Below are 45,289 nucleotides of genomic sequence, written 5' to 3'. Positions count from 1 at the left end.
TGGGGGCGCAGGGGGCGAAGCCCCCGCACCACCGCGCGGAGCGCGGTGCCGGGCCCCGGGGCGCAGCCCCGGAAGAAACGGTGAAAGGGCGGGGCTGGGGCACAACCAACCAACCCACCCACGGAGGCACCCATGCCAACAGAGTTCGACTACGACGTCATCGTCGTGGGCTCAGGCTTCGGCGGCGCCGTAACCGCCCTCCGCCTCACCGAAAAGGGCTACCGCGTCGGCATCCTCGAAGCCGGCCGCCGCTTCACCCGCGACACCCTCCCCAAGAACTCCTGGGACCTGCGCAACTACCTCTGGGCCCCGGCCCTCGGCCTCTACGGGATCCAGCGCGTCCACCTGCTCGGCCATGTGATGGTCCTGGCCGGGGCGGGAGTCGGCGGCGGCTCGCTCAACTACGCCAACACCCTCTACGTCCCCCCGCGTTCGTTCTTCGAGGACCCGCAGTGGGCGGACATCACCGACTGGCACGAGGAGCTGAAGCCGTACTACGCGCAAGCCGAACGCATGCTCGGCGTGCGCCTCAACCCCACGACGACCCCCGCCGACGTCCACCTCAAGGCCGCCGCCGACCGCATGGGCTTCGGCCACACCTACCACCCGGCCCCCGTGGGCGTCTTCTTCGGCGACGGACGCGACGCCGGTGCGGGGAACGACGGGCCGTGCGCCGCCCCCGGCACCGAGGTGCCCGACCCGTACTTCGGCGGCGCCGGCCCCTCCCGCACCGCCTGCACCGAGTGCGGCGAGTGCATGACCGGCTGCCGGCACGGCGCCAAGAACACCCTCAACGAGAACTACCTGTACCTCGCCGAACAGGCCGGGGCCGTCGTCCACCCGCTCACCAAGGTCGTCGCCGTCGCCGAACTCCCCGGCGGGGGCTGCCGCGTGGCCACCGTCCCCACCGACCGGCACCGGGCCCGCCCCCGGACGCTGCGCGCGCGGCACGTCGTCCTCGCCGCCGGCACGTACGGCACCCAGACGCTGCTGCACACCATGAAGGACCGCGGCCTGCTGCCCCGGATCTCCGGCCGCCTCGGCCACCTGACCCGGACCAACTCCGAGGCCCTCGTCGGCGCCCAGACCACCGACCGCCGCTACCGCAGGGCGCACGGCACGGCGGCGGACTTCACCCGGGGCGTGGCGATCACCTCCTCCGTACACCCCAACCCCAACACCCACATCGAGCCCGTCCGTTATGGAAAGGGCTCCAACGCGATGGGCCTGCTGACCATCACGCAGGTACCCGTGGCCACCTGGCGCGTACCGGCGTTCGTGGCGTCCTGCGCGCGCCACCCGGTGCTGCTGATGCGCTCCCTCTCCAAGCGCCGCTGGTCCGAGCGGACCATCATCGGCCTGGTGATGCAGTCCGTGGACAACTCCCTGACCACGTACCGCCGGAGGAGGGGCCCGGGGAAGGGCCTGCTGACCGCGCGGCAGGGGCACGGCGCGCCCAACCCCGTGCAGCTCCCCGAGGCGTCCGAGGCCGCGGCCAGGATCGCCGAGGAGATCAACGGCTTTCCGGGCAGCAACGTGGGCGAGTTGGCGGGCACCCCGCTCACCGCTCACTTCCTCGGCGGATGTCCCATCGGCTCCGATCCGGAGCGCGGGGTCGTCGATCCGTACCACCGGCTCTACGGCCATCCGTCGATCTCCGTCGTGGACGGCTCCTCGGTCAGTGCGAACCTGGGCGTCAATCCCTCCCTGACGATCACGGCCCAGGCGGAGCGCGCCATGTCCTTCTGGCCCAACAAGGGCGAGCCGGACCCGCGGCCGGCGCAGGGGGGCGCGTACGTACGGGTGGCGGCGGTCGAGCCGCGCGAACCGGCCGTGCCCAAGGGCGCGTTCGGGGCGCTGCGGCTGCCGTTCCTGCCGGTCCCTCCCGTGCCGCCGGCCGGTCGATAGGGGAACGGCGAAGGGCCCCGGACCGTCAACGCGGGGGCGTGCGGACGGCCGCGGGGCCCTTGATTGCCGGCACCGGGATCAGGGCGGTTCGGTGCCGCGGAGCGGCGCCGGGGGGAGCGCCGCGGGTCTGGGTGGTCCGACCAATGGCGGTAAGGGGCAAGGGGTTTGCCGGGGACTCGGTGTCCTCTTCGCATCGTGGGGCATGACCCCGGTCGGGCGCAACCGCCCGCCGCGGATGCGGCCGGTCCCGGGCGTCCCCGGAACCGGCCGACCGGGTTGGCGGCCGGACTGCTGTCCCCTGCCGACCGGCCGCCGTACCACCGGAGTGAGGTCCCACGACGCGCGTCTTCGGCGTCTCACACTCCGGTGGATCCGCCCTGTCGTTGCCGGGCGCCCAGATGAACAGGGGCGGAGACCACGCGTGGATTTCTGGTGGGCCGCTCCTGGCTGGCGCGGACACCGGTTCCAACGAAGCCGGTCGTGAGGCGGTCACGCGCCGTACGGGTGACGGGACGGGCGCGGGGTTTCCGGCGCGATACGCGGGAACGGGCGCGTCAGACGCGGCCCCGGCACAGGTCCAGCAGGGTCATCGCCAGGACGGTGCCGTTCTTGCCGAGCCGGTCGCTGTAGTGCGTGAGGATCTCCATCTCGCGGGAGAGGTTGACCCGGCGGCCGCCGGAGGCGATGCGCGCGCGCTGGATCTCCTCCGAGACGGCCATCCGTTCCTGGACGAGGCCGATGATCCGGCCGTCGAGGTCGTCGATGCGCTCGCGGGCGCCGGTGATCAGGTGGACGGCCTCGTCGGTGCGGGCGCCGGTGTTGTCGGTGGCGGTGTCGCCGGTGGTGGTGGTCATGGCGGGGGTTCTCCTCGGGGTCCGGTGCCCGGTGCCGCCGCGGCCCGGAGGAGGAAACGCACGAGCGCCCCGGGCCTTGGCCGGCCCGGGGCGCTCGTGGAAGTCGCTGTTCTATCGCTGAGCAGCACGACCATGGCAGCCGGACGGGCCGGTGCCATAGGTAAAGACGAAGGTCGAGTGCTCGCGCATGGCGGACAGTATGGCCCCGGGACGGCCCCGGAGCCAACCGGATGACCACTGGACGGCCACTGGATGACCGGCGGATGCCCACCGGATTCGGATGGTGAGACAAAAGCGGCCACCCCCGTCCCGGTAGAATCGACAAATAGAGACCCCCACCCTCGATTCGCCGGAAGGGCCGCTCCCGTGTCAGCAGCACCTCCTCCCGCCGCCCACGACCACACCGCGGAACCGGTGCTCGTTGTCGACTTCGGCGCCCAGTACGCCCAGCTCATCGCCCGTCGCGTGCGCGAGGCGCGGGTCTACAGCGAGATCGTTCCCAGCACGATGCCCGTCGCCGAGATGCTCGCCAAGCAGCCGAAGGCGATCATCCTGTCCGGCGGCCCCTCGTCCGTCTACGAGGAGGGCGCGCCCCGCCTCGACGACGCCCCCGCGCTCTTCGGCGCCGGCGTCCCCGTCTTCGGCATGTGCTACGGCTTCCAGCTGATGGCCACCACGCTCGGGGGCACGGTCGACAACACCGGCGCCCGCGAGTACGGCCGTACCGCGATGTACGTCAGCCGGACGTCCTCGACGCTCTTCGAGGGCACCCCCGCCGAGCAGCCGGTGTGGATGTCGCACGGCGACGCCTGCTCGGCCGCGCCCGAGGGCTTCACCGTCACCGCCTCCACCGACCTGGTGCCGGTCGCCGCCTTCGAGAACGACGAGCAGCGGCTCTACGGCGTGCAGTACCACCCCGAGGTGATGCACTCCACGCACGGCCAGCAGGTCCTGGAGCACTTCCTCTACCGCGGCGCGGGCATCGAGCCCACCTGGACCACGGGCAACGTGATCGAGGAGCAGGTCGCGGCCATCCGCGAGCAGGTCGGCACCCGGCGCGCCATCTGCGGCCTGTCCGGCGGCGTGGACTCCGCGGTCGCCGCGGCGCTCGTCCAGAAGGCCATCGGCTCCCAGCTGACCTGCGTCTACGTGGACCACGGCCTGATGCGCAAGGGCGAGACCGAGCAGGTCGAGAAGGACTTCGTCGCCGCGACGGGCGTCCAGCTGAAGGTCGTCGACGCGCAGGAGCGCTTCCTGTCCGCGCTGGCCGGGGTCTCCGACCCCGAGGAGAAGCGGAAGATCATCGGCCGGGAGTTTATCCGGGTCTTCGAGCAGGCGCAGGCCGAGATCGTGGCCGAGGCGCCCGGCGACCAGCCGGTCGAGTTCCTCGTCCAGGGCACCCTGTACCCGGACGTCGTCGAGTCCGGCGGCGGCACCGGCACCGCCAACATCAAGTCCCACCACAACGTGGGCGGCCTCCCCGAGGACCTCGAGTTCAAGCTCGTCGAGCCGCTGCGGCAGCTCTTCAAGGACGAGGTCCGCATGGTCGGCCAGGAGCTCGGCCTGCCCGAGGAGATCGTCCAGCGCCAGCCCTTCCCGGGCCCGGGCCTGGGCATCCGCATCGTCGGCGAGGTCACGCGCGAGCGCCTCGACCTGCTGCGCGAGGCCGATGCCATCGCCCGCGAGGAGCTCACCGCCGCCGGTCTCGACCGCGAGATCTGGCAGTGCCCGGTGGTCCTGCTGGCCGACGTCCGCTCGGTCGGCGTCCAGGGCGACGGCCGCACCTACGGCCACCCGATCGTGCTGCGCCCGGTCTCGTCCGAGGACGCGATGACGGCCGACTGGACGCGCATGCCGTACGAGGTACTGGCGCGGATCTCCACCCGGATCACCAACGAGGTCCGGGACGTCAACCGGGTCGTGCTCGACGTGACGAGCAAGCCCCCGGGGACGATCGAGTGGGAGTAGTCGCTCCCTGAAGGTGCCCGGGCCGTGCCCCTCGTCCACAGCTGTGGACGAGGGGCACGGCCGTTCCATGGGTGTTCCTGACCCCCGCCCGTCGGCGGGGGTCCGCTCGTCCTTGCGAGCCCCATAGCAGTGCATTTGTGCGAATTAGGATGGTCCGACGCCGAGGCGCAGCCGCCTCGGCTTCGTCACGCCCGGAACAGTCGTCACGCCCGGAACACCGGACCCGCAAGGAGCACGATGCGCCGCCTCGCCCGCCCCCTCGGAGTGCCCGCCGCCCTGGCCCTGGCCGGCCTGGCCGCCGCCGGCTGCGGCGGAGCCGCCGACGCCGAGGAGAAGCCGGCCCGCTCGGTCTCCCCGTCCGCGTCCGCGCCCGCGAAGCCCGCTCCCGTCACGGAGAAGCCCGCGCCCCCGGCCGCCCTGCTGCCGGGCGCCGCCCGGATCGTCCGGCCCGAAATAGCCCCCGCCAACGGGGAGAAGGTCGGCGTCGGCCAGCCCATCGCCGTCGTCTTCAAGCAGCAGAAGGTGGCCAAGGAACTGCGGGCCGGGATCGAGGGGCGGCTGAAGGTCTCCACGTCCCCGAAGGTGCCCGGCGCCTGGTACTGGGACGAGACCAAGGGCGACACCCGGGTCCACTTCCGCCCCGAGAAGTTCTGGCCCGCCGGGACGAAGGTGACGCTGGACGCCCGGCTCGCCGGCGTGAAGCTCGGCACGGGCACCGCGGCCGACCGCGACCGCACCGTCACCTTCACCATCGGCGACTCCATGGTCAACACCGTGGACCTCAAGGCCCACACGCTCACCGTGGTCCGCAACGGCAGGACGCTGCGCACGATTCCGATCAGCGGCGGCGACGAGTCGAAGGGCTTCGGCACCCGGCAGGGCATCAAGACCATCCTCGCCAAGGAGGGCCGGGTCATCATGGACTCGCGCTCCATCGGCATCCCGCGCAACCACCCCGACGGCTTCTACGGCTCGTACGACTACAGCATGCGCGAGACGATCAGCGGCGAGTTCGTGCACGCCGCCCCCGACAACGCCGAGTCGTTCGGCAAGGAGAACGTCAGCCACGGCTGCATCGGCATGTCCACCGAGAACGCCAAGTGGCTCTACGGCCTGAGCCGCAAGGGCGACGTCGTCGAGGTCAAGGGCGGCGTGAAGCCCAAGCCCATGGACCGCTTCGGCAACGGCTACGGCGACTGGAACATCGACTGGCAGGAGTGGCTCAAGGGGAGCGCGCTGGGCCTGCGCACCGGCTGATCCCGGGGCGGAGGGGCAGGGTCCCCGCAGGCGTTCCGGCGTGTCCCGGCCGGAACGCCACCCCTTCTTCCCCGTGCCTCAGCGCTCGACGCCGCGCCCGCCGCGGCGGCGGCGGACGAGGTACCCGATGGAGGGGACGGCCCCGCCCAGGCACAGGCCGCCCACCAGGGCCGGCAGCAGCGCGTACGCGGGGAAGTGCCACCGGCCCGCCGCCTCCAGCAGGTAGGCCAGGCCGCCGCCCAGCAGCACCAGGCCCACGACCAGCCTGCCGGGCTCGAAGTCATGCCGCCGCACGGGTCACCTCCACCTCTCCGATTCCGGTCTTGAGCCGCAGTTCCAGCGTTGCGCGCGACGGCTGCCCGGGGGCCGGGCGCAGGGTCGCGCGCCGGGTCTGACGGGGTTTCACGTCCACGTCCCGGGGGTTCCCGTCGGGCAGCCGGACGGCGCCGACGCCGACCTCGGCGGTGACCTCCGCCGTGACGTCCGGGGGGAGGACGACCTCCAGCCGTCCCGCCCCGACCTCCACGGACGTGGTGAGCCGGCCGGAGCCGGAGCGGGGCAGGCCGGTGAGGTCCAGCGTGCCCGTGCCGCTGCCCACCCGGTACTGCGGCCGCAGCCCGTCCGTGGCGGCCGGGCGCCAGGTGACCGACCGCCAGTCGGCGGTGACCGACTCGGGCAGGGCGGCGGCGCCCGCCAGCAGCAGGCCCGTCAGCACCGCCATGGTGACCGTGCCGCCGCCGGTGCGTCCGTACCGGGAGCTGAGCGCGATGCCCGCGCCGAAGACGGCGAGCGCGCACCCCAGGCCGATCTGCAGCGAGGTGCCCAGTGGGCGGCCGTGCCACGACAGGGCGATGCCCAGCGCGCAGGCCGCGGCGGCCAGCAGGAACGTCCAGCCGCCGAGCTGCCGGCCGTCGCGCACCCGGCGCCTCCGCTCCTTCGCCACCACCCCGGCGTCGTGCGGGCCGTCGTCCGGGCCCCACAGATAGCCCGGGTCACGGCGGCCGGCGGCGACGGGGTCGCGCCACCAGGACGGGGCGCCCGGCGGCGGTGGTGCCCGGGTCTCGGGCGGGGCGTCCATGGCCTTCTGCGGCTTCTGCGCCTTCTGCGCGGCCGGGGGTTCGGCCGCCGTCTCGGGCGTCCCGCGCCGCAGCCGCGACCAGTGGGCCGTGCCGATCAGGGCCAGCGTGAGCATCAGCGAGAACGCCATCGCCCCGCTGTTGTTGAGCATCGACAGGAAGAGCCCCGAGCCCACCAGCGCGCACAGCACAGCCGTCAGCGCCGGGCCCTCCACCCGGCCCGAGAGCATCCGGCGGCCCTCGTTCTCCTCCTCGCCCTCCAGCGGGATCAGCAGCCACGCGAAGCCGTAGACGATCAGGCCCAGTCCGCCGCTGACCGCCAGCACCCCCAGGACCACCCGGAAGATCACCGGGTCCAGGTCGAAGAACCGGCCCAGCCCCCCGCACACGCCGGAGATCATCTTGTGGTCGCGGCTGCGCCGCAGCGGCGCTCCGGGGCCGGGGGAGGGGGGTGCGTCGGTCATGGGCCCATCGTGTCAACCGGCGCGGGCGGGCGGCATCCGTGGTGACCCTGGCCCTTCCCTGAGATCGTCCCCGAGGCGGCTCCGGTTAGGGTGACGCATCGAACATCTGGCGGGAAACGGGCGGAGAGGCGGAGGTGCGCACGGTGTCCGACGCGTCCCCCGGGCATCTGCTCGCCGGCCGCTACCGGCTGCTCGAACACATCGGCCGCGGCGGCATGGGCACCGTCTGGCGCGCCGAGGACGAACTGCTGGGCCGGCACGTGGCGGTCAAGCGGCTGCGCGTGCCGCACGGGATGGACGAGGAGGAGCTCGCCACCCTCTGCGAGCGGACCCGCCGCGAGGCCCGCAGCGCGGCCCGGATCAGCCATCCCAACGTGGTCGTCGTCCACGACGTCGTCGAGGACGACGGGATGCCCTGCATCGTCATGGAGCACGTGCCCTCCCGGACCCTCGGCGAGGTCCTGGCCGATGGCACGCTCGCCCCCGGCGAGGCCGCCCGCGTCGGCCGCGGCATGATCGCCGCCCTGCGCGCCGCCCACGCGGCCGGGGTGCTGCACCGCGACGTCAAGCCCGGCAACGTGCTGCTGGGCCACGACGGGCGGGTCGTCCTCACCGACTTCGGCATCGCGCGCCTCGCCGGCAACTCCACGCTCACCAAGACCGGCGAGATGGTCGGCTCCGTCGACTACATCGCCCCCGAACGCGTCCGGGGCGCCGGCCCCGGCCCGGCCGCCGACCTGTGGGCGCTGGGCGCGACCCTCTACGAGGCGGTCGAGGGCCGCCCGCCCTTCCGCCGCGACACCGCCGTCGAGACGGCGTACGCGATAGCGGTGGACCCCCTGGACCCCCCGCGCCACGCGGGCCCCCTGACCCGCCTGATCGAAACCCTCCTGACCCGCGACCCGGCCCTGCGCCCGCCGGCGGAGCTGGTGGAGCAGATCCTGGAGGACGCGGGGGCCGCGGGGGCCGCCGGCGCGGCGGCCCCGGGGCCGGCTGCCGGGGCGGGCGCGACCGGCCCGGCTGCCGGTGTCGCCGTTCCCCCGGTACCGGCCTCCGGGGTGTTCCCGGCGCCCGACCGGGCGGGTGCGCCCGGGAGAGCCGCCTCTGCGGGGCGCGCCGCGACCGGGTCCGCCGGCTGCCCCGGGGCGCTCCCGGCGCCCGGACCGGACGCACCTGTCGGCGCCTTGGAAGCCATGCGCGCGCCCGCCTCGTCCTGGACCCCCGCCGAGGCGGGGGAGAGCCCGGCGGCTGGGGCTGCTTCCCCTTCCGCTCCCGTTTCCGGTACGGCCCCGGCAGCCGTGCGGCCGGACCCGCAGGCGTGGCCCGGTCCGGCCGGGGCGACCACCCGCGTCGCCGACGCGCCGGGCCTCGCGTGCAGTGCCGCTCCCGGGCCGGGCCCGGAAACAACTCCCGGCTCCGCCGGAGCGACCACCCGCGTCGACGGGGTACCGGACGCTGCACGCGGCGCCGCGCCCGAGGCGGGCCCGGAAGCGGCCCCCGGCTCCGCCGAGGCGACCACGCGTGCCGCCCGGGCGCCGGGCGCCGTGAGCGGAACTGGCCCTGGAGCGGCCCCGGAAGCGTCTTCCGGCTCCGCCGGAGCGGCCGTCCACCCGCCCGGGGCGCCGGGTGCCGCGCGCGGCGCCGTCCCCGGGCCGGGCGCGGCGACGGCCTGGGCTTCGGCCCCGGGGGCGGTCCCGGAGGCGGTCCCCGGCTCCACGGGGACGGCCACTCGTGCTGCCGGGACGCCGGACGTCGCGCGCGGCTCCGCCCCCGGGCCGGGCCCCGGCACGGATCGGGCCTCAGCCCTCGGGACGGGCCCGGATGTGGTCTCCGGCCCCGGCGGCGCGACCGCAACCGGTTCGGAGGCACCGACCGCCGCCGTCCCCGCGGGCGGCCGTCGCGGCCGCGCCCGCAGGTGGGCCGTGGCCGGTGGCACCCTCGGCGTCCTGCTGGCGGCCGTCGTCGCGTACCTCCTCGTCCCGGGCGGGGACGCGGACGACGACGCCGCGCCGGCTCCGCGCCGGACCCCCGGCTCCGCCGGGCCGCCGCAGCCCGTCGTGCCGCGCGGCCACCACTGGGTCGAGGAGAAGCGGCTCGGCGTCGCGCTGCCCGTCCCGGACGGCTGGCGCCGGCAGGAGAAGTCCGCGGTCGAGGTGGACTACATCGACCCGACCGGCCGCGTCGACCTCAAGATCAACGTGCTCGACCTGGCGGGCCCGGACCCCCTGCGGCACTGGGAGGACGTGGAGCGGGAGGTCAGGAGGAAGCTCACCGGCTACCGGCGGCTGCGGATGCAGGAGACCTCCTACCGAGGCGGCCCGGCCGCCGTCTGGGAGTTCTCCTTCACGGGCCGGGCGCGCCAGTACCGCGCCATCGACCTGGGCTTCGGCAGAGCAGGCGGCGACGAGTACGCCGTCTACCTGTCGGCCCCCGCCGAGCAGTGGGACCGCCACCGGCCGGTCTTCGACGCCGTGCGCGACGGCCTGCGCGTCACCGGAAGGGGCCGCGGCTAGGGGTTCGGTCAGGGACGACCCCGATGCCCCGGGCGCCCGGCCCGTGTGACGATCGGGGCATGACCGGCGCACCGACGACGCAACCACGGCCCGGCAGCGGCGCCTACGCGCCGGCCGCCCCCGAACCCGCCCCCCTGCGCAAGCTCTACCGCAGCGCCGAGGGCCGGATGCTCGGCGGTGTCGCCCGTGGCCTCGCGGGCCACCTGGGCGTCCCGGTGGCCTGGGTGCGGCTGGTCTTCCTGGCGCTGCTGATGGCACAGGGCATGGGGGCGCTGCTGTACGCGGTCTTCTGGTTCGTCGTGCCGCTCGGCGTCGGCGGCGTGCAGGCCCCCCGCCCGGCGGCGGACGACGGCGTAGCGGCGGACGGCCGCCGGCACCTGTTCTCCCGCAAGCCCGACCGCGGCCAGATCCTCGCGCTGATCGCGCTGGTCGTGGGCGCCGCGATCCTCCTCGACCGGCTCCACCTCGGCCGGGCCAACGTCTACGTCTGGCCGCTCGTGCTGATCGGCGCCGGTGTCGCCCTCGTCTGGCGGCAGGCGGACAACGCCCGCCGCGCCCACTGGATGGAGGTCGCCGGCAGCAAGCGCGTCCTGCCGTTCGCCCGCGCCGCGGCCGGCGTGCTGCTGGTCGTCGTCGGCGTCACCGGCATCGTCGTCCTGCAGAGCTCGGCGGAGCACCTGGGCACCGTGCTCCAGGCGTCGCTGGCCGTCCTGGTCGGCATCGCCCTGCTGGCGGGCCCGTCGGTCGTGCGGATGACGCAGGACCTGTCGGCCGAACGCACCATGCGCATCCGCGCCCAGGAACGGGCCGAGGTCGCCGCCCACGTCCACGACTCCGTCCTGCACACCCTGACCCTGATCCAGCGCAACGCCGAGGACCCCCGGGAGGTCGCCCGCCTGGCCCGGGCGCAGGAGCGGGAGCTGCGCGCCTGGCTCTACGACCCGGAGGGCCACGGCAAGGACGAGGCCGAGGAGCCGGAGACCCTGGCCGAGGCGGTGCGGGCGGCGGCCGCGGGCGTCGAGGACCACCACGGCGTCCCCATCGAGGTCGTCGTGGTCGGCGACTGCCCGCTGGACGACAGGCTGCGCGCGCAGATGCAGGCCGCGCGCGAGGCCATGGTCAACGCCGCGAAGTACGGTGGCGAGGGCGGCGCCGTCCAGGTGTACGCCGAGGTCGAGGGGCGTACGGTCTTCGTCTCGGTGCGCGACCGGGGCCCGGGCTTCGACCTGGACGCGGTCCCGGAGGACCGGATGGGAGTCCGGGAATCGATCATCGGCAGAATGCAGCGCAACGGCGGCACGGCCCGCCTGCGGTCCGTGCCCGGCGGGGGGACGGAAGTGGAGCTGGAGATGGAGAGGGCGGAGAACCAGTGATGACGACCGACGGGACGACGGAACAGCCGGCGGAGCGCCGGGTGCGGGTGGTGCTGGTGGACGACCACCGGATGTTCCGCACCGGGGTCCAAGCCGAGATCGGCGCCACGGACCGGACCGGCGTCGAGGTGGTCGGGGAGGCGGCGGACGTCGACCAGGCGGTCACCGTGATCACCGCGACCCGCCCCGAGGTCGTCCTGCTGGACGTCCACCTCCCCGGCGGCGGCGGGGTCGAGGTGCTGCGCCGCTGCGCGGGGCTGATGACCGCGGCCGAGGCGCCCGTCCGCTTCCTGGCGCTGTCGGTGTCCGACGCGGCGGAGGACGTCATCGGCGTCATCCGGGGCGGCGCCCGCGGCTACGTCACCAAGACGATCACCGGCGCGGACCTGATCGACGCGGTCTTCCGCGTCCGGGACGGCGACGCCGTCTTCTCCCCGCGGCTGGCCGGCTTCGTCCTCGACGCCTTCGCCTCCACGGACGCCCCGCCGGTCGACGAGGACCTGGACCGCCTCACCCAGCGTGAGCGCGAGGTGCTCCGGCTGATCGCCCGCGGCTACGCCTACAAGGAGATCGCCAAGCAGCTGTTCATCTCCGTGAAGACGGTGGAATCCCACGTTTCCGCGGTGCTGCGCAAGCTCCAGCTCTCCAACCGGCACGAGCTGACCCGCTGGGCGACGGCCCGTCGCCTGGTGTGACGGATGGTGTGGACGGTGTGAGAGACGGCACGTTCCGTCACAAACGGGAACCCTGACCCGGGCCCGGACATCTAACCGTGGCGGAAGGCTCTCCAGAGTAGGGCCGGGGCCGAGAGGCCCGCAGATCCGAAACGAGAGCCGACTCGATGAGCTTGATGGGGACGCCCTTCTTCGTGACCACGATCGTCCTGGTCGTGGTCGCCCTTGCGCTGCCTCTGTTCCTGTGGAGCAGGATCCGGGGCCCCCGGATCGTCCGGTACGTCGCGCGGCTGTTCATGCTGCTCTTCGCCCAGGCCACGGCGATCACGATGGTCTTCGTCGTCGTGAACAACGCCAACGGGCTGTACGACAACTGGGACGACCTGCTCGGCACCGGCGACCACGTCGCTTCCGCCGCGAACCTCGGCAAGGACGGCACCGGCGGCAAGCAGATGAAGGACCTGCCCCGGGTGATCCAGAAGTTCAAGCCCGTCACCGACGAGCGCATGGGCGAGGGCGTCCGCAAGACCCAGCTCAAGGGCCGCGTCTCCGGCGTCAACGGCGAGGTCTACGTCTGGACCCCGCCGCAGTACGACGACCCCAAGTTCAAGAAGAAGAAGTTCCCCGTCGTCGAGGTGCTCCCCGGCTTCCCGGGCTCCGCGAAGGCCTGGTTCGGCACGCTCAAGGTCAACGAGCAGCTCAAGCCCATGATGGAGAAGGGCGAGATCCAGCCCTTCATCATCGTCGCGCCGCGCACCACCCTCCTCGGCGGCAAGGTCGACACCGGCTGCGCCAACACCCCCGGCACGATCAACGCCGACACCTGGCTCAGCTTCGACGTCCGCAAGATGGTCGTGGACAACTTCCGGGTCAGCGAGAAGCCCGAGGCGTGGGGCGTCGCCGGCTACTCGGCGGGCGCGCACTGCGCCGCCAAGCTGGCCATCGCCCACCCCGACCGGTTCCGCGCCGGCGTGAGCCTGTCCGGCTACAACGACCCCATCGGCGTGCGCGCCTCGCTCACCGCCAAGACCCCGGCGCTGCGCAACGAGAACAACCCGCTGAAGATGCTCAAGCGGGCCAAGACCCCGCCGCCGGTGGCCCTGTTCCTCTCGGGCAGCGAGCGCGACGGCTACCGCGCCGGCCTGGACATCAAGAAGGCGGCCAAGCTGCCCACCACGGTGGAGGTCAAGGAACTCCCGGCGGACGCCGGCGGCCACAACACGGCCGTGTGGAAGGAACAGGTCCCCGAGATCTTCCAGTGGCTCACCAGGCAGCTGACGGCATAGCCGCTCTCAGGCGGGCCTGACCGCCCCGGCGAAGGGCATCGTGTCGATGCCCGAGACGCTCACCGGCGCCCCGGGGTGCGGGGCGTGGATCATCTTCCCGTCGCCGACGTAGAGGCCGACGTGGCTGACGCCGGAGTAGAAGAAGACCAGGTCGCCCGGGGCCAGCCGGTCCCGGGCGACGCGGTGTCCGGAGTTGATCTGGGTGTAGGTGGTGCGCGGCAGGGAGACGCCGGCCGACCGCCAGGCCGCCTGCGTCAGCCCCGAACAGTCGTAGCCGGACGGGCCGGTGGCGCCCCACACATACGGCTTGCCGAGCGCCCGGTAGGCGAAGGCCACGGCCTGCCCGGCGCGGCCGCTCACGGGCAGGTGCTCCGGCACGGCGTGTTCCCCGGCTTTGTGCAGGGTCTCCCGCGCGGCGGCGGGCAGCGAGTGGAGCAGCTTCCGGGCCGCCGTCAGCTTCGCCTCCACCGTGCGTTTGTGCCGGGCGAGCGCCCGCTGCTCCCGTTCGAGCTCGTCCAGCTTCGCCTCGGCGGTGGTCCGCACCTGACGGACCTCCTGGATCTCCCGCCGCACACGGGCCACTTCGGACGCCTGCCGGGCGCCGCTGCGCTCGGTCAGCGAGGCCCGGTCGAGGAAGCGCCGCGGCGAGGAGGAGAGCAGCAGCCGCACGGAGGAGGGCACGCCGCCCGTGCGGTACTGGGCGGCGGCGTAGGAGCCCAGGGCGTTCCGGGCGTCGTTGAGGCGCTCGGCCCTGCGGGCCGCCTCGTCCTGGAGGCGGTCGAGCGCGGCGCGGGCCCGGTCGGTGCGCTCCTTGGCGCCGTTGTACTGCTCGGTCGCCGTCTCGGCCTGCCGGTAGTAGCGGGAGACCTGTGCCTTCACCTCGTCCGGGGTGCTCTGCGGGGCGGCGTGGCCGGTGCCGTCGAGCACGGTGGCGGTGGCCGCCCCTGCCAGGGCGAGCCCGGCCGCGGTCCGGGCGGTGCCGCCGACGAGCGGATGCTGCTTGGGCTTGCGGTGCGACGCCACGGTGGCCGTCACTTCCTTCCGGTCCGGAGGGAGGCGGTAGCAGTGCGGCGGTGGCCCGTACGAGGGGGGAGAGAGGGCGGGCCACCGCCGTCTGGGGACAGGACGCTAAACCGCGGGGTGCCGCGGTAACGCGCATGACTGGTACTGGACGGAAAATGGCCGCAATCTGCGGTGAATCGACCGCGGGTGGCCGGAAGTCTCCCGGCGGCTCGGAGTGATACGGCCCACATATGACCGAAACGGTGATCTTCCCCCGGTATCAGGTGAGTTGGTGGTACAGCCCCAATTTCGGTGCGAACCGGTCATCCGGCTAGGGTCGGTCCTCATGGACGCACTGATTCACGCCATGGTCGGCCTGCACATCGTCGGCATCGCCTGCCTGCTCGGAGGCTTTCTGACCCAGATGAAGGCCATCGGCCGCGGGCAGGCCCGGATGACCCCCGCGATGCTGCACGGCGCGCTCGCGATGCTGGTCACGGGCGTCGCGCTGGTCGGCCTGAACCAGTCCCAGGGCCACCCGGTCAACACCGTGAAGATCGGCCTGAAACTTGCGCTCCTGGTGGTCGTCCTGGGTCTGGTGTACGTCAAGCGGGACGAGGAGCGCGTCGAGGCCGCCGCGTTCGGCACGGTCGGCGCCCTGACCACCGCCAACGTATTCGTCGCCGTCCTGTGGGTCTGACCCGCACCCTCGCGGACCGCCTCCGGAAGCCGGGACCGGCTGTCGGCGGGGCCGCCTAGACTCGGACAACGATGAGCAGCCTCTTTGACGACAGCTTCCTGGCGAACCTCGTCCCCTCCGACGAGGAGCCCCCGCCGCCCCCGGAGGACGACGCGGCCCCCGAGCCCCTGCCGGACGACCTCTTCGGCGGCAGGTTCGACGCACCCGCCCCGCGGGACGCGTACTACCGCGACGGCGCCCCGCGCCCCGTCATCGACCCCGCGGCCCTGCTGGACGGGATGAACGACCAGCAGCGCCTGGCCGTGCTGCACTCCGGCTCCCCGCTGCTCATCGTCGCGGGCGCCGGATCCGGCAAGACCCGCGTCCTGACCCACCGCATCGCCCACCTGCTGGGCGCCCGCGGCGTCCACCCCGGCCAGATCCTCGCGATCACCTTCACCAACAAGGCCGCGGGCGAGATGAAGGAGCGCGTCGAGCAGCTCGTCGGCCCCCGGGGCAACGCGATGTGGGTGCTCACCTTCCACAGCGCCTGCATCCGCATCCTGCGCCGCGAGAGCAAGAAGCTCGGCTTCACCTCGTCCTTCTCGATCTACGACGCCGCCGACTCCAAGCGCCTGATGGCACTGGTCTGCCGGGACCTCGACCTCGACCCGAAGAAGTTCCCGCCGAAGTCCTTCAGCGCCAAGATCTCCAACCTCAAGAACGAGCTCATCGACGAGGAGGCGTTCGCGGCCAAGGCGGCGGACGGCTTCGAGAAGACGCTCGCCGAGGCGTACACGATGTACCAGTCGAGGCTCCGCGAGGCCAACGCCCTCGACTTCGACGACATCATCATGACCACGGTCCACCTGCTCCAGGCGTTCCCGGACGTCGCGGAGCACTACCGGCGCCGCTTCCGCCACGTCCTCGTCGACGAGTACCAGGACACCAACCACGCCCAGTACACCCTGGTGCGCGAGCTGGTCGGCACCGGCGACGAGACGGCCGAGCTGTGCGTCGTCGGTGACGCCGACCAGTCCATCTACGCCTTCCGCGGCGCCACCATCCGCAACATCCTCCAGTTCGAGGAGGACTACCCGGACGCCACCACGATCCTGCTGGAGCAGAACTACCGCTCCACGCAGACCATCCTCAACGCCGCCAACGCCGTCATCGAGCGCAACCAGAACCGCCGCGCGAAGAACCTGTGGACCGAGGCCGGCGCCGGCGCCGCCATCACCGGCTACGTCGCCGACACCGAGCACGACGAGGCCCAGTTCGTCGCCGACGAGATCGACCGGCTCACCGACGCCGGCGACGCCAAGGCCGGCGACGTCGCCGTCTTCTACCGCACCAACGCCCAGTCCCGAGTCTTCGAAGAGATCTTCATCCGGGTCGGGCTGCCCTACAAGGTCGTCGGCGGCGTGCGCTTCTACGAGCGCAAGGAGGTCCGCGACGTCCTCGCCTACCTGCGCGTCCTCGCCAACCCCGAGGACACCGTGCCGCTGCGCCGCATCCTCAACGTGCCCAAGCGCGGCATCGGCGAGCGCGCCGAGGCCATGATCGACGCGCTGGCGCTCCGGGAGAAGATCGGCTTCGCCCAGGCGCTGCGCCGCGTGGACGACGCGTACGGCATGGCCGCCCGCTCCGCCAACGCCGTCAAGCGCTTCAACGTCCTGCTGGAGGAGCTGCGCACGGTCGTCGAGTCCGGCGCCGGCCCGGCCACCGTCCTGGAGGCCGTCCTGGAGCGCACCGGCTACCTCGCCGAGCTCCAGGCGTCCACCGACCCGCAGGACGAGACCCGCATCGAGAACCTCCAGGAACTCGCGGCCGTGGCCCTGGAGTTCGAGCAGGAGCGTGGCGAGGAGGAGGGCGCCGGCACCCTCGCGGACTTCCTGGAGAAGGTCGCCCTCGTCGCCGACTCCGACCAGATCCCGGACGAGGACGAGGAGGGCGCCGGCGTCATCACGCTGATGACGCTGCACACGGCCAAGGGCCTGGAGTTCCCCGTCGTCTTCCTCACCGGCATGGAGGACGGCGTCTTCCCGCACCAGCGCGCCCTCGGCCAGGCCAAGGAGCTGGAGGAGGAGCGACGGCTCGCCTACGTCGGCATCACCCGCGCCCGCGAGCGGCTCTACCTGACCCGGTCGGGCATGCGCAGCGCCTGGGGCCAGCCTTCGTACAACCCGCCGTCGCGCTTCCTGGAGGAGATCCCCGAGAAGTACGTCGAGTGGCGGCGCACCGGCCCGGCGACGCCGTCGGCGTCGGTGTCGGGCATGGCCTCCGGCGTCTCCTCCTCGCGCAAGAGCGGTCCGAGCGGCTTCGCCACCCGGCGCGCCAAGGACCGGCAGGTCGTCTCCCTGGCCGTCGGCGACCGCGTCACCCACGACTCGTTCGGGCTCGGCACGGTCGTCTCGGTCAAGGGCATGGGCGACAACGCCGAGGCCACGGTCGACTTCGGGCAGGAAAAGCCGAAGCGCCTGCTGCTGCGGTACGCGCCGGTCGAGAAGCTGTAGGCCGCCTACGTCGGGTCGAGGTCGTGGCCGCGCAGCCACGGCAGCGGGTCGACCGCCGATCCGCCGGGCCGTACCTCGAAGTGCAGGTGCGGTCCGGTGGAGTTGCCCGAGCTGCCGGAGTAGGCGATCACGTCGCCGGCCTTGACCTGCCCGGAGCGCACCCGGGTGCTGCTGAGGTGGCAGTACCAGGTCTCGGTGCCGTCCGGTGAGGTCACTATGGCCATGTTGCCGTAGGCGACGTTGTACTGGGTGCGCACGGTGCCGTCGGTGGCCGCCATGACGGGAGTGCCGTAACCGACGGGGAAGTCGATGCCGGTGTGCACCGACATCCAATTGACGCCCGCCTGCCCGTAGTACGCGCTGAGTCCGTGCTGGTTGACCGGGAGCGCGAACTTGGGCCGCTCGGCCTCCTTGCGGGCGGCCTCCTCGGCCTTCCGCCGGCGCTCCTCCTCCTGGCGCAGGCGCAGGTCGATGCGCTCCTGGGTGCGGTTGGCGCGGGTGGCGAAGTCGTCGGCGCCCCGGCTGAGCCCCGCGAGCTGGCTGTCCAGCGCGTTGTTGGCGGCGTTGGCGGTGGAGATCTTGCCGGCGGCCGAGGCGTCCTGGGTGTCCGGGGCCGAGGCGGCCCGGGCCTGCCGGTCGCCCTCCTGGCCGCTGTTGGTGGCGACGGTCGCGGCGGCCACACCGGCCACGCCCATCACGGCGACGGACGGCACCGCCACGGTGAGCAGGGCCTTGCGGCGCGGACGGTAACCGGACCGGGGCGCGCCGCCCTTGCGGCGGTTGGGCACGCGCGCGGCGGACGCCTTCCGGCCGTGGGCCTTCCCGCCCTGTGCTTCCGCCCCTTCGGCCCCTTCCGTCCCGGACGGGGGGGCGAGGACGGCGTGCATGGTGCGGGTGGCGTCGTCCTGGACGGGGGCGGACGGCTCCGCGGCGTCCATGACGGCGTCCACCGCGGCGCCCAGGGGGACGGCCAGCAGCGTCGGGTCGTGCGCGGGAGCGGGCTCCTCGGCGGCGGTGTAGGGGGAGGTGTCCCAGGACTGGGTGGGCGCGGCGTGGTGGGCGTCCCAGGACGAGGCGTCGGGGACGGGGGCCTCGTGGGCGTGGGCCGCTTCGGGGGTGTGGGTCCAGGACGAGGTGTCCCAGGTCTGGGTCATCGCGGCGGCCTGGTGGCCGCTGGTGTCCCACTGCCCGCTGGTGTCCCATTGGCTGTTGGTGGCCCATTGTCCGGAGACGTCGGCGTGCTCCCAGCCGGTGGAGACGGACCCGGTGGCGACCGAGCCGGTGGAGCCCGTGGTGTCCCACTGCCACTGCCCGGCCGGGCCGGTACCGCCCCAGGACGGGTCCTGCGCGTGACCCCAGCCGGTCTGGTGCTGACCGGTCTGGTGCTGACCGGTGTCGAGCCGACCGGTGTCGAGGGCGCTGAAGTCCCAGACCTGGGTGTGTCCGGTGGCGGCGCCCCACTGGCCGGTGGTGTCCCAGGTGCCGGAGTCGTACGTGCCGGAGTCGTACGTGCCGGAGTCGTACGTGCCGGAGGCGTACGTGCCGGAGGCGTACCCCGAGGGGGCGTAAGGGGAATGCTGCTGCTCGTAGGACGGGTGGTGTCCGTATGAGGCATCGGGAGCGGGAACCGACGGGTCCGGTGCCGCCGAGGGGTGACGGTCGTTCACCACCACTTCCATTTCGCCTTGGGAGCAGGAGAAGTAGCGGCGACTGTACCCGGCGGTATGCGACGGCCACAATCTTCCTCACGTTTATGGGGCCTGGAGCCTGGGGAATTGGCCGCCTTTCGGTGGACGGGACGCCGTCGAGTCGCTTCGGCGTTCGAAAATCGTTCGACATTTATCGGGCAAGTGGGGTCCGATCGGAGGTTGGCCTCCATTGGCGGGATCACACGAAAGAGCCTGATTCCTCTCGGCCGCTCCCGCTGCCCCTCACTGCCCCTCATGCCACCGAGGCGGTGCCGTGGGCGTCGTCCGCCCCGCCCCTCGAAAGCAGGGCCTGCCGGACGCCGGCCGCCACCGCGCCGTGCACCGGCAGGGCCAGGTGCCCCACGCCGGTGACGCGGATGTTGCGCACCACCAGGTCGGGGTGGTCGATGCGGGCCGTCTCGACGGGGGTCATGATCTGGTCGAGGTCGCTCCAGAAGCTCACGAAGCGCGTCCGGCAGCCCGGCGCGGGGCGGGCCAGTTCCGCTATGACGTCGGAGTCCGGGCGCATCTGACGCACCACCGGGTGGACCGACGCGAGCGGCGCCACCCGCGTGCCGGAGTGCGGTGTGCCGAGAGTGACCAGGGTGCGGACGCGGGCGTCCCCGCCCTGCCGCTGGACGTGGTAGCGGGCCATCAGCCCGCCCAGGCTGTGGCCCACCACGTCGACGCGCGGGGCGCCCGTGCGGGCGCAGAGCTCCTCCACGTGCCGCCCGAGCGCGGTGGCCGCGGCGCGGAGGTCGCGGGTGAAGGGCGAGTAGTTGAGGGACGTCACCTGGCCCCAGCCGTGCCGGCGCAGCGAGTGGCGCAGCAGCACGAAGACCGAGCGGTTGTCGAGGAAGCCGTGCAGGAGGAGGACGGGCGGGCGCTCCTCCGGGGGGTCCGGGGGGCCGGGCGGATCCGGCGGTTCGGGTGGGACCGGCAGGACGGCGACGGGCGCGGCCCGCCGCTCCTGGACCACGCCCGTGGGATAGAGCAGGACGTGACAGGTGAGGATCGCCAGCTCCAGCGCCGAGGACCGCAGCAGGGCGGTCGACGGGCGCGTGGCACCGGAGAACGCGGACAATACGGGCAAGGCCCCCATGGCCGACCTCCTGGAACGGCACACAGCCGAAGCCCGGTCCCCCGTGTGCCCTCTCGGCCGGGGAGCCGTGTGCCGTCTGCCGCACCGCTGTGCCGTGCGGCTGCCGGCGCGGCGGTGCGGCGGACTCGTTCGCGGCTCCCCTCGCGAACCGGCCCGCGCCTTCCGGAAGCGGGAGGCGGGAGCGGTGCGCGGCGAACGTGGTGTCCCCCGTGTGATTTCCCCCTCGCTCAGCACCGCGAAACGACGGCTTGCGCGATGCTGGGGAACTGAAGATAACGTTCGTTCACGTCCCGGCCGGCTGACGGCAGTCGTACATGGAGGCAGTGATGGGAGTGACCGGTCCGATCCGCGTGGTGGTGGCCAAGCCGGGGCTCGACGGACACGATCGCGGGGCCAAGGTCATCGCGCGTGCGCTGCGCGACGCGGGCATGGAGGTCATCTACACCGGTCTGCACCAGACGCCCGAGCAGATCGTCGACACCGCGATCCAGGAGGACGCCGACGCGATCGGCCTGTCCATCCTCTCCGGTGCGCACAACACGCTCTTCGCGAAGGTGATCGAGCTGTTGCGGGAGCGCGACGCGGAGGACATCAAGGTCTTCGGCGGCGGGATCATTCCCGAGGAGGACATCCCGCCGCTGCGGGAGCTCGGCGTGGCCGCGATCTTCACGCCCGGGGCGACGACGACGTCGATCGTGGAGTGGGTCCGCGCGAACATCCGCGGGGCGGACGCGGAGGCGTGACCTTGCGGGGGGGGTGTGTGACCCTGCGGGGCTGCTCCCCGCCCCGCCCCCAGAGGGGGCACCCCCAGTCCTCAAACGCCGGACGGGCTGGATTTCGCGCCCGGCGCTGGACATTCAGTGCGGGCGCGCACAATCAGCCCGTCCGGCGTTTGAGGACGAACGCGGCGCAGCCGCGTTGCCCCCGCGCGGAGCGCGCGAGAAACGGTGAAAGTGGGGGTGCCCCCTCTGAGGGAGGGTCGGGGAGAAACTCACCCACCCAACTCCTCTCGCATCGCGGCCCGCAACCGCAACGTCCCCTCCAGCCTCCCGAACGCCTCCGCCCAGTGATCCGCGCCCCCTGCACGCCCGGCGCGCAGCCGCCCCGCTTCCGCAGGATCGACGCACCGCTCCGCCAGCCCCATCACCCCACTGAAGCTCCACGGGTAGCCACCCGCCTCCCGGGCCGCCCCGAGTGCGTCGACGACCGCCCGCCCCAGCGGCCGCGCCCACGGCGCCTCGCACACCGCGAGGAGCCGGAACGCGTCCGACAGCCCGTGCGCCGCCACGAACCGCCCCGCCCACGCCGCCCGTTCGGGCTCCGGGAGCACGGACAGCAGCCGCGCCGGATCCCGCCCCGGTGAACCGTCCGGCGCCGGCGGCGCCGTGGCCGGCCCGAGCAGGGCCCGCGCCCACTCCGCGTCGCGCGAGCGGATCGCGGCCCGGCACCACGCCGCGTGGAGGTCGGCCCGCCGGCCGTCGGCGACGGGCAGGGCCACCGCCTCGGCCGCCCCGGCCACGCCGAGCCGGACGGGCCAGAACGCCAGGGGCGTGGCCTCCACGATCCGGCCCAGCCACCACGAGCGCCGGCCGCGGCCCGACGGCGGGGCGGCGGATATCCCGTCGCGCCGCATGGCGGCGTCGCACTCGTGCGGGGCCTCGACGGTGATCAGCCGGCCCTCCGGGGCGACGCAACCGCGGGCCCGTTCGGTCATCCTGGCCGCCAGCGCCGAACCGGGCAGGCGGGCGAGGAGCTCGGCGGCCAGGGCCCGTACGTCGCGGGCGCGGTCGTCCAGGGCCCGTTCCAGGAACGGCTCGTCGGCGGGCGAGAGCCCCTCCCGGAGGGCCCCGAGGAACGCCGCCCGGTCCTCGGCCCGCTCCTTCGCCCAGGTGCCGGCCAGCAACTCCCGGGCCGCCCCCGGGTCGTACCCGCGCATCGCCGCCAGCACGGCCGACCGCTCGGCGAACAGGCCCTCCCGCCACACCCGCCCCTCGTCCCCGGGCGCCGGACCGCCCGCCGAGGGTGCGCGGAGCGCGTACGCCCACTGCGGGTTGAGCCGGGCCAGCCACAGCCCGCGGGGCCCGGCGAGGGCCAGCGCCCCCGGCCGCAGGCCGGTCCGGGCGCGGGCCGCGTCGAGCAGGCCGGGGAGCAACTCGTCCGGCGCGCGGTACCCGTGGCCGTTGGCGGCCGCCAGCCACTGCGGGAGCAGCTCGACGAGGTCCGGCCCGGCGGCCCGCCGCCCGCCGGCGGAACCGGACCGGTCGTCGAGCATCCCGGCCAGCCGCCGCCGCGCGGCGGCCGGGAGCGGCGGCCGGGGATCGGCCGGGGCGGGACCGGGCCGGGCCCGCGCCCCTACGGGCAGGGCGGCGGCCCGCCGCCGCACGGTGTGCACGGCCGCGGCGTCCAGCAGCGCCAGCGCGGGGTCCTGCCCGGGACGGCAGCGCACCGGCGCGGCGCGCCGTCCCGTCCCGAGCAGGGCGGTGGTGACGAGATCGTCCCAGGGGATCTCCGCGTTCACGAGGGTGACCTTTCCGGTGGGGGAGGAGGCACGGCCGTCACACCTGCAGCGGCACCAACTCCTCGCCCCAGACGGCCAGGGGCAGGAACCCCCGGTGGCCGCATTCGCCGAACACCGTCACCGGCTCGCCCCCGGACACCGCCGCGAGCTGCCACAGCCCCCTGCGGTCGTCGCACCGGGCGTCCACCGATATCGCCGAATCGCCCCGCGCGTCGGCCAGTTGCCAGCCGAGCCGCGGGTCCGGGACCGGGATCACGTCCCGCAGCACCACGGGCCAGGACTCCAGCCACGGATCGTCCCGCAGTGCCTCGCCGTAGGCGCGGAGGGCGGCGGCCGTGTCGCCGCCCGGCGGGGGAGCGGCCCGGGGCGCGGGCGGGGCGTGGCGGTCGGCGAGCACGGCGCGCAACGGGCGGGCCGCCGGATGGAAGAGGAGCTCCGCCTCCAGCTCCAGGCCGGTGGTGAGGGAGAGCTCGGGCGCCCGGCCGCCCGCGCCGTACGACAGCAGCAGGGCCGCGCGGCCGGTCTCCCGGCCGTGGAGCCAGATCCGGCGCGTGACCAGCCTTCCGTCGCCGCCGTCCCGTTGGGACAGGACGAGCCAGTGGTCGCGGACCGGTGGGGCCGAGGACGCCAGTGCGGCCGTGTCCACGGTGATGCCCACCCGGCCGCGCACGGTCGCGGCCAGCCCCTCCGGCAGCCGGTCGACCCGCAGATACGCCCGGTTGAGCGTGTGCAGCAGCGCGCATCGCTCCAGCAGCCGGGCCGCCCAGTCCGCACCGGCCCCCGTCGTCGCCCCCAACTCCCGTGCCTGTGCCGCCAGTCCCGGCGCCTGGGCGTCGATCATGCGGGCGGCGGTCTCCTCCCATGGCCCCCGCCCGGCCTGCGCGGAGGAGGCGAAGCCGCCGTGCAGCAGATCGGCGAGGCGCTGCTCCAGCTCCGAGGCGCCCGCCGCGACGCGCCCCGCCCGCGCCGCCGCCCTGCGGCGCGCCGCGTCCGTGTCGCGCGGTACGAATTCGGCGTCCATGACCCTCCGTTCGGGACTCCTCTGCGGATTCATGTCCCCGAAGGTAGAGCCACCCACTGACAATCGACCTGACCTGCGGGTTCGTTGGCGCCAAGCGTGCGCCGAGGGGCGTTGTCAGTGGTGTGGTGCAGGGTGGTGGCACATCCCGGAACGCACGACGGGAACGCACGACGAGAACGCACGACGAGGGGGACTTGTGACCGTGCCCGGACTCCACACGGACCAGAGCCGAGACGTCATCAGGCCGCACGCGGAGGACGCCTTCGCCGGCGAGCTCGCGGCCCTCGCCGCCGCCGACGACCGCCCCAGACCGGAGCGGTGGAAACTCTCGCCGTGGGCCGTCGCCACCTATCTGCTCGGTGGCGTGCTGCCCGACGGCGCCGTCATCACCCCGAAGTACATCGGCCCGCGCCGCGTCGTCGAGGTCGCCGTCAGCACGCTCGCGACCGACCGGGCGCTGCTGCTGCTCGGCGTGCCCGGCACGGCCAAGACCTGGCTGTCCGAGCACCTGGCCGCCGCCGTCAGCGGCGACTCCACGCTCCTCGTCCAGGGCACGGCCGGCACCACCGAGGACGCCGTCCGCTACGGCTGGGACTACGCCCGTCTCCTGGCCCACGGCCCCAGCCGCGAGGCGCTCGTGCCCGGCCCCGTCATGCGGGCCATGGCCCGCGGCGCGACCGCCCGCGTCGAGGAGCTCACCCGCATCCCCGCCGACGTGCAGGACACCCTCATCACCGCCCTGTCCGAGAAGACCCTGCCCGTCCCCGAGCTCGGCGAGGAGGTCCAGGCCGTGCGCGGCTTCAACCTCATCGCCACGGCCAACGACCGCGACCGCGGCGTCAACGAGCTCTCCAGCGCCCTGCGCCGCCGCTTCAACACCGTCGTCCTCCCGCTCCCCGCCACCCACGCGGACGAGGTGGACATCGTCGTCCGGCGCGTCGACCAGCTCGGCCGCTCGCTCGACCTGCCCGCCGCCGGGGACGGCACGGACGAGATCCGCCGCGTCGTCACGGTCTTCCGCGAGCTGCGCGAGGGGATCACCGCCGACGGCCGCACACGGATCAAGTCGCCCTCCGGAACGCTCTCCACGGCCGAGGCGATCTCCGTCGTCACCGGCGGGCTGGCCCTGTCCGCCCATTTCGGCGACGGCGTGCTGCGCGCCGGCGACGTCGCGTCCGGCATCCTCGGTGCGGTCGTCCGCGACCCGGTGGCCGACCGCGCGGTCTGGCACGAGTACCTGGAGACGATCGTCCGCGAGCGGGACGGCTGGCAGGACCTCTACCGCGCCTGCCACGAGGTGTCGGCATGAACGCCCGGACGGGCATGGGCACTTCGGGCCCGGCCCTGCTCGGCGTGCGCCACCACGGGCCGGGCTCCGCCCGGGCCGTGCGGGCCGCCCTCGACCGGCGGCGGCCGCGCGCCGTCCTCGTCGAGGGCCCGCCCGAGGGGGACGCGATCGTCCACCTCGCCGCCGATCCCGGCATGCGGCCTCCCGTCGCCCTGCTCGCCCATGCCGCGGACGACGCGGGCCGGGCCGCGTTCTGGCCGCTGGCCGACTTCTCCCCGGAATGGGTCGCCATCCGCTGGGCGTTGACCCATGGAGCGGCGGTCCGGTTCATCGACCTGCCCGCCGCGCACACCCTCGCGCCGCACTCACGGCGGGACGGGCCCCCGCCCCCCGACCCGGTCGAGGCGCTGGCGGCGGCCGCCGGTCATCACGACCCCGAGCGGTGGTGGGAGGACGCCGTCGAGCACCGCAAGCCGAACGGCGACCCCCTCGCGCCCTTCCGGGCCATCGCCGAAGCCATGGCCGAGCTCCGCCCGGACCCGGCCGACGGCCCCGCCGACGGCGCGGGCCCGGACGGGGGCGGGACGGCGGCCGGTCACGACGCCGTCCGGGAGGCCCACATGCGGCTGCGCCTGCGCGAGGCCCGCCGCGAGTTCGGCGACGACGTCGCCGTCGTCTGCGGCGCCTGGCACGTCCCCGCCCTGACCGCGCGGCGGACCGTCGCCGCCGACCGCGCGACGCTGCGCGGGCTGCCCAAAGTCCGCACGGAGATCGCCTGGGTGCCCTGGACCCACCGCCGGCTGGCCCGCCGCAGCGGGTACGGGGCCGGCGTCGCCTCGCCCGGCTGGTACGGCCACCTCTTCCGCGCCCCCGACCGGCCCGTCGAGCGCTGGATGACCACCGTCGCCCGGCTGTTGCGCGCCGAGGGGCACCCCGTCTCCTCCGCCCACGTCATCGAGGCCGTCCGGCTCGCGGAGACCCTCGCCGCCGTCCGCGGGCGTCCCCTGCCCGGGCTCACGGAGACCGTCGACGCGGTCCGGGCCGTGATGTGCGACGGCTCGTCCGTCCCGCTCGCCCTCGTGCAGGACCGGCTCGTCGTCGGCGACGCCCTCGGCGCGGTTCCCGACGCCGCCCCCGCCGCGCCCTTGCGGCGCGACCTCACCCGCCTCCAGCGGGCGCTGCGCCTGCCCGCCGAAGCGGGGCCCCGCGAGCGGGAGTTCGACCTGCGCAAGGACGCCGGCGCCGCGCGCAGCCGGCTGCTCCACCGGCTCCGGATCCTCGGCGTCGACTGGGGCGAACCGCTGCCCGTCCGCGGCGGTTCGGGCACCTTCAAGGAGATCTGGCGGCTGAACTGGGAGCCCGAACTGGACGTCCGCCTCGCGGAGGCGGGCGTGTGGGGCACCACCGTCGAGGCCGCGGCCGCCGCGCGCGCCGAGGCGGCGGCCCGCGCGGCCGGGTCCCTGGCCGAGGCCACCGGGCTGGCCGAGCGGTGCCTGCTCGCCGGACTGCCGGACGCCCTGCCCGCCGTCCTGCGCGCCCTCGCCGACCGCGCCGCCCTCGACGCGGACGTGGGCCACCTGGCCCGGGCCCTGCCCGCCCTCGTCCGGGCCCTGCGCTACGGGGACGTCCGCCGCACGGACACCGGCGCCCTCGCCGAGGTGGCGGCCGGGCTCGCCGAGCGGATCTTCGCCGGCCTGCCCGACGCCTGTTCCGGCCTCGGCCGGGAAGCGGCCCGGGAGGCGAGGGACGACGTGGACGCCGTCCACCGGGCGGTCGCCCTGCTGGAGCGGCCCGGGGCACGGGATCGCTGGGCGGCCGTGCTCGCAGAGCTCACCGGCCGGGAGCGGATCCCGGGGGAGGTCCGCGGCCGGGCCGCCCGGCTCCTGCTCGACGGGGGCCGGCTGTCCGGCGAGCGGGCCGCCCGCCTCATGGGGCTCGCCCTGTCGCCCGCCGGGGAGCCCGCCGAGGCGGCGGCCTGGATCGAGGGGTTCACGGCCGGCGACGGCGCGGGCGGCCTGCTCCTCGTCCACGACGCACGCCTCCTCGCCCTGGTCGACACCTGGCTCACCGGTGTCCCGGCCCCGTCCTTCCCCGGCGTCCTGCCGCTGCTCCGCCGCACGTTCTCCGCGTTCGACCCCGCGGTCCGCCGGGCCATCGGCGAACGCGTCCGCACCGGCGCGGCCCCCGGGCACTCCGCCGAGCACCGGCCCCCGGCCCTCGACCCCGAGCGAGCGGCAGCCGTCCTCCCCACGCTCCGCCTGCTGCTGGACCTGGACGCGGACGATGCCGACCCCACCGGGACGGCCGCCGCACAGGCCGATCGCGCGCCGAGCCCCCCGCCCAAGGCGTTCCCGCTCCTCCCGACTGGCCTTGGGGCGGGGCCGGTTCCCGGGCATGCCGATGTGCAGGCCGGCAGCGCCGAGCGCGACGACCGGGGATCGGCCCTCCTGCCCAAGGCGTTCCCATTTCCCCCAACCCGTCGTGAAGCGGGGTCGGTTACCGGAGGTTCCGACGCGCAGGCCGGCAGTGCCGAGCGCGATGACCGGGGGTCGTTCCTCCTGCCCAAGGCGTTCCCGTTTCCCCCAACTCGTCATGAAGCGGGGTCGGTTCCCGGGCGGGCCGACGTGCGGGCCGGTAGCGCCAAGCGTGACGACCGAGAGTCGCAGCTCCCGTCCAAGGCGTTCTCGCCCCTCCCGACTCGCCGTGAAACAGGGGCGATTCGCGGCCACGCCGACGTGCAGGCGAGCAGTGCCGAGCGCGGAGATCACGGGGCGATCCTCTCGCCCGCGGCGTTCCCGCATCTCCCGACTCGCCCTGGGGAAGGGCCGGACCCCGGGCGAGCCGTCACCCGCGAAGGCCGTGGCGAAGCCGCCGGCCGGCCCGAGCGCCTCCGTCGCTGGCGGCTCGTGCTCGGCGGCGGGCAGGAACAGGAAGCCGACGGGACGGGGGTCGCGCTCGGCGGGGACGACATGGTCAGGGACGGCGCGCTGGAGGCGCTCTACGGATCCGCCGCCGGGGGCGGCCGGCGCGGGGGCGGGCTCGGGGCGTCCGCGCCCCGGGTCGCCCGATGGCTGGGGGACGTCCGGACGTACTTTCCGTCGTCCGTCGTTCAGGTGATGCAGCGCGACGCCCTGGAGCGCCTCGGCCTCACCTCGCTCCTCCTCGAACCGGAGCTGCTGGAGGCCGTCGAGGCGGACGTGCACCTCGTCGGCACCCTCCTGTCCCTCGCGCGGGCCGTGCCCGAGGAGTCGAGGGCCACCGCGCGGGAGGTCGTCCGCAAGGTCGTCCGCGATCTGGAGGGCCGCCTGGCCGACCGGACCCGGGCCGCGCTCACCGGCGCCCTCGACCGCTCGGCCCGCGCCTCCCGCCCGCGCCCCCGCGACATCGACTGGCACCGCACGATCCGGGCCAACCTCAAGAACTACCTGCCCGAGCACCGCACGGTGGTGCCCGAGCGGCTCGTCGGCCACGCCCGGGCGGCGCGCTCGCTGCGCAAGGAGGTGATCCTCTGCGTCGACCAGTCCGGCTCGATGGCCGCCTCCGTCGTCCACGCCTCGGTCTTCGGCGCGGTCCTCGCCTCGATGCGGTCGCTCGACACCCGGCTGATCGCCTTCGACACCGCCGTCGTGGACCTCACGGACCGGCTCGCGGACCCGGTGGACGCGCTGTTCGGCGTCCAGCTCGGCGGCGGCACGGACATCGACCGCGCCCTGGCCCACTGCCAGTCCCGCATCGCCCGTCCGGCCGAGACGGTGGTCGTGCTGATCAGCGACCTCCACGAGGGCGGCACGCCCGGCGGGGTGCCGCGCCGGGTCGCGGCGATGAAGGCGGCGGGCGTCCGGGTCGTCGTCCTGCTGGCCCTCTCGGACGAAGGCGCACCGGCCCACGACCGCGAGCACGCCGCGGCCCTGGCCGCCCTGGGCGTGCCCGCCTTCGCCTGCACCCCCGACCTCTTCCCGGAGGTGATGGCGGCGGCTCTGGAAGGACGCCCGCTGCCCATACCCGGGCCGGTCCCCGCGCCGGGGACCGGCGGAACGGAGGAACGCCGGACCCGTTGGGCGTAGCGCACCGTCGCGACGGGTGTCCGGACGGTGGGCGATCTGTGAGCGTAATCACGGCCGGAGTGTGATCTGCGATTTAGGGACCTCCCCCGCTCGGGGATAACCTGCGAGACGGACATGCCGCGTATTCGGCGCACGTGTGCCGCCCTCGTCATAGATCGCGTTCACGCTGCCACCGCGGCACGCCCGCGCAGACAACGAACCGCGATATCCATGGAAAAGGGACGGACGCGCGTGGACCTGTTCGAGTACCAGGCGAGGGACCTCTTCGCCAAGCACGGTGTACCGGTGCTGGCCGGTGAAGTCATCGACACGCCTGAGGCGGCGCGCGAGGCGACCGAGCGACTGGGCGGCCGTTCGGTCGTCAAGGCGCAGGTCAAGGTCGGCGGTCGCGGCAAGGCCGGCGGCGTCAAGCTGGCCGCCACCCCGGACGAGGCCGTCGCCCGCGCGACGGACATCCTCGGCATGGACATCAAGGGCCACACGGTCCACAAGGTGATGATCGCGGAGACCGCTCCGGAGATCGCCGAGGAGTACTACGTCTCGTACCTCCTCGACCGCACCAACCGCACCTTCCTGGCCATGGCCTCCGTCGCCGGCGGCATGGACATCGAGGAGGTCGCGGCCACGACCCCCGAGAAGCTCGCCAAGGTGCCGGTGGACGCCAACGAGGGCGTCTCCATCGAGAAGGCCCGCGAGATCGTCGCCCAGGCGAAGTTCCCGGCCGAGGTCGCGGAGCAGGTCGCCGAGATCCTCGTGACCCTGTGGAAGACCTTCGTCAACGAGGACGCGCTCCTCGTCGAGGTCAACCCGCTGGCCAAGGTGCAGGACGGCCGCGTCCTCGCGCTGGACGGCAAGGTCTCCCTGGACGAGAACGCGGAGTTCCGCCAGCCCGACCACGAGGACCTGGTCGACCACGCCGCGGCCAACCCGCTGGAGGCCGCCGCCAAGGCCAAGGGCCTCAACTACGTCAAGCTCGAGGGCGAGGTCGGCATCATCGGCAACGGCGCGGGTCTCGTCATGAGCACCCTGGACGTCGTCGCCTACGCCGGCGAGAACCACGGCGGCGTCAAGCCCGCCAACTTCCTCGACATCGGCGGCGGCGCCTCGGCCGAGGTCATGGCCAACGGTCTTGAGATCATCCTCGGCGACCCGGACGTCAAGTCCGTCTTCGTCAACGTCTTCGGTGGCATCACCGCCTGCGACGAGGTCGCCAAGGGCATCGTCCAGGCCCTCCAGCTGCTGAAGGACAAGGGCGAGGACGTCTCCAAGCCGCTGGTCGTGCGCCTCGACGGCAACAACGCGGAGCTGGGTCGCAAGATCCTGTCCGACGCCAACCACCCGCTGGTGCAGCGCGTGGACACCATGGACGGTGCGGCCGACAAGGCCGCCGAGCTCGCGGCTGCGAAGTAAGGGACGAGGTCACAGCACACCATGGCTATCTTCCTCACCAAGGACAGCAAGGTCATCGTCCAGGGCATGACCGGTGCCACGGGCATGAAGCACACCAAGCTCATGCTCGGTGACGGCACCAACATCGTCGGCGGCGTGAACCCGCGCAAGGCCGGCACCGAGGTCGACTTCGACGGCACGGCCGTCCCCGTCTTCGGCTCGGTCGCCGACGCGATGGAGAAGACCGGCGCCGACGTCACCGTCGTCTTCGTCCCGCCGGCCTTCGCCAAGGCCGCGGTCGTCGAGGCGATCGACGCGGGCATCGGCCTGGCCATCGTCATCACCGAGGGCATCGCCGTCCACGACTCGGCCGCCTTCTGGGCGTACGCCAAGGCCAAGGGCAACAAGACCCGCATCATCGGCCCCAACTGCCCCGGTCTGATCACCCCGGGCCAGTCCAACGCCGGCATCATCCCGGGCGACATCACCAAGCCCGGCCGCATCGGCCTGGTCTCCAAGTCCGGCACGCTGACCTACCAGATGATGTACGAGCTGCGGGACATCGGCTTCTCGTCCTGCGTCGGCATCGGCGGCGACCCGGTCATCGGCACCACGCACATCGACGCGCTGGCCGCCTTCGAGGCCGACCCCGACACCGACCTCATCGTGATGATCGGTGAGATCGGCGGCGACGCCGAGGAGCGGGCCGCGGACTTCATCAAGGCCAACGTCACCAAGCCGGTCGTCGGCTACGTGGCCGGTTTCACCGCGCCCGAGGGCAAGACGATGGGCCACGCCGGTGCGATCGTGTCCGGTTCCTCCGGCACCGCGCAGGCCAAGAAGGAGGCCCTGGAGGCCGCGGGCGTGAAGGTCGGCAAGACCCCGTCCGAGACCGCCCGCCTCGCCCGCGCCGCGCTGAGCGCCTGAGCGACCGCTCCGGCCGGTGCCGCCGTCCGGGCGGTCCCGCCGGGCACCGAGGGCCCGCACTCCACAGGGGTGCGGGCCCGCCGCCGTTCCGGGGCCCGCCCCGCCCGGACGGCGGCACCGGCCGGAGCGGTCGCTCAGGCGCTCAGCGCGGCGCGGGCGAGGCGGGCGGTCTCGGACGGGGTCTTGCCGACCTTCACGCCCGCGGCCTCCAGGCCCCAACCCCCCGGCCCCCCCCCCCCCCCCCCCCCGGGGGGGGGGGCCCCCCGCCCCCCCGGCGGGGGGGGGGCCCGCGGGGGGGGGGGCCCGGGGGGCCCCGGGGGCCCCCCCCCCCCGGGGGGGGGGGCCCCTCCGCCGTTCCGGGGCCCGCCACGTACACCACCCGATTGCCACTCTGAACACGACACGACGGTCATTTGTCGCTACCCGCCCGAAAGCCGCGTTGTTGGCAGCATGGCCCTTGTGACCCAATATGCCCACAGCGGTCCCTCGTTGCCCTCGTACCTCCGCTTCGCGGCACGCGGTACGCCGGGCACGGGCAGGGCGTTCTTCGGCGGCGCGCTCGCCGCTGGCCTGGGACTGGGCGCGTTCGCCACGCTCGTCCTGGCGCTGTGGATCGTGTCGCCCTACCCCGACAGCGGCCCCGCCGGGGCTCTGCACATCGCCACCGGCCTCTGGCTGCTCGCGCACGGCGCCGAGCTGGTGCGCACCGAGACCCTCTCCGGCACCCCCGCCCCGGTGGGCCTGACGCCGCTGCTGTTCACCGTGGTCCCCTGCGTCCTGGTGCACCGCGCGGCCCGTCACGCCCCGGCCCCCGACTGCGAGGAGTACGCCGAGGACGACGCGGACGCCGACGCGGCCGGCGAGGCGCCCGAGGACGCGGGGGACGACGGCCCCCCGCCGCCCCGGCCCGAAGCGCCGCCCCCGCTCCCTCCCCGCACCGCCTTCACCGCCCTGCTCGGCGGATACCTGCTGGTGAGCCTCGCGGCCGTGCTCTACGCCTCCTCCGGCCCGGTGCGCGTCGACCCGCTGAGCGCCCTGCTGCACCTGCCGGTCGTCGCCGCCGTCCCCGCGGCCGCCGGGGTCTGGATGGCGTCCGGCTGTCCTCCCTGGACGCCGCCGCCGCGCGTCCGGCGGGTGCTGCGCTTCGTCCCGGGACGGGTGCGGGAGTGGTTCACCTACCCCCACGTCCTGGCCGTCGCCCGGGCCACCGCGGCCGGTACAGGCGTGCTGCTCGGCGGTGCGGCGCTGCTGTTCGCGGTGGCGCTGGCGTTCAACGGGGGTGCCGCCCGGGAGGCCGTGGCCCAGCTGGCCGCGGGCTGGTCGGGGCAGACCGCGGTGGTGCTGCTGAGCGTGGCGCTGCTGCCCAACGCGATGGTCTGGACGGCGGCGTACGGACTGGGGGCGGGCGTCGTCGTCGGCGCGGGCGGCGTCCTCGCCCCCGTGGCCCTGCCCGTGCTCGGTGCCCAGGGGCATCCCCTGCCCCTGCTGCCCCGCTTCCCGCTGCTCGCCGCGCTCCCCGGGCCCGGGGAGGCCGGTCCGCTGGGGCTGGCGGGCTGTGCCGCGGTGGTGGCCGGGGCGGGGGTGGCGGTCGCCTCGGCGGCGGTGCCGCGCCGTCCGGCGACCGTCGGCCGGTGCGAGGCCATGGCCATCGCCTTCCTCGCGGCGGTCGCCTCGGCCGTGCTGCTCACCGTGCTCGCCTACGCCGCCGGCGGGCCGCTGGGCAACGCCACCCTGGCCCGCTTCGGTCCCGTCTGCCGCTTCACGGGTCTCGCGTGCCTGGTCTGGACGGCGGCGATCGGGGTGCCGGGAGCGCTGATCGTCCGTCAGCTGCGCAAGGAGCGGCCGGCCGAGGCGCCGGAGCGGCGCGGGTCCTGGTGGCGGCGGACCTGCTTCGCCCTGGGGCTGGACCTCCCGGAGCGGCGCCGGCGGGCGCGTCCCCGGCGGGTGCCTCGCTGGTGGCGGGCGGCGGCCGGCTGGCTGGGCTTCGCGGTGGGCGGGGAGCAGGGCACCGAGGTCGTCCCGGCGCAGCGGCCCCACGGGCCGGAAGCGGCGGAGGAGCGGGACGGCCTCGCGGACCTGCCGGAGTACGGACCGGAGTACGCGCCGGAGAGCCTGCCGCTGCTGCCGGTGAACGGCACCGTCCTGGGCGCCGACGGGAAGGCCGAGCCGCCGCGTCGGCGCAGGCACCGCGGTTCGCGGGCGGCCCGGGCGGCGGACCGCGCGGCGCGGCGGGAGGCGGAGCGCGCGGCCCGGCGGGCCCGGAAGTCCCGCAAGGCGCCGATGCCGCCGGTCCCGGACCCTGCCTTCGGCGTCGCGGACGCGCCCGACTGGCACGACACCGGCGTCCGCCGGGCCCGCTGGGCCGCGCTCAAGGACTCCGGCGGCGGCCTGATGGCGGACTTCGAACCCCGCGACCCGGAACGCGAGCGGCTCTTCGAGGAGCGGTGAGTGTTCCGGGGGTGCCCTGTGGCGGGCTTCGGGGGTGCCCGTCCCGGGGCGGGCGGCAGGCCGTGGACGGGGTTGCGTCGAGTGTCCCGGGACGGGTCGGCCTCGCAGGTGTTTCAGGGTCGGGTCGGTGCCCGAGGCAGGTGGTCTCCCCGTGACCTGTTGAGTGCCCCGGGGCGGGTAGCCGTCCGAGGCGGGCGGGATTCACGGGGCCGGTGAGTATCCCGGGGGGAGGGGTGGCACCCCCCGGGCGGGCGTCGCCTCCGGCGGCCCGTCGGTCCGCGGGTGCCAGCCGCTCGCTGTGCCGTCCGGGCGCCTCCCGCCGGGCGGGCTGCGCATGGGCCCCCGGTGGCCGTCCCTGGGGAAGGCGGGATTCACTGGCCCGCTGAGGTCCCGGGGATGGGGCGGTGCCCCGGGCGGGCGTGCCTCCGGCGGCCCGTCGGTCCGCGGGTGTCAGCCGCCCGCCGCGCCGTTCCGGCGCCTCAGTCGTCCGCGCCCAGCAGCGGGCGGAGCTGCTTGGGCAGGTGGGTTTCGCAGGCCTGGCGGGAGGACTGGGTCAGGGCGTCGTCCACGCAGGTGTAGTAGTCCCGGTAGACCAGCTGGAAGCCGTATGTGGACACCACGATCAGCAGGGCCAGTCCGCCCATCACCAGGCCGCTGACCGCCGCCGTCGTCTGCGGCCGGAAGCCGCCCGGCTGCGGCGCGGGCGCGCCGCCCTCGCCGGTGCGGCGGGCGGCGCCCTTGGCGCGCAGCGCGCTGACGCCCCAGTAGACCGACAGGGCGCCGAGCAGCAGGGCCACCTCCGGCAGGCTGAACAGGGCGAAGAAGAATCCCCACAGGCCCGCGAGCACGGCGTAGCGGGCGCGGCGCTGGGCCGGGTCGGAGGGGTCCCAGCGCGGGCCGCTCGCGCCGGGGCCGTTCGACGGGTCCTGGCCGCCGCCGGGCGGGCCGCCGAAGCCGCCGTCGTGGCGGCCGGGCTGGCGGTTGCTCCACTGGCTGCCCCACGCGGGCGGGGCGGGCTGCTGCTGCCCGCCGTTCCCGCCGCCGTCGTCGCCCTGGTCCCCCTGGGGCGCGCGCGGACGCCAGGGCTCGTCGGGCCGGCCCTCCGGCGGCGGGGCGAACGGGTTGTCCCGCTGGTCCGAGGAGCGCGCGAGGAGGCCCGTCACCGGCCGGGGCAGCGGGGGGCGGTGAACCGCGGGGCGGCGTCGGTCCGGCATGTGGAGTGTGTCTTCCCCTGGTCGGTCGGTGTCGCGTCGGCGTCGCGTCGGCGCGTTCTTTCGAGCCTACGGCCGCGCGACCGGTTTCCGGAGCCGGTCCCCGACGCGTCCGCCCGTGCGGAGGGCCCGGAGCCGCCCCGGACCCAGACGCTACCTCCCGCGTGCGCCCCCGTCCCGCGGGGGCCGACGGGTGTGCCGGTATCGTTGCTGGCGGTCGGCGGCTTCGTAGGGTCCCCCGTATCCGGCGTACCCGGTTTCTCGTACGATCCTACGAACCGTCCTGCGAACCTCCCGCGAGCCAGAAAGGGCCCCGTCGTGGCCGTCCCCGCCCGTCCCGCCCGCATCGTCGCGCTCGTCTCCGGCTCGGGGACGAACCTGCAGGCCCTGCTGGACGCGATCGCCGCCGACCCGGACGGCTACGGGGCCCGCGTCGTGGCCGTCGGCGCCGACCGCGAGGGCATCGCCGGGCTGGAGCGCGCCGAGCGTGCCGGGCTGCCCGTCTTCGTCCGCGGCGTGCGGGACTTCGCCTCGCGCGAGGAGTGGGACCGGGCCCTGACCGAGGCGACCGCCGCGTACGAGCCGGACCTGGTCGTCTCCGCGGGCTTCATGAAGATCCTGGGGAAGCACTTCCTCGCGCGCTTCGGCGGGCGGACGGTCAACACGCACCCCGCCCTGCTGCCCAGTTTTCCCGGTGCCCACGGCGTGCGCGACGCCCTCGCGTACGGCGTGCGGGTCACCGGGTGCACCGTCCACTTCGTCGACGAGGGCGTCGACACCGGCCCGATCATCGCCCAGGGCGTGGTCGAGGTCCGGGACGAGGACGACGAGACCGCTCTGCACGAGCGGATCAAGGAAGTCGAGCGAGCGCTGCTCGTCGAGGTCGTGGGGCGTCTGGCCCGGCACGGCTACCGCATTGAGGGACGAAAGGTACGGATCAACCAGTGACCGCCCAGGACCAGGACAACAAGCGGCCCATCCGCCGGGCGCTCATCAGCGTCTACGACAAGACGGGGCTGGAGGAGCTGGCCCGCGGGCTGCACGGGGCGGGCGTCGAGCTCGTCTCCACCGGCTCGACGGCCGCCCGGATCGCGGCCGCCGGGGTGCCGGTCACCCCGGTCGAGGAGCTCACCGGCTTCCCCGAGTGCCTGGACGGACGGGTCAAGACCCTGCACCCGCGCGTGCACGCCGGGATCCTCGCCGACCAGCGGATCGAGGCCCACCGCGCGCAGCTCGACGAGCTGGGCGTGCGCCCCTTCGAGCTGGTGGTCGTCAACCTCTACCCGTTCCGCGAGACCGTCGCCTCGGGCGCCTCGCCCGACGAATGCGTCGAGCAGATCGACATCGGCGGCCCCTCGATGGTCCGCGCCGCCGCCAAGAACCACCCGTCGGTCGCCGTGGTCGTCAGCCCCGCCGCGTACGCCGAGGTGCTGAAGGCCGTCGCCGACGGCGGTTTCGGCCTCGACGCCCGCAAGCGGCTGGCCGCCGCGGCGTTCCGGCACACGGCCGCCTACGACGTGGCGGTCGCCAACTGGTTCGCGGCGGACTACGCGCCCGACGGCGAGGGCTTCCCGGCCTTCGCGGGCGCCACCTTCGAGCGCAAGAACGTGCTGCGCTACGGCGAGAACCCGCACCAGCCCGCCGCGCTCTACACCGGTGGCGGCAGCGGCCTCGCCGACGCCGAGCAGCTGCACGGCAAGGAGATGTCCTACAACAACTACGTGGACACCGAGGCCGCCCGCCGCGCCGCCCACGACCAGGGCGACCGGCCCTGCGTCGCGATCATCAAGCACGCCAACCCGTGCGGCATCGCGGTCGGTTCGGACGTCGCCGAGGCGCACCGCAAGGCGCACGCCTGCGACCCGCTGTCCGCCTTCGGCGGCGTCATCGCCGTCAACCGCCCGGTGTCCGTGGCGATGGCCGAGCAGGTCGCCGAGATCTTCACCGAGGTCATCGTCGCCCCGGACTACGAGGACGGGGCCGTCGAGGTCCTGGCCCGCAAGAAGAACATCCGCGTGCTGCGCTGCCCCGACGCGCCGGAGCAGCCGCTGGAGGGCCGCCCGATCGAGGGCGGGATGCTCCTCCAGGTCCGCGACCGCCTCCAGGCCGAGGGCGACGACCCGGCCAACTGGACGCTGGCCACGGGCGACGCGCTGGCCGAGGACGAGCTAGCCGAGCTGGCGTTCGCGTGGAAGGCGTGCCGCGCGGTGAAGTCCAACGCGATCCTGCTCGCCAAGGACGGCGCCACGGTCGGCGTCGGCATGGGCCAGGTCAACCGCGTGGACTCCGCGAAGCTGGCCGTCCAGCGCGCGGGGGAGGAGCGGGCGCGCGGCTCGTACGCCGCCTCGGACGCGTTCTTCCCGTTCGCGGACGGGCTGGAGGTGCTGACCGCCGCGGGCGTCAAGGCCGTTGTCCAGCCGGGTGGTTCGGTGCGCGACGAGCAGGTCGTGGAGGCCGCGAAGGCGGCCGGGGTGACGATGTACTTCACCGGTACGCGCCACTTCTTCCACTGAGACGGGCGGAGGCCGCACCCCGGGTGCGGGGTGCGGCCTCCGGGCCGGGGCGGGTGCGGCTCAGTAGCGCGGGCGCTGGAACCACTCGGCGCTCGCGCGCTTGGCGCAGAAGACGATGGTCAGGATCGCCAGGATGAAGACCACCAGACCGAGGCCCCACGCACCGATGTTGACGATGCCGCTGATGATGGCGAAGGACGCGTAGACGATCGAGCCGACGCGGACGCCGTTGCCGCCCTTCGCGTAGCGCAGCGCCAGGATGATGCCGATCACCGCGAAGACGGCGGCGAGGGCGACGAGGAAGCCGATGAGGCCCTTGCCGAAGTCGGCCACCTTGTCCATGTCCACGGACGTGTCGTCGCTGTTCTTCACGACGTCGTTGAAGGCGGCGAGCGCCACGCCGTAGATCCCGGCTATGGCGAGGTGGGACACGGCGATGATCCACATGAAGATGCGCGCGGCCTTCGTCACCCCCGGCATCTCGGCGGGCACCGGCGGCATTCCGCTGTACCCGCCCTGCTGCGGGTACGCCCCGTAGGGCTGGCCGCCCTGCGGGTAGGGGGCGGCCTGCGGCGGCTGGCCGTACGGGTTGTTCTGGTCGCCGAAGCTCATGGTCGGGGCGATCCTCCGTGATCGGTCGTGCGGGGACGGACGCGGACATCCCGGAGGGACCATGCTGAGCGGCTCGCCCCCCGTAACCGCCCGCGGCACTGCGATTCATCGTGGTAGCGGTATTGACTTTTGTCCAGCCGATACCCTCTGCGTTGTTCAAGTGCCGCGCGACCGTGATCGCGCCGTGAGCGTGATCACGCAGACCGAGCGAACACAGGGCGGTGGACCTCCCGAGCGGAAGGGACGCCGCCGGATCCAGGAAGATGGAGCCATGACCGCCCAGATTCTCGATGGCAAGGCCACCGCGGCCGCGATCAAGTCCGAACTCACCACCCGCGTGGAAGCGCTGAAGGCCAAGGGCATCACCCCGGGCCTGGGCACCCTCCTCGTCGGCGACGACCCCGGCAGCAAGTGGTACGTGGCCGGCAAGCACCGCGACTGCGCCCAGGTCGGCATCGGCTCCATCCAGCGCGAGCTGCCGGCGACCGCCACCCAGGAGGAGATCGAGGCGGTCGTCCGCGAGCTCAACGACAACCCCGACTGCACCGGTTACATCGTCCAACTCCCGCTCCCCAAGGGCATCGACACCAACCGGGTGCTGGAACTGATGGACCCGGCCAAGGACGCCGACGGCCTGCACCCGATGAGCCTGGGCCGGCTCGTCCTCAACGAGCCCGGCCCGCTGCCCTGCACCCCGAACGGGATCATCGAGCTGCTGCGCCGCCACAAGGTGGAGATCAACGGCGCCCACGTGGTGGTCGTCGGCCGCGGCATCACCGTCGGCCGCTCGATCGGCCTGCTGCTCACCCGCCGTTCCGAGAACGCCACGGTCACCCTCTGCCACACCGGCACCCGTGACCTCTCCGCGCAGCTGCGCCAGGCCGACATCATCGTCGCCGCCGCCGGCGTGGGGCACCTGATCAAGCCCGAGGACGTCAAGCCGGGCGCCGCCGTGCTGGACGTCGGTGTCAGCCGGGACGGCGAGGGCAAGATCATGGGCGATGTGGACCCGGGGGTCGCCGAGGTCGCCGCGTGGCTCTCCCCGAACCCGGGCGGCGTCGGCCCGATGACCCGCGCGATGCTGCTGGTGAACGTCGTCGGAGCGGCCGAGCAGCAGGCCGCGGAGCGGGCCGCCGATGCGGTCTGAGCCGGACCGGCCCGGCCGGTCGGGCGCTTCGGGCGGCGCGGCCGACGGGGGCGGCCGGGGTGGCGCGGGCAAGCCGGGCACACCGGGCGCGCCCGGTGATCCGCGCGCCCCGCAGGCCCGGGGGAATTCCGGCGGTGCGGACGCCCCGGACGCCCGTGGCGACGCGGGCAAGCCGGGTGCCCCGGGCAACGCGGGCAAGCAGGCCGGAGCGGGCAGGCCCGGCGGCGCGAAGAAGCCGCGCACTTCCCGTCGTTTCCCCCAGTTCACCCGCGACACCGCCCGCCCCGAGGGCGGCGGGCGGGCCGCGCCCGGGGGCGCCCCGGCCCCCGCGCGGCAGTGGCCGCTGCTCGCGGTGCTGGGGCTGACGGGCCTGGGGCTGCTGATCGTCGCCCTGGACGGGTTCCGGATCGGGACGATGCTGATCGGCATCGCGCTGATCGGCGGCGCGGTGCTGCGCTGGACGCTGCCGTCGGTGGGCATGCTGGCCGTGCGCTCGCGCTTCACCGACATGTTCACCTACGGCGGGCTGGGGCTGGCGATCCTGCTGCTGGCGCTGATGGCCCAGCCGCACGCCTGGCTGAAGATCCCGTTCCTGGACGACGTGCTCCACTTCACGGTCAACTAGCCGTTCGCTCACGGTGATCCGGATCCGCGGCCCGTCCTCTCCCCCGCGGGAGGACGGGCCGCGGCTTTCCCCCGTTTCCCCCGTGGCCCACGAGGGCGGCGCGGGGTGGACCGCGCCGCCCGGCCCACAGCACAGACTGTGATGCGCCACATCCCCAACTGCCAGGAGTCCGCCCCCGCTTGGGTCATCGCGGGACGTCCCACGCGCTGAGCTGCGGGGACGGCGCGGGCGGTGCTGCCGCCGTGGGACAGGGTGGGCCGCGGCGGCCGTGGCCGAAACTCACGGCCCCCGCCGCCCGGCGCGGGATTCGTTGCTCGCGCGTCGCCATGATGTGCGGCAGAAGGGCCTCGTGGCCCCGGGGGACGAGACGCGTATGGGGTGGAACATGCCGCGTTGGAAGGAATTACCGGCCTCGCTCGACGAACAGGCGGCCCAATTCGTCGTACAGCTGAGACGGTTGAAGGACCGCAGCGGGCTGAGTCTGGCCGCGCTCGCGGCCAAGACCTCGTACAGCCGCTCCTCCTGGGAGCGTTACCTCAACGGCCGCCAACTGCCGCCGCGGGACGCCGTCGAGGAGCTGGCGCGGGTCTGTGCCACGGACCCGGTCCGGCTGCTGGTGCTGCACGAACTCGCCGCCGCGGCCTGGCCCGCGCAGGAGCCGGCCGCGCCCGCGGGCGCGCGGCGGATTCCGTCGCGCGCCCTGGTGGTCGCCGGCGCGGTCACGGTGCTGGTCGTCGCCCTGGCCGCCGGGCTGCTGATCGCGCGGCCCTGGCAGGGCGACGACGGGGGCGGCGGCGCGCCGGGCGGGACGGCGCCGAGCCCGTTCGTCTTCGTCCAGGGCCGCTCCCGCCCCTGCGAGGTGCGGCGCGAGGACGGGGAGCTGCGCGCGGGCTACAGCCCGACCCGCAGCGTGCTCATGGACCTCAAGAGTTCCGGGTGGGAGGTGCTGGAGGCGCAGTGCCTCCTGCGGCACCACGGCCACGACCCGGGACTGATCGACGGCTCGTACGGCCCGAAGTCCAAGGCCGCGGCGCAGGACTTCCAGAAGGACCGGAACCTGGTCGTGGACGGCATCGTCGGGCCGGACACCTGGGCGGAGCTGCGGCGGTGAGCGGTGACCGGCCGCCGCCGGCGGAGTGCGCGGCGCTCGCCGCGGAGCTGCGCGCGCTGCGGGAGCGCACGGGGTTGAGCCTGGTCGCGCTCGCCGGGCGCACGCCGTACAGCAAGTCCTCGTGGGAGCGCTACCTCAACGGCAAGAAGCTGCCGCCCCGGCAGGCGGTCGAGGCGCTCTGCGGCCTGGCGGACGAGCCGGCGGGGCGGCTGGTGGCGCTGTGGGACCTGGCCGAGCAGCGGTGGAGCGGGCGGTCGGGCGTGCCGGAGCGTCCGTCTGTCGAGGCTGCGGCGGAAGGTTCCGCCCGGCGGCCGGTGCGGACGTACGTCGTGTCCGGCACCGCCGTCGTCCTCGCCGTCACCGCGGTGCTGCTGTTCCTGGTCGCGGGGCGGGACGCGGGCGGCGGGGCCGGCAGTCCGGCGGCCGTCGCCTCCTATCCGCAGTCCTGGGCGCCCGGGTGCGCGGGGGCCGACTGCGAGGGTGCGGATCCCCAGGAGATGGGGTGCGGCGCGCAGGGCATGGCGGTGACGCTGGAGCGGCGCCGGCTGGCCGGCGGGCAGGAGATCGCCGTCCGGTACGCCGAGAAGTGCGGGGCCGTGTGGGCGAAGGCCAGCCATCTGCGGATCGGCGACCGGGTCGAGCTGTCGGTGCCGGGCGCCGACCCCAAGCGGGTGCGGGCCGCGGGTCAACGGGACACCGAGGTGTACCTCTCGACGGCGATGACGGTGACGGCGGAGCCGCGTGCGGCGCGGGTGTGCTTCGAGGGCGCGGACGGGGGGCGGGAGTGTTTCGCGCCCTCCAAGGAGGAGTGAGCGAGCGAGCGGCCCGTCCTCCACCCCCGTGGGGGGACGGGCCGCCGCTCCCCGAAGAGGATCCTGAAGGGCCGCTTTCCCGATCAAGGTCGGGGCGGGGCTTGTGACGCGGAGCGGACAGTTCCGGTACGAGGTCACATGCGGCGTCACGGTCCCGTACCAGGAGGCGCCCGCTGCCAAAGGGCGGCCGCTGCCGGAATCCGTCCGGCGGGGGGTGTTCCGGCGGTCGTCGCCCGGCGTGGACGGGTGACCGACGGCCGCAGGGGCGTGCGCCCGGGGGCATGGACCAACCCCGAACGCCCCGATGCGCCCGCTCGTGGGGAACTGACACGCTGATTCATGGCATCCCCTGGGTAGCACCGCGGTACGCAGGGGGACGATGGGGGAGGGGCCATGCCGCGTTGGAGAGCGTTGCCGGAGGAACTCGACCCGCAGGTGCGGGAGTTCGCCGAACAGTTGCGCAGGATCGTGGAGCGCAGCGGGCTGGGGATCGGCGCGGTCGCGGACCGCACCGGGTACAGCAAGACGTCGTGGGAGCGCTACCTCAACGGCCGGCTGCTGCCGCCGCGCGGCGCCGCCGAGGCGCTCGCCGAGGCGACGGGCATCGACGTGGGCCACCTGGGCACGCTGTGGGAGCTGGCCGAGCGGGCCTGGAGCCGGTCGGAGCTGCGGCACGACGTGACGATGGAGGCCGTCCGGGTCGCCGAGGCGAAGGCGGCGCTGGGCGTCGCGACCGCGCCGGCGCCCACGTCGCTGGAGAAGCGGGCGGCGGTCGCGCTCGGGGCGGAGGGGGTTGACGAGGCGTCGGTACTGCCGCCGCCGTCCCGGCCCGAAGCGCCGCCCCCGCCTCCCGCGTCGGCGCGCGACGACGGGGTGGACGTCCGGGCGAAGGCCATCCCCATGGACGCGGGGCATCGTCGCCGCCCTCCCCGCCGGGCGGGACGCGGCCGCCACACCGCCCTGCTGTTCACCGCCGGCGCCGTCGGCACCCTGCTCGTCGCCGTCGCCGCCGTGCTGCTGCTCGGCAGCGGGCCGGTCGGCGCGAAGCGGCCCACGCCGCTGGCCGCCCTCCCCTCGGCGGGGAATCCGGCCGCCGCCCTGCCCACGGGTGTCGGGTGCACGGGCGCCGGGTGCACCGGCAAGGACCCGGAGACCATGGGCTGCGGCGGGCAGCACGCGACGACGGCCGGTTCGGCCACCGTCGGCACGTCCTATCTGGAGGTCCGTTACAGCGGCACCTGCAAGGCCGCCTGGGCGCGGATGACCCAGGGCGCCCCGGGCGACGCCCTGCGCGTCAGCGCCGCCACGGGCAGCGGGGCGGGGCGCGTGGAGCGCGGCGCCGACGGCCACAGCACGATGGTCGCCGTCTCCGCCCCGGGCGAGGCCACGGCCTGCGCCGTGCTGAGTTCCGGAGAGCAGGGCTGCACCGTGCCGCGCATGCCGTAGCCCCAGGTGAGGCGTCCCACACGGGTTCGGGGATACGGGGCGGGCCCCGTCGGATAGCCTGACGCCCGGATCTCTTGATACCGAGAGAGGTCCGGACAACATGGGCAGGGACACCCACCCCAGTTCGCAGCAGGAGACGCCATGACCCGCACTCCCGTCAATGTCACCGTCACCGGCGCGGCCGGCCAGATCGGCTACGCGCTGCTCTTCCGCATCGCCTCCGGTCACCTCCTCGGCGCCGAGTTACGCTGACACAAGCCGCATAATCCGTGTCCAACTTTCGGGGACAAGGCCCGCGATCAAGCCTGGCTTCAGGGCCGCTACGAAACCCAGTTCAGCTCAGGGCGCACGCTCGGCGTGACAAACGCCCAGGGCGGCGCGAGATGCCCCCAAGGCCGCACCCACCAGGAACAGCACTGCACAGTGCTACTGCCCAGGCCTGAGCCGCAAAGAGACCGCGCAGCACCAGAGGCACACGGCAGCACCAGCCAACAGGGAGTACGCACCGATGGACAGCACCGCGCTCACCATGGCCGGAGCCTCCTGGGCCATCGATGAGTTCATCTCTTGCGGGGCTGGTAGGTCTTGTCCTTGACCGGGACGTTGAGCTCGATGTCCGGCGAGTCTGCGAAGTGCAGCGTGAGGACGACAGAATCCCCCGTCTTCAGCTTCTTCTTCAATCCCATGAACATGATGTGGTTCCCGCCGTGCTTGAGTTCGAGCCGGCCGTGGGCCGGGATACCGAGAGCGGAAACCTGATGCATCTCGTTGCCGACGGTCTCGTGCAGTTGGGCCTTTTCGGCGAAGTCGGCACCGACAGACTGCAGACGGTCGGCCATGCTGCTGTTGTTCTCGATCGACATAAAGCCGCCGGCCATACCCATGGCCGGCTCCGGGATGTAGGCACCGGAGATATGAAGCCGTTCCTGGGAAACCGCAGAGGAGGATGTCCGGTTCTTCGCGCCGGTGCTGTCCTTCGAACTGCCACCGCATCCGGTCAGGGCAAGCGCCGCAGCAGCGAGAACACAGATGGCGGGGGCGAGACGGGCAGTGCGCGTTGCGGTTCGAGGCACCGTGCGGACCTTTCGTCGGGATATGGGCCGTGCTGGACACGTCCGGGCCGACCGCGATGGGGAGAGCCAGGCCGACACAGTGGGTGACTCCATAGCTCAAAAGGCTAGGTGAGACGAAAGAGGACGATCTCTGCCGAAGGTTGACTCCGGGGGAGTCGAAGGTTGTCATAACAGATGTCATGGTGCGTGGCCCAAGCGTCGTGCGCATCCGACCGTTCACTGCCCCATCCTTCGCGGGGTCAAGGCGGAACAAACGGCTGAACGGTCGCCCGAACTCAGTAATGATCTTTAGGATGGCTACCGCCACCCGATCAGCAGCCACAATTCCCCATACCATCAACTCCGCCATTTTCTGGGCACTTTAAACAGGGATATTCGCGCACATGATCCCTTAACTATCCGTTCACCACTGCACAATCGATCCAAGAGGTCCACGTCACAACGCTCAGGAACCGAACACTCGTTACGGTGTCCCAACCTGGGGGTTGCATAAAGCTTTTCTATGACCCCATAAATGAGGGCATCACCGACTTGGCCGAGGGAACCCAAGTGATCGAAAGTAACGGCTGAGGAGATCCTCACACACGGCCAGGCCGCTCGGCCCCGGTTCCCGCAGGAGCTTTCATGACCCGCACTCCCGTCAATGTCACCGTCACCGGCGCGGCCGGTCAGATCGGCTACGCGCTGCTCTTCCGCATCGCCTCCGGTCACCTCCTCGGCGCCG

Annotated in this window: 33 protein-coding genes and 3 pseudogenes; 25 read left to right on the top strand and 11 right to left on the bottom strand. The window is 74.0% G+C overall.

What is annotated here, in order from left to right; all coding sequences use genetic code 11:
• The first annotated feature begins 132 nt into the window (after window positions 1–132).
• The gene (locus I5Q34_RS17210; RefSeq protein ID WP_199893174.1) at window positions 133–1,908 is read left to right on the top strand and encodes a GMC oxidoreductase; all 1,776 of its coding nucleotides are present in this window, start codon (window positions 133–135) and stop codon (window positions 1,906–1,908) included.
• A gap of 554 nt (window positions 1,909–2,462) precedes the next feature.
• Here the strand turns inward: I5Q34_RS17210 and I5Q34_RS17205 are convergent.
• Window positions 2,463–2,762 (bottom strand): chorismate mutase, encoded by a 300-nt coding sequence (locus I5Q34_RS17205; RefSeq protein ID WP_199893173.1) that lies wholly within the window; start codon window positions 2,760–2,762, stop codon window positions 2,463–2,465.
• Window positions 2,763–3,128: 366 nt separating this feature from the next.
• On the opposite strand from I5Q34_RS17205, the gene guaA reads away from it, so the two are divergent.
• Window positions 3,129–4,730, top strand: a complete 1,602-nt coding sequence (gene guaA / locus I5Q34_RS17200; RefSeq protein WP_199893172.1) for a glutamine-hydrolyzing GMP synthase — start codon at window positions 3,129–3,131, stop codon at window positions 4,728–4,730.
• A gap of 237 nt (window positions 4,731–4,967) precedes the next feature.
• Window positions 4,968–5,987: an Ig-like domain-containing protein gene (locus I5Q34_RS17195; RefSeq protein WP_199893171.1), complete on the top strand. Its 1,020-nt coding sequence runs from the start codon at window positions 4,968–4,970 to the stop codon at window positions 5,985–5,987.
• Between the two features lie 78 nt (window positions 5,988–6,065).
• Here the strand turns inward: I5Q34_RS17195 and I5Q34_RS17190 are convergent, their stop codons facing one another.
• The gene (locus I5Q34_RS17190) at window positions 6,066–6,281 is read right to left on the bottom strand and encodes a hypothetical protein (protein WP_199893170.1); all 216 of its coding nucleotides are present in this window, start codon (window positions 6,279–6,281) and stop codon (window positions 6,066–6,068) included.
• The gene (locus I5Q34_RS17185; protein ID WP_199893169.1) at window positions 6,268–7,527 is read right to left on the bottom strand and encodes a PspC domain-containing protein; all 1,260 of its coding nucleotides are present in this window, start codon (window positions 7,525–7,527) and stop codon (window positions 6,268–6,270) included. The genes I5Q34_RS17190 and I5Q34_RS17185 overlap by 14 nt, the downstream gene beginning before the upstream one ends.
• Before the next feature lie 215 nt (window positions 7,528–7,742).
• Between I5Q34_RS17185 and I5Q34_RS36070 the strand changes: the two genes are divergently transcribed.
• The 4 genes from I5Q34_RS36070 (at window position 7,743) to I5Q34_RS17165 (ending at window position 13,373) form a co-directional block, all read left to right on the top strand.
• The gene (locus tag I5Q34_RS36070) at window positions 7,743–10,040 is read left to right on the top strand and encodes a protein kinase (RefSeq protein ID WP_374193036.1); all 2,298 of its coding nucleotides are present in this window, start codon (window positions 7,743–7,745) and stop codon (window positions 10,038–10,040) included.
• A 59-nt stretch (window positions 10,041–10,099) separates the two neighbouring features.
• On the top strand, window positions 10,100–11,413 hold the full coding sequence (locus I5Q34_RS17175) for an ATP-binding protein (protein ID WP_199893167.1): 1,314 nt from the start codon (window positions 10,100–10,102) through the stop codon (window positions 11,411–11,413).
• Complete coding sequence (locus tag I5Q34_RS17170; RefSeq protein WP_199893166.1) at window positions 11,413–12,108, top strand: response regulator transcription factor; 696 nt, start codon at window positions 11,413–11,415, stop codon at window positions 12,106–12,108. The genes I5Q34_RS17175 and I5Q34_RS17170 overlap by 1 nt, the downstream gene beginning before the upstream one ends.
• 146 nt (window positions 12,109–12,254) lie before the next feature.
• On the top strand, window positions 12,255–13,373 hold the full coding sequence (locus I5Q34_RS17165; protein WP_199893165.1) for an esterase family protein: 1,119 nt from the start codon (window positions 12,255–12,257) through the stop codon (window positions 13,371–13,373).
• A 6-nt stretch (window positions 13,374–13,379) separates the two neighbouring features.
• On the opposite strand, the gene I5Q34_RS17160 is transcribed toward I5Q34_RS17165, so the two are convergent.
• Window positions 13,380–14,396 (bottom strand): C40 family peptidase, encoded by a 1,017-nt coding sequence (locus I5Q34_RS17160; protein WP_199893384.1) that lies wholly within the window; start codon window positions 14,394–14,396, stop codon window positions 13,380–13,382.
• Between the two features lie 325 nt (window positions 14,397–14,721).
• On the opposite strand from I5Q34_RS17160, the gene I5Q34_RS17155 reads away from it, so the two are divergent.
• Both I5Q34_RS17155 and pcrA read left to right on the top strand, forming a co-directional pair.
• Window positions 14,722–15,075: a hypothetical protein gene (locus tag I5Q34_RS17155; RefSeq protein ID WP_199893164.1), complete on the top strand. Its 354-nt coding sequence runs from the start codon at window positions 14,722–14,724 to the stop codon at window positions 15,073–15,075.
• A 71-nt stretch (window positions 15,076–15,146) separates the two neighbouring features.
• Window positions 15,147–17,570 carry a DNA helicase PcrA gene (gene pcrA / locus I5Q34_RS17150; protein ID WP_199893163.1) on the top strand — a complete coding sequence of 808 codons (2,424 nt, stop codon included), beginning with the start codon at window positions 15,147–15,149 and terminating at the stop codon, window positions 17,568–17,570.
• 5 nt (window positions 17,571–17,575) lie between these two features.
• Here the strand turns inward: pcrA and I5Q34_RS17145 are convergent, their stop codons facing one another.
• Window positions 17,576–19,237 (bottom strand): M23 family metallopeptidase, encoded by a 1,662-nt coding sequence (locus I5Q34_RS17145; RefSeq protein ID WP_199893162.1) that lies wholly within the window; start codon window positions 19,235–19,237, stop codon window positions 17,576–17,578.
• Window positions 19,238–19,511: 274 nt separating this feature from the next.
• Window positions 19,512–20,360 (bottom strand): triacylglycerol lipase, encoded by an 849-nt coding sequence (locus tag I5Q34_RS17140; protein WP_199893161.1) that lies wholly within the window; start codon window positions 20,358–20,360, stop codon window positions 19,512–19,514.
• Between the two features lie 326 nt (window positions 20,361–20,686).
• Between I5Q34_RS17140 and I5Q34_RS17135 the strand changes: the two genes are divergently transcribed.
• Window positions 20,687–21,103 carry a cobalamin B12-binding domain-containing protein gene (locus I5Q34_RS17135; RefSeq protein WP_199893160.1) on the top strand — a complete coding sequence of 139 codons (417 nt, stop codon included), beginning with the start codon at window positions 20,687–20,689 and terminating at the stop codon, window positions 21,101–21,103.
• Window positions 21,104–21,351: 248 nt separating this feature from the next.
• On the opposite strand, the gene I5Q34_RS17130 is transcribed toward I5Q34_RS17135, so the two are convergent.
• Window positions 21,352–22,878 carry a DUF5691 domain-containing protein gene (locus I5Q34_RS17130; protein WP_199893159.1) on the bottom strand — a complete coding sequence of 509 codons (1,527 nt, stop codon included), beginning with the start codon at window positions 22,876–22,878 and terminating at the stop codon, window positions 21,352–21,354.
• 37 nt (window positions 22,879–22,915) lie between these two features.
• Window positions 22,916–23,962 carry a hypothetical protein gene (locus tag I5Q34_RS17125; protein ID WP_374193027.1) on the bottom strand — a complete coding sequence of 349 codons (1,047 nt, stop codon included), beginning with the start codon at window positions 23,960–23,962 and terminating at the stop codon, window positions 22,916–22,918.
• Window positions 23,963–24,101: 139 nt separating this feature from the next.
• Here I5Q34_RS17125 and I5Q34_RS17120 point away from each other — a divergent pair, with 139 nt between their 5' ends.
• The 6 genes and pseudogenes from I5Q34_RS17120 to I5Q34_RS34755 all read left to right on the top strand — a co-directional run bounded on the left by I5Q34_RS17120 (window position 24,102) and on the right by I5Q34_RS34755 (window position 34,015).
• On the top strand, window positions 24,102–25,208 hold the full coding sequence (locus tag I5Q34_RS17120) for an AAA family ATPase (protein ID WP_199893157.1): 1,107 nt from the start codon (window positions 24,102–24,104) through the stop codon (window positions 25,206–25,208).
• Between the two features lie 14 nt (window positions 25,209–25,222).
• Window positions 25,223–27,487 (top strand): annotated as a pseudogene (locus I5Q34_RS36065) (DUF5682 family protein); the annotation flags it as partial.
• A 669-nt stretch (window positions 27,488–28,156) separates the two neighbouring features.
• A complete protein-coding gene (locus I5Q34_RS36060; RefSeq protein WP_374193035.1) occupies window positions 28,157–29,251 on the top strand; it encodes a VWA domain-containing protein in 1,095 nt (364 codons plus the stop codon).
• 231 nt (window positions 29,252–29,482) lie between these two features.
• On the top strand, window positions 29,483–30,661 hold the full coding sequence (gene sucC, locus I5Q34_RS17110; protein WP_199893155.1) for an ADP-forming succinate--CoA ligase subunit beta: 1,179 nt from the start codon (window positions 29,483–29,485) through the stop codon (window positions 30,659–30,661).
• A 21-nt stretch (window positions 30,662–30,682) separates the two neighbouring features.
• On the top strand, window positions 30,683–31,567 hold the full coding sequence (gene sucD / locus I5Q34_RS17105) for a succinate--CoA ligase subunit alpha (RefSeq protein ID WP_199893154.1): 885 nt from the start codon (window positions 30,683–30,685) through the stop codon (window positions 31,565–31,567).
• Window positions 31,568–32,026: 459 nt separating this feature from the next.
• Entirely contained in the window at window positions 32,027–34,015 is a 1,989-nt protein-coding gene (locus tag I5Q34_RS34755) for a DUF6350 family protein (RefSeq protein WP_277965528.1), read from the top strand.
• 479 nt (window positions 34,016–34,494) lie between these two features.
• Here I5Q34_RS34755 and I5Q34_RS17095 read toward each other — a convergent pair whose 3' ends face one another.
• On the bottom strand, window positions 34,495–35,229 hold the full coding sequence (locus I5Q34_RS17095) for a cytochrome b/b6 domain-containing protein (RefSeq protein WP_199893153.1): 735 nt from the start codon (window positions 35,227–35,229) through the stop codon (window positions 34,495–34,497).
• A gap of 315 nt (window positions 35,230–35,544) precedes the next feature.
• On the opposite strand from I5Q34_RS17095, the gene purN reads away from it, so the two are divergent.
• Both purN and purH read left to right on the top strand, forming a co-directional pair.
• Window positions 35,545–36,174, top strand: coding sequence for a phosphoribosylglycinamide formyltransferase (gene purN, locus I5Q34_RS17090; protein WP_199893152.1), 630 nt, complete (start codon window positions 35,545–35,547; stop codon window positions 36,172–36,174).
• Window positions 36,171–37,739, top strand: a complete 1,569-nt coding sequence (gene purH / locus I5Q34_RS17085; RefSeq protein WP_199893151.1) for a bifunctional phosphoribosylaminoimidazolecarboxamide formyltransferase/IMP cyclohydrolase — start codon at window positions 36,171–36,173, stop codon at window positions 37,737–37,739. Before purN ends, purH begins: the two co-directional genes overlap by 4 nt.
• Before the next feature lie 60 nt (window positions 37,740–37,799).
• Here the strand turns inward: purH and I5Q34_RS17080 are convergent, their stop codons facing one another.
• Window positions 37,800–38,351, bottom strand: a complete 552-nt coding sequence (locus I5Q34_RS17080) for a hypothetical protein (RefSeq protein ID WP_199893150.1) — start codon at window positions 38,349–38,351, stop codon at window positions 37,800–37,802.
• Between the two features lie 271 nt (window positions 38,352–38,622).
• Between I5Q34_RS17080 and I5Q34_RS17075 the strand changes: the two genes are divergently transcribed.
• The 6 genes and pseudogenes from I5Q34_RS17075 to I5Q34_RS17050 form a co-directional block, all read left to right on the top strand.
• Window positions 38,623–39,498, top strand: coding sequence for a bifunctional methylenetetrahydrofolate dehydrogenase/methenyltetrahydrofolate cyclohydrolase (locus I5Q34_RS17075; RefSeq protein WP_199893149.1), 876 nt, complete (start codon window positions 38,623–38,625; stop codon window positions 39,496–39,498).
• Window positions 39,488–40,123: a DUF3017 domain-containing protein gene (locus tag I5Q34_RS34750; RefSeq protein ID WP_234429049.1), complete on the top strand. Its 636-nt coding sequence runs from the start codon at window positions 39,488–39,490 to the stop codon at window positions 40,121–40,123. The genes I5Q34_RS17075 and I5Q34_RS34750 overlap by 11 nt, the downstream gene beginning before the upstream one ends.
• A 385-nt stretch (window positions 40,124–40,508) precedes the next feature.
• A complete protein-coding gene (locus tag I5Q34_RS17065; RefSeq protein ID WP_199893148.1) occupies window positions 40,509–41,234 on the top strand; it encodes a helix-turn-helix domain-containing protein in 726 nt (241 codons plus the stop codon).
• Window positions 41,231–42,046 (top strand): XRE family transcriptional regulator, encoded by an 816-nt coding sequence (locus I5Q34_RS17060; protein ID WP_199893147.1) that lies wholly within the window; start codon window positions 41,231–41,233, stop codon window positions 42,044–42,046. Before I5Q34_RS17065 ends, I5Q34_RS17060 begins: the two co-directional genes overlap by 4 nt.
• A 393-nt stretch (window positions 42,047–42,439) precedes the next feature.
• Entirely contained in the window at window positions 42,440–43,492 is a 1,053-nt protein-coding gene (locus I5Q34_RS17055) for an XRE family transcriptional regulator (protein WP_199893146.1), read from the top strand.
• A 141-nt stretch (window positions 43,493–43,633) separates the two neighbouring features.
• Window positions 43,634–43,738 (top strand): annotated as a pseudogene (locus I5Q34_RS17050) (malate dehydrogenase); the annotation flags it as partial.
• A 314-nt stretch (window positions 43,739–44,052) separates the two neighbouring features.
• Here I5Q34_RS17050 and I5Q34_RS35790 read toward each other — a convergent pair.
• A complete protein-coding gene (locus I5Q34_RS35790) occupies window positions 44,053–44,565 on the bottom strand; it encodes a copper chaperone PCu(A)C (protein WP_199893145.1) in 513 nt (170 codons plus the stop codon).
• Between the two features lie 624 nt (window positions 44,566–45,189).
• Between I5Q34_RS35790 and I5Q34_RS17040 the strand changes: the two are divergent.
• Window positions 45,190–45,289, top strand: a pseudogene (locus I5Q34_RS17040) (malate dehydrogenase); the annotation flags it as partial.

Origin of the sequence: Streptomyces sp. AV19, assembly GCF_015999245.1 — a bacterium.
In the GTDB taxonomy this organism is placed as follows: domain Bacteria; phylum Actinomycetota; class Actinomycetes; order Streptomycetales; family Streptomycetaceae; genus Streptomyces.
Note: the sequence above shows the minus strand (reverse complement) of the source record. Positions and strands in the feature narration are given on the sequence as shown.

Coding starts and splice junctions, on each gene's coding strand:
- I5Q34_RS17210 (WP_199893174.1), top strand. CDS start 133: ATGCCAACAGAGTTCGACTACGACGTCATCGTCGTGGGCTCAGGCTTC.
- I5Q34_RS17205 (WP_199893173.1), bottom strand. CDS start 2,762: ATGACCACCACCACCGGCGACACCGCCACCGACAACACCGGCGCCCGC.
- I5Q34_RS17195 (WP_199893171.1), top strand. CDS start 4,968: ATGCGCCGCCTCGCCCGCCCCCTCGGAGTGCCCGCCGCCCTGGCCCTG.
- I5Q34_RS17185 (WP_199893169.1), bottom strand. CDS start 7,527: ATGACCGACGCACCCCCCTCCCCCGGCCCCGGAGCGCCGCTGCGGCGC.
- I5Q34_RS36070 (WP_374193036.1), top strand. CDS start 7,743: ATGGGCACCGTCTGGCGCGCCGAGGACGAACTGCTGGGCCGGCACGTG.
- I5Q34_RS17175 (WP_199893167.1), top strand. CDS start 10,100: ATGACCGGCGCACCGACGACGCAACCACGGCCCGGCAGCGGCGCCTAC.
- I5Q34_RS17170 (WP_199893166.1), top strand. CDS start 11,413: ATGACGACCGACGGGACGACGGAACAGCCGGCGGAGCGCCGGGTGCGG.
- I5Q34_RS17165 (WP_199893165.1), top strand. CDS start 12,255: ATGAGCTTGATGGGGACGCCCTTCTTCGTGACCACGATCGTCCTGGTC.
- I5Q34_RS17155 (WP_199893164.1), top strand. CDS start 14,722: ATGGACGCACTGATTCACGCCATGGTCGGCCTGCACATCGTCGGCATC.
- pcrA (WP_199893163.1), top strand. CDS start 15,147: ATGAGCAGCCTCTTTGACGACAGCTTCCTGGCGAACCTCGTCCCCTCC.
- I5Q34_RS17140 (WP_199893161.1), bottom strand. CDS start 20,360: ATGGGGGCCTTGCCCGTATTGTCCGCGTTCTCCGGTGCCACGCGCCCG.
- I5Q34_RS17135 (WP_199893160.1), top strand. CDS start 20,687: ATGGGAGTGACCGGTCCGATCCGCGTGGTGGTGGCCAAGCCGGGGCTC.
- I5Q34_RS36060 (WP_374193035.1), top strand. CDS start 28,157: ATGGTCAGGGACGGCGCGCTGGAGGCGCTCTACGGATCCGCCGCCGGG.
- sucD (WP_199893154.1), top strand. CDS start 30,683: ATGGCTATCTTCCTCACCAAGGACAGCAAGGTCATCGTCCAGGGCATG.
- I5Q34_RS17095 (WP_199893153.1), bottom strand. CDS start 35,229: ATGCCGGACCGACGCCGCCCCGCGGTTCACCGCCCCCCGCTGCCCCGG.
- I5Q34_RS17080 (WP_199893150.1), bottom strand. CDS start 38,351: ATGAGCTTCGGCGACCAGAACAACCCGTACGGCCAGCCGCCGCAGGCC.
- I5Q34_RS17075 (WP_199893149.1), top strand. CDS start 38,623: ATGACCGCCCAGATTCTCGATGGCAAGGCCACCGCGGCCGCGATCAAG.
- I5Q34_RS34750 (WP_234429049.1), top strand. CDS start 39,488: ATGCGGTCTGAGCCGGACCGGCCCGGCCGGTCGGGCGCTTCGGGCGGC.
- I5Q34_RS17065 (WP_199893148.1), top strand. CDS start 40,509: ATGCCGCGTTGGAAGGAATTACCGGCCTCGCTCGACGAACAGGCGGCC.
- I5Q34_RS17055 (WP_199893146.1), top strand. CDS start 42,440: ATGCCGCGTTGGAGAGCGTTGCCGGAGGAACTCGACCCGCAGGTGCGG.